This is a genomic window from Streptomyces sp. EDA2-14, assembly GCF_054963755.1.
In genome coordinates this window covers 57,672-114,787 of sequence record NZ_JBUEGE010000017.1, presented here as the reverse complement: position 1 = coordinate 114,787, position 57,116 = coordinate 57,672, and the positions used below count along the sequence as shown (strand labels likewise).

The following is a 57,116-nucleotide window of genomic DNA, read 5'->3' as shown; positions in this document are numbered from 1 at the left end:
CGTGCGGCACGCCACGGAATTGAAGATCCTGGACGCCTCCCCGGGCCGTTTGAGACGGTGCTCCGGAACGTAAATGTGTTCGCTTCACGGGGAGAAGTATGAGCAAGTTCGCACCGCGCAGGGCAGCCGGAGCCGCGGTGGTCGCCGCCGCGCTCTCGATGGGCTTCGCGCAGACCGCCGGCGCCGCACAGGCAGGCGGCTGGAACGACCTGGGCACCAAGAACGCCTACTACCAGAGCGAGTACCGCACCAACGTCGTGTACTCGGGCGGTGGTTCGCTCAAGGCGTGCATCACCACCTCCAGCAGCCAGAAGGCGACCTACCGCCTCTACGAGCAGGACGCACAGAAGTACGACGCGAAGCTGGTGGCCGAGGTCAACAGCGGCGGCTGCTGGACCTTCAACAACCTCGACGACTACGTCGACGGAGACAACGACCGCGCCGAGTTCTACATCGGCACGGAGGAGGACCCGGAGATGAAGCGGGTCCACTACTACGACTGACCGTCAACGGCGGCTCCGTCCCACCCGGTCGCCCGGACGAACCCCGGCGGTTCGTCCGGGCGACCGGCGTTCAGAGCGTCACTTCGCCGCGGAGAACACCCCTATCCCGTTCGCCACCGCGCGCTCCGGCGGATCGCTCGGATGGTTGCGGACCGTCACCGACGACGCGCCCGGTGGACGGGCCACGAGCGTCGACGAACCGCCGCCGTCCAGGCTGAACGCGTCGTCCGAGCCCAACGACCGCATCGCCGTGGCCACTTCGGCGATCGACATGCCGGTGCGGTACGCGGGCGCGCCGTCGAGGGCCAGCAGGATCAGTTCGCGGCCGCCGTGCCCGATACCCGCCGCCGTGCGCACCGCGGACGTCGTCGCGTCCAGACCCGGCAGCGGTGCGCCGCCGCGCAGCACGGGGTAGCCGCCGACCGCGAAGCGGTACGGGACGGCCGAGTGCGCGGCGACCAGCCGGTGGTGGACGGCGACCGGATCCCCCGGCGACAGCTTGCGCAGCCACTGCGCCCCGGCCTCCCGGCCCACCAGGACCGTGGTGTCCGGCGCTATGGGCCCGCTGCCGGGCGTGTCGGCCGACGAGACGACCCGCCCGTGCCGCACGGTGACCTCGTACGTGTCCGTGCTGCACGGGGCCGCCCGCTGGGTGTCGGTGCCGCAGGTCGGGCGGACCCGCGACACGCTGCCCCAGTCCGCGGTGAACGCCCCCACGGAACCGACCGGCAGCGCGTACTGGTTGAGCCCGCCGAGCGGCATCCGGTCGTCCCGCGTGCGGACCGAACCGTCGAGCCGCAGGCTGTCGAGGCGGGCCCGCCGGTCGACGCCGACGCCGAGGACGTCGCGGGTGGAGGTGCCGGGCGGCAGGGCCGGGCCGAAGCGCTGCCCGTCCGGCACGGCCGCCTTGAGGGTGTGCCCGCGCGCGATCGCCGGGCCGACGGAGGCACCGGTGACCTCGACGCCCGGATGCTGGCTCTCCGTGATGTTGAAGAAGTCCCCGTTGACCCCGCCGACGGCGCCCGCCGTGTCGGACATCGCGGAGACGGTGGCGCGGGCCCCGACCGCGCCGGGGTACAGAAGGTCGACCCGTACGCGCGGGTCGGTCAGATCGACGGTGAGGACATGGGCGTGTGCGGTGCCCTTGGCGGCGGGGACGTCGAACTCGGTGTACGTGACGCCCGGAGCGATCCGCTCGCCCGACGCGGCGCCGGCCGGCTCCGCCCCCGTCAGGGCGGCGCCGGCCAGCATCGAAGCGACCCCGAGGGCCGCGAGGACTCTTCTGCCTCTCTTGCCAACTCGCGTCTGCATGTGGGGAGTTCAGCAGACGCGTGGGGCCGCGTCGATGGCTAGGTGCCGACCAGCCGGGAACGGATCAGGAAACGTACGCCCTCCGGCGCCTCCAGGGAGAAGCCGCTGCCGCGTCCCTCGACGACGTCGACGATGAGCCGCGTATGGCTCCACACCTCGTACTGGCTCTTCGACATCCAGAACGACACCGGCTCCGCCACCCCCTCCACCGCGAGGTCGGCGAGCAGGATGTCGGAGCCGCCCGTGCGGAACTCGCCCGCCGGGTAGCACATCGGCGCGCTGCCGTCGCAGCAGCCGCCGGACTGGTGGAACATCAGCGGACCGTGGGCCTCGCGCAGCCGCCGCACCAGGTCGGCGGCCGCGGACGTCAGCTCCACGCGGGGTACGTCGGTCATGACCACCAGTCAAAGGGGCAGGACGTTGCGACCACGTTGCACGCATGGCGGGGGACCCGGCATAAGCTCCCCACATGGAACAGAGGGAGATCATTCTGCGGGCGATCGGCGTGCTCACAGAGACGCACGAGATGGTGCGCAGGCTCAGCGACGGCGAGGCGCTCGACACCGATCTGACGCAACTGGGACGGCTCGTGTCGGAGGTGTTCCCGACCATCGAGATCCCGTCGGGGGCGAGCGCGGAGGAGGCGGCCGAACTCACCATCGCCGCGCTGATGCCGGCGAGCGTGTCACTGGTCGAGGCGTTCGCGTTTCTCTTCACGCAGCTCGCCAAGGTCCACGACGAGGGCCGCATGGACGTCAACTCCAGCGAACTGCTGCAGGAGATCGCGCTGCGGATGTCCGATCCGGGGGACGCCGAGACGGAGGAGGACTGACCGCGGGCCCGCGCCCCACGCGACGTCGGCGCCCGCGCCTCACGCGCGGGGCCCCGACGCTACTTGTTCGGGCCCCTGAAACGCCCGAACGCCTTGCCGAGCGTGCCGAACGGTGAGGCGTCCTTGGCATCCGGGTCGGACGCCGGGCGCGGCGTCGCGTCGCCGCCCGGCGCCTCGGCCAGCGCCGCCCGTGCCGCTTCGGCCGCCTCGCGGTAGCTGTCCCGCGACCGGGTCATGGCATCGAGGGCCTCGGCGTACTTGGTGACCATGTCCTGGGCGTGCGTCAGTTCCTCGTCGGGCGTGAGCAGGTGCCAGCCCTGGCGCAGCCGGGTGAGGGCCTGCTCCGCCTCCTCGGTCAGCGGACGCGGGAAGGCGGTGAACTCCTTGACGCGGTCGATCAGTTCGGTCGGCTCGCTGCCGTCGAGGAACACGCTGCGCACGGTGAAACGGTCCGCCACGTAGTCCGGGTGCGGCGGCGTGGTCGGCAGCACGACGCCGCCGCCGCGCGGCATCCCCGCCTTGAAGTCCTTGCGCAGACCGAAGTCGATGATCTGCGCCTGCTCCGGCGTCGCCCGGTGCTCGATCACCCGGTGGCGCAGGCTCGGCGGCAGGTACCGCATGACCGACTGCTGGCCCTGCGCGTCCGGTGTCATCGCCTCGTGGATGACGACGTGCACGTACCAGCTGGAGCGCGAGCAGTCCTTCAGCAGGCGGCGCAGCGACTCGTCGTCCTTCGGAAGGTGGTTCGGCTTCCGCAGGCGCAGCCCCGCCACCGTGTCGTGGTCCCACGGCACCCGGTCGCTGTCCGGCCAGAACATCGGTGCGGGGGAGGGCCAGGCCAGCTCCCAGGGCCGCTCCGCCTCCGCGGCCAGCACCCAGGTGACCCCTTCGGGGCCCTTCGCACGGGCGTCCGGATCGTACGTCGTGAGCTGTCCTCGTACCGTCACGTTGTCGGCGACGCGCCAGCGCGCCTCGAAGACCCGGCGGGCGCCGGGACCCGGGCCGGCCTCCTCCTCGCGCGGGTGCAGCACCGTGGAGCGCGCCGCGTCCTCGGGGTCGAGGTCGAGGAAGTCGTCGAGCACACCCGCCGCCTTGAGGGCGATCAGGTTGCGTCGGACGTCGCGCTCGGGTTCAGGGCCGAGGTGGCGTCCGCGTCCGAGCCACACGGTGTCGGGGACGGGGGTCGGGGTTGAGTTCTTCTTCGCCATGGAGTCGTTCTGTGAGTGATCGGGGCGCGACCAGTATGGGTCCGTGGAGGCGCGGGGGCCAGGGCAGGGTGGGCCGGTGTCGGGATTGTCGCTCGTACGTGCCCGATTCGCCCCTCGTGTACCCCGGCGTGGCGCGTTGGATCCCGTACGCTCGCCGAATGGCCAGGTACTACGACGTGCACCCAGCAAACCCGCAAGCGCGCCTCATCTCCGCGATCGCCGACAGCATCCGCGACAGCGCGCTCGTCGCCTACCCGACGGACTCCTGCTACGCGCTCGGCTGCCGGCTCGGCAACCGGGCGGGCGTCGACAGGATCCGGCAGATCCGGCAGCTCGACGACCGGCACCACTTCACCCTTGTGTGTCAGGACTTCGCCCAGCTGGGCAAGTTCGTCCAGATCGACAACGACGTGTTCCGTGCCATCAAGGCGGCCACGCCCGGCAGTTATACGTTCATTCTGCCCGCCACCCGCGAGGTGCCGCGGCAGTTGCAGCACCCGAAGAAGAAGACCGTCGGAGTGCGCATCCCCGACCACGTGGTCACGCAGGCCCTGCTCACCGAGCTCGGCGAGCCGCTGCTGTCCAGCACGCTGCTGCTGCCCGGCGAGGAGGAGCCGCTCACCCAGGGCTGGGAGATCAAGGAGCGGCTCGACCACGCGGTGGACGCCGTGGTGGACTCCGGCGACTGCGGCACCGTGCCCACCACGGTGATCGACTTCTCCGGCGGCGAGGCCGAGATCGTCCGGCGCGGCGCCGGGGACACCGAACGCTTCGAGTGACTCAGGCGGACGCCGTCGTCCCCAGGTAGCGGATGTGCGGGCGGGCGCCGGGCCGGGTGACCTCGGCGCGCACCCCGTACACGTCCGCGATCAGCTCCTCGGTCAGTACGTCGCCCGGCTTCCCGGCCGCCACCACCCGGCCCTCGCGCAGGACGACGAGCTGGGCGCAGTAGGTGGCGGCCAGGTTCAGGTCGTGCAGGGCGACCACGGACGTGATGTCCAGGGTGCCGATCAGGTCGAGCAGTTCGAGCTGGTGCTGGATGTCGAGGTGGTTCGTCGGCTCGTCGAGCAGCAGCTCGCGCGGCTCCTGGGCCAGGGCCCGCGCGATCTGCACCCGCTGGCGCTCGCCGCCGGACAGCGTGTGCCACAGCCGGTGCGTCCGGTCGGCGAGACCGCTGCGCTCCAGGGCCGAGCGGACCGCCGCCTCGTCCGCCGCCGACGCGCTCTGCCAGGCGCGACGGTGCGGGACCCGGCCCAGGCGCACCACGTCACCGACCGTCAACTCGACCTGCGCGTCCGACTGTTGCTGCACCATGGCGATGCGCCGGGCGGCCTGCCTGCGGCCCACCGAGGCGAGCGGATCCCCGTCGAGGGTGACGACGCCGCTGTCCGGGGCGAGCACCCCGGCGAGCAGCCGCAGCAGGGTCGACTTGCCGGAGCCGTTGGGACCGAGCACCCCGGTGACCGTGCCGGGCTCCGGTGTCAGGCTCACCCCGTCGAGCACCAGGGCCCCGCCCGGCGACCACGACACACGCTCCGCGCGCAGCCCCGCCGTCACCGCACACCCCGGCGGCGGTAGAGCACCAGCACGAACGCCGGCACACCGATCAGTGATGTCACCACACCCACCGGAACCTCCTGCGGTTCGAGCACCGTCCGCGCGACCGTGTCCACCCACACCAGGAACACCGCCCCCGCGAGCGCCGTCACCGGCAGCAGCCGGGCGTGCCCGGGGCCCACCAGGGCGCGCGCCGCGTGCGGCAGCACCAGGCCCACGAAGCCGATCGCCCCCGCCGCGCTCACCAGCGCCGCCGTGAGCAGCGCCGTCACGCACAGCAGCACGATCCGGGTGCGGGCCACCCGGACGCCGAGCGTGGCCGCCGCCTCCGCCCCGAAGGCGAACGCGTCGAGGGCGCGCCCGTACGCCAGGCACACCACGAGCGCGACGGCGAGGACGGCCAGGCACAGCCACACCTCGGTCCAGCCGACCCCGCTGAGCGAGCCGAGCAGCCAGAACAGCACACCGCGCGTCGTCTCCGCGTCCGCAGACGTCAGGACGACGAACGAGGTCAGCGCCGAGAACAGCTGCATCGCCGCGACCCCGCACAGCACCACCCGGTCCGTGCTCCCGCCCAGCGTGTGACTGAGCACAAGGACCAGCGCGAACGAACACACGGCGCCCAGGAACGCGCCGCCCGACACGGACACGGCACCCCCGCCGAGCCCCAGCACGACGACGAGCACGGCGCCGGTCGACGCCCCCGACGAGACACCGAGCACGAACGGATCGGCGAGCGGATTGCGCAGCAGCGCCTGGAGCACCGTGCCGCACACCGCGAGCCCGGCCCCGCACACCGCCGCGAGCAGCGTCCGCGGCAGCCGCAGGTTCCATACGATGCCGTCCCGGATCGGCGAGAGGTCCGAGGTGCCGAGGCCGATCCGGTCGCCGACGGCCGTCCACACGTCGCCGACCCGGATCTGCGCGGGACCGAAGGTGATCGCGAAGGCCACGGAGACACAGAGCGCGGCGAGGCCGGCCGCCCAGGCGAGAGCGGCCCGAACGGAGACGCGAGGGGAGGCCGCCGGATGCGCCGCCGTCATCGCGCGAGCCCGAACTCACGCAGCCCCGCGGCCACCTGCTCCACTCCGTCGACGGTCCGGATGGTCGGGTTCATGGCCTGCCCGCTCAGGCGCACGTACCGCTTCTTCTTCACTGCGGTCAGCTGCTTCGTGACGGGGTTCGACTCCAGGAACCCGATCTTCTGCGCGGCCGACTCCGCCGACTGCGAGCGGCGCGTCAGATCGCCGATGACCAGCACGTCCGGATCGCGCTCCGCGACCGTCTCCCAGTTCACCTGCGGCCACTCCGCGCGCGTGTCGTCGAAGACATTGCGCGCCCCGAGCTCCTTGGTGACGACGCCGGGCGCCCCGCAACACCCCGCCATGTAGGGCGAGTCGGAGTTGGCGAACCAGTACAGGACGTCGACGCCGTGCGCGTCGACACCGGAAGTGGCCTTGTTCACGCGCGACTTGAGCGTCCCGATGAGCTTCTCGCCGCGCTCCTCGACGTCGAAGACGCGCGCCAGGTCCCGGATCTCGCCGTACACGACGTCGAGGCCCAGGGCCTTGGTCCGCACCCCGTCCCCGTCGCCCCCGTTGTCCTTGCCCGCGCAGTCGCTGGGGGAGAGGTACGTGGGCACGCCGAGCTTCTCGAACTCCGCGCGCGGCGCCACTCCGCCCTTGCCGAGGGTGTACGTGAACGAGGCCGCGGCGAAATCCGGTTCGGTGCCGAGGACCTTCTCGAACGACGGGTAGCGGTCGGCGAGGCGCGGCACCTTCGCGTTGTCCTTCGCCAGGTTCTTGAGGACCGGGTCGGTCCAGGTGGCGGTGCCCACCATCCGGTCCGCCAGGCCCAGCGAGAGCATGATCTCCGCGGAGCCCTGGTCGAGGGCGACGGCCCGCTTCGGGGCGTGCTCGACGTGGACCTTCCTGCCGCAATTGGTGAGCGAGACGCCGCCGCCACCGGCGGCGTCGTCCTCGGTCGCGGCAGGCGTGCCGCAGCCGGTGATCAGCAGGGCGAGCGCCAACAGCGGTGTGCATCGGCGGAGCTGACGTGCGAACAGCACGGAGGTTCCTTCGCGTCCAGGGCTCATACGCGGAGCCGGCCTACGGTCCGCCCCCGGGCCACGCGGCTCTGGAGGCCGCCAGCAGGTCTTCGGACTCGGGGTCGGCCGAGCGGAGCGCCTTCCCGGACCGATGTGCCGGCCCAGTGGCAGTGGCTCCGCCCGTCACCCTTACCGCTGCGCGTCAGTTCCGGATTCGCACCGGATTCCCTGACCCGTGTGCGTAGAAAAACGCACAAAGGTACGACTGGCTCGGCGAAACTATCACGCCCGGCGTCGGCTACGCGGAGGGCGGCGTGAAGACCGCTTCCAGCTGGGGGCGGGTCCCGTCCCTGTGGTGGTCCATGAGGGAGACGAGGCGTTCGTGGTCCCGGGCCCGGAGCGCCTCGACCATCTCCGCGTGCTCGTCGACGATCCGCTTCTGCGACAGCGGGTCGTGCAGGAGGTAGGCCCGGTAGCCGTCGCTCAGCTGCCAGACGCGGCGCAGTTCGGCGACGACGAGGTCCAGGCCCGACGCGGTGAACATGCGGAAGTGGAAATCGGAGTTGAGGCGGGCCATGGCGGTGAGGTCGGCGCGGGCCGACGCCTCGGCGATCTGCTCGTTCACGGCGGACAGTCCTTCGAGGGCGGAGGCCGAGAAGGGCGGCAGTCGGCGCAGCACCTCCGCCTCCAGGACCCGCCGCATCAGATAGGTCTGCTCGAACTCGGCCGCGGTCAGTACCTTCACCCGGTACCCGACGTTGCGGACGTGATCGAGGACGCCCTCGCTGGCCAGCACCCGCAACGCCTCGCGGACCGGGGCCCGGCTGACCCCGAGACGCGCGGCCAGCGCCTCCTGGCGCACCGGGCTGCCCGGTGTCAGATCGCGCGCGAACAGCATCGCCCGCAGCTCCTCCACCACCTGGGCCACCGCGCCGGACACCGCGTCCAGCCGCTCCGCCCCCGTCTGAGCCGTCACTGTTGCCTGCCTTCCCGCCGAGGGTTGTCGACTCTAACTCCCCTGAACACGCAGGGGCATTGACATGGTGCCGCACTGTGCGTCAGATTGCATCCAATCTTGCTCGGATGGATGTCCCGTTCGGTAGTGAACGCCCCGATATGAAACCCGACGATGGCTTCAATACACGTCATCGGCGGCCGATTTCAGAGGAGGACTCGGCGATGACGCCGAAGGAACCGGCAGAATCGGTAGACAATTCCGAAGCGGCAGTGGAGACGGCGAGCGGCGGCGGACCCCCTGCGGGCTGGCCGCTCAACGGCGTCCGCGTCGTCGACATCACCTCGACGCTGATGGGCCCGTACTGCACCCTGCTGCTCGCCCAGTGGGGCGCGGACGTCATCAAGGTCGAGCCGCCCGCAGGCGACGTCGTCCGCTACATCGCCGACACCCGGGGCAACGGCATGGGCCCCGCCTTCCTCAACACCAACCGCGGCAAGCGCAGCGTCGCCCTCGACCTCAAGGCGCCCGGCGCCGCGCCCGTCCTCGCCGCACTCGTGGACTCGGCCGACGTCCTCGTGCACAACCTGCGCCCCGCGGCCGCCCGCCGACTCGGGCTCACCGCCGCATCCGCCCTGGAGCGCAACCCGCGCCTCGTCCACTGCGCGTTCCGCGGCTTCGCCGCCGGCGGCCCCGACTCGGACCGGCCCGCCTACGACGACGTCATCCAGGCCGCCGGGGGAGTCGCCGCACTTCAGGGCGGCGACGGCGGAGCGGAGTACGTGCGGCAGGCCGCGGCCGACAAGACGGTCGGCATCTACGGCGCCGCGGCCGTCCTCGCCGCGCTGCACGGCCGCGAGGCCACCGGGCGGGGCCGCGCCGTCGAGGTCCCGATGATGGAGACCATGGCCTCGTTCACCCTGCTCGAACAGCAGGGCGGCCGCGTCTTCGACCCGCCCACGGGCCCCACCGGCTACGCCCGTACCCGCTCCCCGCACCGCCGCCCGTGCCGCACCAAGGACGGCCACCTCGCCGTCATGATCTACACCGACGCCCAGTGGCGGTCCTTCTTCGCCGCGATCGGCCGCCCCGCGCTCGCCGACGACCCGCGCTTTCGCACCATCACGGAGCGCACCGAGCATATCGACACCCTCTACTCGATGGTCAACGCCGAGCTGTTGCTGCGCACCACGGCCGAGTGGCAGGCCGAGTTCGACGCCCGCGACATACCCGCGACCCGCGTCAACACCCTCGACGACCTCTTCACCGATCCGCACCTGAGCGCCACCGGCTTCTTCGAGCGCACCGAACACCCCACCGAGGGCACGCTGTTGCTCGGCCGGCCGCCGGTCCACATGACGGAGCCCGCCGCCGGTGCTTTCTCCTGCGAGGACGACGGCCCGCTGCGCCCCGCCCCGCACCTCGGCGAGCACACCCGCGAGGTCCTCGCCGAGCTCGGCCTGCCCGGCACGGACGCCGCCGCCCTCTTCGACACCGGTGTGGCTCGCGAACCGGGCGCCGCGACCGCCGCCTGAGCACAGCCACCCGCCAGTCACCCGGTCAGCCACCCCTCAGCCACCCGTCGGACCCGAGAAGAGTCCGCCGAACGGAAGGATCCGCCATGTCCGCGGCCGAAGACCTCCTCTACTCCACCCGCGACCACATCGCCACCATCACCCTCAACCGTCCGCACCGTAAGAACGCCTTCACGCTCCCCATGGCCGACGCCTGGGCCGAGGCGCTGCGCCGCGCCGACGCCGACCCGGACGTCCGCGTCATCGTCGTCACCGGCGTGGGCGACGCCTTCTGCTCCGGCGTCGACCTCGCCGACTTCAAGGGCGAACAGCGCACCCCGATCCAGGAGAAGAGGCTGCTCACCGAGCGCGTGCACCAGGTCGCACGGGCCCTTGAGGACCTGGACAAGCCGGTGCTCGCGGCCGTCGCAGGACCGGCCGTCGGCGCGGGCATGGACATGGCCCTGCTGTGCGACCTGCGCTTCGCCGGCCGCTCCGCGCGCTTCTGCGAGGGCTACATCAAGGTCGGCCTGGTCCCCGGCGACGGCGGCTGCTGGCTGCTGCCCCGCGTCGTCGGCCAGGCGGCCGCGCTGCGCCTGCTGTGGACCGGCGACTTCGTCGACGCCGCCGAGGCGCACCGGCTCGGCATCGTCGAGGACGTCTTCGACGACGCCGACCTCCTCGACGAGGTGTACGCGTTCGCCGCCCGGCTCGTGGCCCGCCCGCCCGCCGCGCTCGCCCTGATCAAGCGCGCCGTCCGCCAGGGCGCGAACCACGATCTGCGCACCGCGCTCGACCTGATCTCCTCCCACATGGCCGTGGTGACGTCCATGGACGACTCCCGCGAGGCCTACGACGCGTTCCGCGAGAAGCGCACCGGTACGTACACGGGCTCCTGAACCCCGTGCAACCCGTCCCGCACCGGATGCGAGCTTCAGGAGGCAACCCCCGCATGACCCCGACCGACACCGCCCGCGCCCCGGCACACGCCGGCCAGGAAGCCGACCCACGGACCGCCGCCCGGGCCCTGGCCACCGAGTGGCGGGAGACCGGCCGCTACACGCCCCGCAGCGACGCCTGGCTCCGCTCCTTCGACCGCGACTTCAGCCGCGAACTGGCCGGCCGTGGCATGACCGCCATGACCTGGCCGGTGGAGTACGGCGGCCACGCCCTGCGCAACGTCGACCGGCTCGCCGTCACCGAGGAACTGCTGCGGGCGGGCGCCCCCGTCGCCGCGCACTGGATCGGGGACCGGCAGATCGGGCCCGCCATCCTGCGTCACGGCAGCCCGGCGCTCAAGAAGGAGATCCTGCCGCGGATCGCCGCCACCGACGCCGTGTTCTGCCTCGGCATGAGCGAGCCCGAGGCCGGCTCCGACCTGGCCTCCGTCCGCACCGCCGCGCGCCGCGTCGCGGGCGGCTGGCGGCTCAGCGGCCACAAGATCTGGACCAGCCACGCCCACCACGCCACCCACGCCTACGTGTTGGCCCGCACCACCCCGCGCGAGGACGTCGACCGCAAGCACCAGGGGCTGAGCGAGTTCGTCGTCGACATGGACGCCGACGGGGTCAGCACCGGCGCCATCCCCGACCTGGCGGGCGAACACCACTTCAACGAGATGCGCTTCGAGGACGTGTTCGTCCCAGAAGGGCGCCTCATCGGCACCGAGGGGGAGGGCTGGCGTCAGGTCGTCGGCCAGCTCTCCTTCGAACGCGGCGGCGCCGAACGTGTCCTGTCCAGCTACCCCGTCCTCGTCGCCCTGCTCGCGAAGGCGGCGGGGGACGCGCAGGCGGGTGGCGCCGTCCCGGACACGATCGCGGCCTCGGTCGGCTCGCTCATCGCCCGGCTCACCGTGCTGCGCCGCCTGTGCTGGGACGTCGCCTCCGCCATGGACCGTGGCGAGACCCCGGTCCGCGCGGCCGCCGCCCTGAAGTACCTGGGCAACGCCTTCGAGAACGACGTCGTCGAGGCGTTCCGCGAGGCGTCCGGTGGCCTGCCGCCCACCGCCGACAGCGAGTTCGGCCAGGCGCTGCTCGCCGCCCCGGCGTTCGGTCTGCGCGGCGGCGCATCCGACGTCCTGCTGTCCCTGATCGCCCGCGAGGAGACCCGCGCATGACCACGCCCCCGACACCCCGGCGCCGCGAGCCCACCATCACCAGCGAGTACGCCGACGAACTCCGCGAGGTCGTGAGCGGACTCGCGGCGGACGCGAAGGAACACGAGGACGAGACCGCCGGTCCGGCGCTCTGGGAGCGTCTCACCGAACTCGGCATGACACGCCTTGACGTCCCGGAGTCGGCGGGTGGCTCGGGCGGCACCTTCGACGACCTGCTCGCCCTGACCCACGCGCTCGCCCGGCACGCCGTGACCACCCCGGTCGCCGAGTCCGCCACCGCGGACTGGTGCCTGGCGACCGGCGGCTCCCTGCCCGCCAAGGCGACCGCGCTCGCCCTCCTCCCCGCGGGCGTCACAGGACCGGACGCCGACGGTACGCTCACCGCCCGACTGCCCGCCGTCCCTTGGGCATCCGGGGCGCACACCGTGCTGCTGGTCCCGACGGAGGCGGCGGAATCGGGCCCGTGGACCGTCGACCTCAACGGCCCCGGCGTCACCCGCCACCCCACCGCCCCCGCTCTGTGCGGCACCCCCTACGAGGCCGTGGACCTGGCCGCCGCGCCGGTGACCGCGCTGCCGCCCGGGACGCCGTCCCCCGCACGCATCCGCGCCCGACTCGCTCTGCTGCGCTCGGCCGCCCTGCTCGGCGCGGCCGAGGGCGCGTACGAACTGACCGCCGCGCACGTGACCCAGCGCGAGCAGTTCGGCGCGCCGCTGCTGAAGATCCCTGCCGTCGCCGCCCACCTCGCCACCATGCGCGTCCACCTCCTCCAGGCCGAGGCCGCGCTGAACCACGCCCGAGACACCTACCGCGCGGACGCGGACGTTCAAAAGGACGATGCCCGGCCGACTGCCGCGGCCGCCACCGTGCGGATCACCGCCGCGACCACCGCCACCGAAGTGGCCCGCAGCGCACACCAGTTGCACGGCGCGCTCGGCATCACCGCCGAATACCCGCTGCACCGGTACACGCGCCGCCTCTGGGCCTGGCGCGACACCCCCACCCCGCAGCAGTCCGAGGCCGTCGCACTGGGCCGGCTGGCCCTCGCGGCGGGCGAGCCCGCCGTCTGGGACGTCCTCACCGCCCCCGCGCCGCGCTGATCTTTTCCCCCCCGTCCCCGCCGCCACCTTCCCCAGAGAGGCTCGACGATGAGTCGTCCGGTCAACCCGAGAGCGGTATCCAGCACGGCCGCGCAGAAGCGCAGTTACATCCGGAACATCCTGGTCGGCTCGATCGGCAACATGATCGAGTGGTTCGACTGGTTCGTCTACGCCACCTTCGCCGTCTACTTCTCCAGCCAGTTCTTCCCGGCGGACGACCCCACAGCGTCCCTGCTGAACTCCGCGGCGGTCTTCGCCGTCGGCTTCCTCGCCCGGCCCGTCGGAGGCTGGCTGCTCGGCAGGCTCGCGGACCGCAAGGGCCGCAAGACCGGCCTCACCGTCACCGTCGGACTGATGTCGGCGAGCGCCCTGATGATCGCCGTCGCCCCCGACCACGCGACGGCCGGCTACACCGGCGCCGTCGTCCTCGTCGTCGCACGCCTGCTGCAAGGGCTCAGCGTCGGCGGCGAGTACGCGGCCAGCGCCTCCTACCTGACCGAGGTCTCGGCCGGGCACCGGCGCGGCCTCGGCGGCAGCTTCCAGTACGTCTCCGTGACGCTGGGACAGCTGGCCGGACTGGTGATCCTGATCGTCCTCCAGACGCTGCTCAGCGAGGACCAACTGACCCAGTGGGGCTGGCGCATCCCCTTCGTGATCGGCGCGCTCGGCGCCGTCGCCGTCTTCTACCTGCGTCGCGGCATGCACGAGTCCGAGGCGTACGTGAAGGCGGAGGCGAGCGACGTGGAGGAGCGCCGCGGCACTCTGCGCGAGGTGTGGCGGCAGCGGCGCGCCGCCGTGCTGGTGTTCGCCCTCACGCTCGGCGGCTCCGTCGCCTACTACACGTACACGACGTACCTCAACAGCTACCTGGTCAACAGCGTCGGCCTGCCCAAGGAGCAGGCGTCCTGGGTGAGTTTCGCGGCGCTGTGTGTCTTCCTGGTGCTGCTGCCGCTGGGCGGATACATCTCGGACCGGGTCGGCCGCCGCCCGGTGCTGATCTTCTTCGGCGTCGGCACGACCTTCGGCACCTACCCGATCCTCAGCGGTATGAAGGCGTGGCCGACCTGGGGCGCCGCCCTCGGCCTCTCGATCCTGGCGCTGACGATCGTCGCCGGGTACTCGTCCGTGAACGCGGTGGTGAAGGCGGAACTGTTCACCACGGAGGTACGCACCGTGGGCGTCGCCGTCCCCTACAACCTCGCCCAGGCCCTCTTCGGCGGCACCGCCTCGTACGTCGCCCTGGCCTTCGCCGACGGCGGGCACGAGAACTGGTTCTTCCTCTACGTCTCCGGCTGCGCCCTGATCTCCCTGATCACGTACGCGCTGATGCCCGAGACCTCGAAGACGTCGCTGGTCGAGGAGCCGGAGCCGGTGCCGGAGCCGGTCAGCGGCCCTCGTTGAGCGCGTCCACCGCGCCCTGCGCGTCCCCGATCGTCGCGTAGTCGACCGCGACGAAGTTCACCGGCCTCCCGCGCTCGCGTTCGCAGCGGCGCGCCCGGTCCAGGACGTAGCGGCGGTCGTTGACGGTGCCCGCGTCGATGCGACTGCCGCCGTTGTCGGTGATGAAGTGGTTGAGCAGGAACAGGCGTTTGTCGTCGCCTCCGCGGTGCGGGACGCAGCTCATCCGGTCGGGGGAGCGGAAGGCGAACGGCGTCTCCATGCCGTAGCGGTAGAAATTGCGGTACCAGGAACCGGGGTCGTCCGCCTTCTCCGCGAACACCACCAGGCGGCGGCCGCTGTCGATCATCTCGCCGAGCGTGGGCCAGGGCTTGTCCGGATCGGCGTCCGGCCTGTGGACCAGCTTGTCCAACCCGGCCTGCTTGAAGGCCTTCCGCGTGTCCTTGGCGGAGATCGCGTCCTGGACGATCAGCGTGACCACTTCGTTCGGGTGGTCCCGCATCCAGTCGCCGATCTCGCGCAGGGTCGGCACCAGGGCGATCGCACCGGCCCGGCACACCGAGTGGCACAGCCACAGCCCCTTGCGCGGCGGGTTGATCCGGCCCACCGCCGACGTCACCAGCGCCTGCTGCTCCGCCGTGAAGTCGGAGCCGGCCAGGCGCTCGGTGAACTCCGCGGGCGTCTCCCAGCGGTAGGTGTCGAGCTGCAGCGCGCGCACCCCCTGGTCCAGCTGCGTGCCGATGCGCGGGTCCTGGAGCGGCCCGATGAAGTGGTCGGCGGTCGTCGACATCGCGTTGTGCGAGGTCAGGTACGCGACCTCGTCGTAGGGCCGGTCGCACAGCTCGGTGCTGCCCTGGCATTCGCGGTCCGCCGCGGGGGACGCGGCGAGCGGCATCAGCACCATCCCCGCGACCGCCACGCACGCCGCGCCGAAACCCAGGCCGACCGCCCGTCGCGGCGACCCGAGGCGTTCGCGCGCCACCCGCGGGACCCGGCCCCCGAGACCCGACCGGGTCAGCAGGCCCACCCCGGCGAGCAGCGCCCCCGCGAGCACCGGCACGAGCGCGGCCCACAGGGCGGTCCCGGTGACATGGCCTACGGCGGAGCGCTGCACGTCGTCGACGAGCCGGGTCAGGCTCGGCGGCCACGAGCCGGGAGGCGCGACGATCCGCCCGTCGGTGACGAGGCGCGTCACCCAGGAGGCCAGCGCGGTCAGCACGCCGCCCGCCACGAGCGGAATCCCGAGCAGGACGAGCCGTCGCCCCGGTTGCGCGGGGCCGAGCAGCCACAGCGCCGCGAGGGAGAGCAACAGCAGTCCCGCCGCGACCACTTCGAGCACCCCGAGGCCGACCGCCGTGTACGGGCGCACCTCGTGCAGCCCCGACAGGTCGTTGCCCGAAGCCTTGAGGGTGTCGGTCAGGTCCCAGTTGCCGCCGTCCGCCAGAGCGCGGAGCTGGGCCGCCGCGTCGCGCGTGCGCTCGGAGACGGTCGCCGGGGCGACGGCGGCGAGCGCGGTGCCGACGTCGCCGTCGGCGAGTGCCGTCTCCACCTCGGGACGCAGGTCCGCGCGCTCACCGGCCGGGACGAGGCCGAGCAGGGTGCCGGTGACCTGGTCCGCCTGTTCGGTGGTGAGCGGCAGCTTCGGCAGCCCCTCGGGTGCCCGCCCGGCGGCCAACGCGCGCACCTCGTCGGCGAGCGCCGCCCGGAACCGGTCGAAGTCGGGCTCGGACCGGCGCTGGACATTCGCGACGAGATCGCCGAAGTAGGTGTGCGCCAGATCGCCGAGGTTGTCCAGGACCGGGCGCAGATCGACGACGACGCGCAGCTCGGCGCGGTCGCCGTTCAGGTAGCCGACCACCGCGTCGATCTGCTGCCGGGTCAGGTCGCGCAGCGTGTCGGGCGGCAGGACCAGCTTGATGTTGGAGGTGATCTGGGCCTCCGGCACATCGAGCCCGGCCAGCAGGTCACGGGTGACCGGCGCGGCCTCCGGGTCGACCAGGACCTCGTTGTAGAGCCGGTCGTAGGCGTCCTGTTCGTCGAGGACGGCGGCGTGGAAGCCGGGGGCGAGCAGCGTGCCGTGGACGGTGGCCGTCGCGCACACGGTCAGCGTGGCGACGGCGGCCACGACGAGGGCCACCGCGCGAAGCCACGTATGGAGCGCGCCCTTCTCCATGCCTCGACGGTACCGGCCTCGTCGCCCGGTCAGTAGTCGAGCGGGTCCCGGCTGATGGGACAGGTCATGCAGTGGCCGCCGCCGCGGCCCCGGCCGAGCTCGGCGCCGACGATCGTGATGACCTCGACGCCCGCCTTGCGCAGCAGCGTGTTCGTCTGGGTGTTGCGGTCGTAGGTGAAGACGACGCCCGGTTCGAGGGCCACCGCGTTGTTGCCGCTGTCCCACTGCTGGCGCTCGGACGCGTACACATCGCCACCCGTCTCGATGACCTGGAGGTCTCCGATGCCGAGGGCCTTCGCCACGACGTCCGTGAACGCGGCCGAGCCCTCGTCGGTGATGTCCAGTCCGGGCGCCTTGTCACTGGGGCGCAGCGTGAACGTGTGCACCGAGTCCATGATCTTCGGATAGAGGGTGACGATGTCGCGGTCGGCGAACGTGAAGACGGTGTCCAGGTGCATCGCCGAGCGCAGCTTCGGCATCCCGGCGACGATGACCCGCTCGGCGGCGCCGCGCTCGAAGAGGGAGGCCGCGACCTGCGTGATGGCCTGCCGCGACGTCCGCTCGCTCATGCCCATCAGGACGACGCCCTTGCCGACGGGCATGATGTCCCCGCCCTCGAAGCTCGCCTGCCCCCACTCCTGTTCCGGATCGCCCCACCACACCGTGGAGCCCACGAAGTCCGGGTGGAACTGGTAGATCGCCTTCATCAGCAGCGTCTCGTCGTGCCGCGCGGGCCAGTACAGCGGGTTCAGGGTGAGGCCGCCGTACAGCCAGCAGGTGGTGTCGCGGGTGTAGAGGGTGTTGGGCAGCGGCGGCATCAAGTACTCGCGCACGCCGGTGGATTCGCGGGCCAGCGACACGTAGGGAGAGCGGTAGTCGTCCGGAAGGTCGGTGGTGGCGAGCCCGCCGATCAGGTACTCGGCGAGCATCCGGTGGTCGAGCCCCTCCAGGAACGCCCGGGTGTCGTCGATCAGGCCGATCCCGACCTGATTGGCGACGATCTTCCGGTCCAGGAGCCAGGACCTGGCCTCGGGGATCGCCATCGTCTCGGCGAGCAGCTCGTGCAGTTCGACGACCTCGACGCCGCGCCCGCGCAGCTTGTTGACGAAGTCGGCGTGGTCGCGCTGGGCGTTCTCCACCCACATCACGTCGTCGAACAGCAGGTCGTCCGCGTTGGTCGGGGTCAGCCTGCGGTGCGCGAGTCCCGGTGCGCAGACGAGGACCTTGCGGAGCCGGCCCACCTCGGAGTGGACGCCGTACGGGGCGGGGGCGGAGCTGTCGGGGTCGGTCACGGGGTGCCTCCCGGAGGGGGTGGGACGGAACGGTTCGGTCAGAGGCTGATCCAGCCTGCGGCCAGGGCGACGATGCCGAGCACGGCGCCGATGACGGAGACGGCGAGGACGACGAGCTCGCGCGGCGAGAACAGCCGGCGGCGCTGCTCGCGGCGGGCCATCACGAAGAGCACGGTGGCCGGCGCGTAGAAGATCAGCGAGACGAGGACGAACTTCAGCCCGGCCGCGTACAGCAGGAACGCCGTGTAGACGACGGCCAGGCAGGCGATCGTCAGCTCACGGTTCGAGGTGCGGCCGCCCGCGGTGAGCGGATCGGGGCGCAGACCGATCTTCGCGGCGAACGCGGCCGCGAGCAGATAGGGGATGAGGGAGAGGGCGCTGGTCAGATCGAGGGCGAAGTTGAACGCGTCGTCGGAGAACGCGGTGACGACGAGGACGACCTGGGTGAGCAGCGTCGTCATCAGCAGGGCGGGCATGGGTACGTCCGCCGCGTTGGCGCGGCGCAGGAAGCGCGGCATGTCGTCGTCCTTCGCGGCGACGAACAGCACCTCCGCGGCCATCAGCGTCCAGGCCAGATAGGCGCCGAGCACGGACACGATCAGGCCGACGCTGATGAAGACCTTGCCCCAGGTCCCGACCGCGTCCTCCAGGACGCCCGCCATGGACGGCTGACGCAGCTCGGCGATCTCGCTCATCGGCATGATCCCGTAACTGACGATCACGACCGAGGCGAAGATGGCGAAGACGCTGAGGAAGCCGAGGACCGTGGCCCTGCCGACGTCCTCGCGGCGCTTGGCGTGCCGCGAGTAGACGCTCGCGCCCTCCACGCCGAGGAAGACGAAGACCGTGGCCAGCATCGTGCCCTTGACCTGGCTGAACAGGGAGCCCGCGTAGTCGGCGCCGCCCCAGTTGTCGGCGAACACGCCGGGGTCGAAGAAGACGAGCGCCAGGATCACGAAGATGACGATCGGCACGACCTTCGCCACCGTCACGATCCTGTTGATGGCCGCGGCCTCCTTCACGCCGCGCCGGATCATCAGGAAGAACGCCCACAGGCCCACGGAGGAGAGGACCACGGCGAGCGCCGTGTCGCCCTCGCCGAGCCCCGACCAGATCGTGCCGACCGTCGACATGATCAGCACCCAGTACGTCACGTTGCCGACGCACGAGCTGGCCCAGTAGCCGAAGGCGGAGAAGAATCCCACGTACTCGCCGAAGCCCGCTTTGGCGTAGGCATAGACGCCCGCGTCCAGGTCGGGCCTGCGGACGGCGAGGGACTGGAAGACGAAGGCGAGCATGAGCATGCCCGTACCGGCGATCGCCCAGGAGATGAGCGCCCCCGCCACCCCCGTCTGCTCCGCGAACCGCGCCGGGAGGGAGAACACCCCGGCGCCGACCATGGAGCCGATGACCATGGTGGTCAGGGTGAACAGTGCCAGCTTCGCGGGCGGCGGGGAGGTCTGGGGCTCCGCGGAGGCCTGCTGCTCCATCTCGTCCCCTTCGGTCGTGGTGGGTGGGCGCCGGGACGCTCGGGGAACAGTTTTCTACCAAAGTGTTGCTAGGTGCACCTTTTGTAAATGCTTCCGGTGTTACGAGCGGTCCACTCCAAATGGCCGTTTCACCGAGTTGTGGGCAGCATGGTGCGAGCCGTCTCAGGAGAAGGACAAGCAGCCATGCATTCCTCATTGACCCCGGTGATCCTTCGCGAGCTGCGCGCGCAGCGCCCCTATCCCGCCGTGTCCCTGGCGATGCCCACGCACCGGCGACGACCGGAGAACAGCCAGGACCCGGTCCGGCTCGGCAACCTCGTCAGCGAGGCGGAGCGCCAGCTGTCGGCGGATCCCGCGGTGACGAAGGACCGGCAGGAGGACGTCGTCGAGCAATTGCGGGCCGCCGTCCAGGAGATCGACCTCGCCCATGTGCGCGACGGCCTCGTCGTCTTCGCGGCGCCCGGCGAGCACCAGGCCTGGGTCGTCGACCGCAGCGTCCCCGAGCGGGTCGTCGTCGCCGACACCTTCCTCACCCGGAACCTGGTCGCCGCCGACGCGGCGCGGCGCCCCTACTGGGTGCTGGCGCTCGCCGCCGACCGGATCACGCTGTGGGACGGCCGCGGCGACCGCGTCACCGAGTCCACCGAGCACGGCTTCCCGCTGACCCGCAGCCTCGAGGACCCGGACGCCGAACGCAAGGAACGCATCGGCGACCTGCCCAGCACCTTCCGCGACGAGCAGGCACGCCAGTTCTTCCGCGACGCGGACACCGAGCTGAGCGACGTGCTCGGCGAGGAACCCCGGCCCCTCTACGTCACCGGGGAGTCGGCCGCGCTCTCCCTCCTCACGGACGTCGGCAGCGCCGCGCAGGGCGCGATCGAGCTACCGGTCGGCGGCCTCGCGCAGGCCACCCCCGAGGAGGTCGTACAGGCGATCGCCCCGGCCCGCGAGGAAGCGGCGCGGCTCGCCGTCGCCGAGGCCCTGGACCAGCTGGAACAGGCGCGCGGCGAGAACAAGTACGCGGCGGGCGTCGACGAGGTGTGGCAGGAGGCCCAGGACGGGCGGATCCGCCGGCTCGTCGTCGAGGAGAACTACCGGATCACGGTGCGGGCCGGGGACGGCCATCTGGAACCGGCCGCCGACGACGACCTCGACGCCGTGCACGACATCGTCGACGAGGTCGTCGAGTCCGCCCTGGAGACCGGCGCGGACGTCGTGTTCGTCCCGGACGACACCCTCGCGGACGCCGGGCGCGTCGCCGCGGTGCTGAGGTTCTGATGCGGGCCCGGACGGCGGCAGCGCCGCTCGCCTGCGCGCTTGCGGGGGTGCTCGCCCTCGCCGCGTGCGGCTCAGGCGACGACAACGACACGGGCGCGAGCCCCAACGCGAGTGCGAGTTCCCCCGACGCGTCGAGGTTCTCCGGCACGCCGCCCTCGGCGCTCGCGTCGAAGAAGGAGTCGATCAAGGCCTCGGCGTCCGAGGCGGCGAAATCGGCCTCGGCGCGCGCCAGCGAACTGGAGGCTTCGGTCTCGGCGAACCTGGAGCGCAAGCGGCAGGAGTTCACCAAGCAGCTGGACAAGGCCGACGGGCGCGGAAACGCGGTGCGCGACGTCGAACTGACCGGCAAGCCCGTCTCGGACACCAACGGGGTGCGCGCCGTCGTCGTGAACATCACCAACACCACCGACAAGACCGCCTCGTACGCGGTGCAGGTCGACTTCAGCGACTCCGACGGCAAGGTCGTCGAGTCCAAGGTCGTCGGCGCCGAGGACCTGAAGGCGGGGGGCCGGGCGCAGCCGCTGGCGATCAGCACCAAGCCCCCCGAGCCGCATCTCAAGGCGAGTGTGGCGAAGGCACAGCGGTACTAGGCGGACACCGTCTCCTGCGTCGCGGCCGCGGAATCGGCCGCGACGCGGCGCTCGAAGTGGACCCGCAGCCGCAGCGTGCACCAGATGCCGATCGCGGAGACCGCCATCAGGGCGACGGCCGGTGGCCAGTACGCGCCACCGGCGAGCGACGACAGCCAGACCGCCGTGACCGGGGCGAAGCCCGCGAAGATCATGTTGCAGAGCTGGTAGGAGAGCGAGATGCCGGTGTAGCGCACGTGCGGAGCGAAACCGTCGGCGAGGATCGCGGCCATCGGCCCGTACAGCGCCGACATCACCAGACGCATCGCCAGCATCATCAGATAGATCAGCACCACGCTGCCGCCGCCCAGCACCATGAACTGCGGGACCGACAGCAGCACGACACCCGCGAGCCCCGCGACGACCACCTTGTGCGCGCCCACCTTGTCACCGAGCAGCGACAGCAGCGGTGTGACCACGAGCTCCAGGAACGCGGCGAGCGAGAGGCCGTTGAGCAGCACCGACTCCGACAGGTGCAGCGAGTCGGTGCCGTACGAGAGCAGATAGCTGGTCACCACGTAGTAGCCGCCGGTCGCCGTGGCGAGCGCGAAGACCCCGGTCAGGACCGTCCGCCAGTCCTTGTGCAGCACCTCGGCGACGGGCAGCCGGCGCGGCGTCCCCTGCTCGGCCTCCGCGGCGTGGATGTCCTCCATCACCGGGGAGTCCTCCAGCTTGGTGCGCACCACCAGTCCGATGACGACGAGGACCGCGGATGCGAGGAACGGGACGCGCCAGCCCCAGCTGTTGAACGCGGATTCCCCGAACAGGTTCATCAGGCTGAACATGCCGGTGGACAGCAACGCGCCCACCGAAGAGCCGAGTTGGGCGAACGAGCCGAAGAAGGTGGCCTTGCCCTTGGGCGCGTTCTCGACCGCGATCAGGACGGCGCCGCCCCACTCGCCGCCGATCGCGATGCCCTGGATCAGGCGCAGCGTGATAAGCAGGATCGGGGAGAGGACACCGACCTGGTCGTACGTCGGCAGCAGGCCGATCGCGAACGAGGCGATCCCCATCATCAACAGCGTGATGACGAGTGTCTTCTTGCGGCCGACGCGGTCGCCGACGTGCCCGAAGACGATGCCGCCGAGCGGACGGAGCAGGAAGCCGACGGCGAAGGTGGCGAAGGACGAGATCGTCTTCAGGGCCGTCGGCATGTCGGCGGGGAAGAAGACGTCGTTGAACACGATCGCCGCGGCGGTGGCGAAGGCGTAGAAGTCGTACCACTCGATGGAGGTACCGGACAGAGCGGCGAACGCCGTCCTGAACGGGCTCTGCGGGGAACGGTTCGTGGTGCGGTCCGGCAAGGGGACCTCCGGCGAAATGAGTGCGGTCGGGGACGGGACGTGCTCAGGTGTGGGGCTTGTGGGTGGGGGAGTGGCCCGAGGGGCGCGGGGAACGGCGCAACCGCAACCGCGGTGTGGGGTACCGTCGCGGCCGGGCCGCACCACGGTGCGGCCCGAACCCGACCCCTGCTACCCGCGGAGCGACCACGCTCGGCTGCCGCCGATCCACGTCTCCCGGACGCGGATCCCGGCCAACTCCTCGGCGGGCACGGTCAACGGATCGGCATCCAGCACGACGAAATCCGCCAGCATGCCGGAGGCGAGCGCGCCGACCGCGTGCTCGCGGTGCAGGGCGCTCGCCGCGGCGGCCGTGTGCGCGTGCAGGCCCGCCTCGACCGGCAGCCGCAGCGAGGCGTCGCCGAGGACGGTACCGAGCACGGTCCGCCGGGTGGCCGCGGCGGACACCGCCTCCAGCGGGGCGGGCGGGGCGACCGGTGCGTCCGAGGAGAAGACGACCGGGACCCCGGCGTCGGCGCAGCGGCCCGCCGGGTTGTACCGGTGCCCCATCTCGCCGATCGCGGTCAACGTGCCGTCGCCGGTGCGCAGATGGTGCTGCGGCTGCATGACGGGGACGACGCCGAGCGCGCCCATGCGCGCGATCTGCTCGTCCGTCGGCAGCCCCGAGTGCTCGACGCGGTGGCGCATCCCGGGCCGCTCCCGCTCGGCCTGCGCCTTCTCGATCGCGTCGAGCACCATGCCGATGGCGTACGGGGACTGGGCGTGCGTCGCGGTCTGCAGACCGGCCGCGTGGGCGCGGCGCACGATCTCCGCGTACTCCTCGACCGAGTGGTACAGCTGCCCGTGGTGGCAGCAGTCGGCCGCGTACCCCTCGGGGAAGTACGCGGTCCAGCCGCCGAGCGTGCCGTCGGCGTAGAACTTCACGCCCTGGATGCGGAACAGGTCGTCGCCGAAGCCGCGCACCGCGCCGAGTTCGAGGGCGGTGTCGAGCAGCGCGGAGGTCAGATACGCGGACACGCGCATGCGCAGCGAACCGTCCGCGCGCGCCCGCAGGTACGTCTCCATCTCGCGGCGCGACACCTGCGCGTCGCCGATCGTGGTGACACCGGAGGCGAGGAACACCTCCTGGGCGCGCAGCAGATGGTCGGCCATGATGTCCTCGGGCTCGGACAGGTGGAAGTTCGGCCCGTGGTTGCCGATCTTCACGCCGGCCGGTCCCGTGAGCAGGTCGCAGGCGGCGTCCCACAGCTGCCCGTCCGGCTCCCCGTTCTCGAAGTGGCCGATGCTGCCGCCCTCGGGCGACGGGGTGCCCGCCGTGATCCGGCAGGTGCGCAGTGTGTGGGAGTTGACGACGCCGCCGTGTCCTGAGGCGTTCATGACGTAGACCTCGCGGTCGTCGGCGACGCGGTCCAGGTCGTGGCAGCTGGGGTGGCGGCCCTCGGCGAGCCGCCGGTGCTCGTAACCGAAGCCGCGCACCGGCACCCCGGCGGGCAGCTCGCGGGCCGCCTCGCGCAGCACCTCGACGAGCGTGCCGATGTCGGGCACGCGCTCGGGCCGCAGGTCGACCCAGGCGAGCGCCTGCCCGTACATCACCGGGTGGCAGTGGGCGTCCACGAAGCCGGGGTGGACGAGACCGCCGTCGAGGCGCAGCTCCTCGTCGACCCGGCCGCCGAGGGCGGCGCGGGCCTCCTCGGCGGTGCCGACGTGCACGATGCGCTCACCGCGCACGGCGAGGGCCTCGGCCCGGACGGTGGCGCCGGCCGCGGCGACGGCGGCGCCGGTGACGAGGAGCGTGGACTCGGGGCAGCGGGGCATGACAGGCCTGCTTTCGACCGGGAACGTACGGGGAGTGTGCCGACAGACGATTCGGCTTGCAGAACCATAAAGAGCGAACGACTGATTGACCAGAGGGTCGGGTGAAGAATGTTTGTAAGGTCGAATCGCTTGTTTGATTCCGGATCGACTGTGCACCCCGGATCCGGTCGGCCGATCAGTCCGTGCGCGGCCCCAGGTCGTACCGCTCCTTGATCAGTTCGAGGTGGAGCCAGCTCTCCACCTCGCGCACGGCGGGCAGCGCGCGCATCTCCTCGAGCGTGGCCCGCACCGCCCCGAACGACTCCGCGGTGATCGTGCCGACCAGCTCCGCGCCGCCCAGGCACGTCGACAGGAACGTCACACGCCCGAAGGCCGCGACCTGATCGGCGACGTCCGCCGCCGCGCCCTCGACCCGCAGGCTGAATCCGCACAGGTACCCCATGCCGAGCACGTCGGGCCGCACGAGCGCGACCACCTTCGCGACCCCGCCGTCGAGCAGGCGCAGGGTGCGCGCACGGGTCGCCCCGGCCGACAGGCCCACGCGCGCCGCCAGCTCCGCGAAGGCCAGTCGTCCGTCGTCCTCGAGCTCGGCGAGGATCCGCTCGTCCACCGCGTCGAGCGCGCTCACGGTCGGTTCCCGTGTCAGCAGGTACGGGTCCTTGACGTGCCGGGTCGCGACGAGCGCGTCCACCGCGCGTACGCCGGGCAGCGCCCGGATCCGCTCGATGGTGCGGTCGAGCGCACCGAATCCCGCGGTGCGCAGCTCCGTCATGATGGCGCGCCGTCCGCTGGTCAGCGTCACGAACGGGGCCTCCGGAAGTGCGGCGATCGCGCGGGCCACCGGGTCCGCGGCGCCGTCGGTGTCGATCGCCAGATGCGCGGACGCCGACAGATCGCGCACGGCCGGGTGCACGATCGCCACGACCCGTACGGCGCCCGACTCCTGGAGTCGCTGCACCCGCATCCGCGCCGCGGGCCGGGACAGGCCCACGCGCTGCGCCAGCGTCTCGTACGTGAGGCGGCCGTCCGTCTGCAGCTCGCGCACGATGCCCAGGTCGGTCTCGTCGAGATCCACGTGCTGTTCCCCTCGGCGGTTCGGTGTCGGCCCGGCCGTGGACCGGCCGGGGTGCCCGCTCATTGTCGGCCACCGCAGGGGCGACCGTCTCGTCCGGTCTGGACAATCATGGCAGTCGAAACGTAGGTTCGTGTGCCGTAAGTCGTTCGAATCATTACTGATCGCCCTGGAGGATGGTGTGGCGCGACCCGTCGTCGTGATCACCGACACCGAGGAGCTGGACCCCGAACCGGGTGTGCAGCTCCTCGCCGACGCCGGCTGGGAGGTGCGGATCGTCGGCAGCCGGGACCCGGAGGCGATCGCCGCCGTCGCGCACGACGCGGACGCGCTGATCGTCGGGTACGCGCGCGTGGACGCGGCCCTGCTCGACCGCCTGCCCACGGTGCGCATGCTCGCCACCATGTCCGCCGGTTACGACATGATCGACATCGCCGAGGCGGAGCGGCGCGGTCTGTGGGTGGCGAACCTGCCGCACGCCGCGACCGAGGACGTCGCCGTGCACGCGCTCGCGCAGGCCCTCGCCCTGACCCGCCGCCTGCCGCAGGCCGACGCGGTGGTCCGCTCGGGCGGCTGGAGCGGCGAGTTCGGCGAAGTGCCGCGCCGGACGAGCGAGTTGACGCTCGGGATCGTCGGCATGGGGCGCATCGCCCGCACCCTCGCCCGGCTCGCTGCGCCGCTCTTCGGCCGGATCGTCGCGCACGACCCGCGCGCCACGAACTGGCCCGACGGAGTCGAACGCGCCGACCTGGACACGCTCGTGGAGAGCGCCGACGTGCTCTCGCTGCACGTGCCCTCCACCCCGCAGACGCAGGGCATGGTCGACGCCGGACTGCTGGCCCGCATGCGCCCCGGCAGTGTCCTCGTCAACGTCTCGCGCGGCGACCTCGTGGACCCGCACGCCCTGCTCGCCGCGCTCGACAGCGGCCGGCTCGCGGCCGCCGCCCTCGACGTCTTCCCCGTCGAACCGCCCGCCGCGGACGACCGCCTGCGCAGCCACCCGCGCCTGCTGCTCTCCCCGCACAGCGCCTTCCTGTCCGACGCCTCGCTGCGCGCCTACGTCACGGAACCCGCGCGCAACGTGCTCGCGTGGTGGGACACCGGGCGCCCGCACACCCCCGTCGTCGACCCCACGACTCGTACCGACTCCCTCAACGCCCCTCGTACGCAAGGAGCACTCGCGTGACCGACACCCTCACCGCCCCCGTCACGGCCGACGACGCCGCCGCGGAAGAGCTGCGCCTGCGCCGTGAACTGGCCGCCGTCTACCGGCTCGTCGCGCACTTCCGGATGACCGACCTCATCTTCACGCACATCTCGCAGCGGCTTCCGGGTCCTGACAACCACTTCCTGATCAACCCCTACGGCCTGCTCTTCGAGGAGATCACCGCCTCGAACCTGGTCAAGATCGACCTGGACGGCAACGCGGTCGAGCCGAGCCCGCACCCCGTCAACCCGGCCGGCTTCATGATCCACAGCGCGATCCACAAGGCCCGCCCCGACGCCCACTGTGTGCTGCACACCCACACCAAGGCGGGCTGCGCCGTCGCCGCGCAGCAGGGCGGGCTGCTCCCGGTCAACCAGATGTCGATGGAGTTCCACAACCGCGTCGGTTACCACGACTACGAAGGTGTGGCCCTCAACTTCGACGAGCAGAAGCGCCTCGTCGAGGACCTCGGCGGCCACCCCGCGCTGATCCTGCGCAACCACGGTCTGCTGACCGTCGGGGAGAGCGCCAAGCAGGCGTTCCTGCGCATGTACTACCTGGAGAAGGCCTGCGAGATCCAGGTCACCGCCCAGGCCGGCGGCCAGTTGATCATCCCGTCCGAGCAGGTCTGCGAGTACACGGCGCAGCAGCTCACGGGCGAGGGCGAGGCATCCTCGGACGTCGAGGACGACATCGCGTACGACCTGGCGTGGGGCGCCCTGCTGCGGCTCGTGGAGCGGATCGCGCCCGACTACAAGGAGTGAGAAGTGGGGCGGCGCGCACCGTGACGCCGGATGCGCGCCGCCCCTGGATCACCTGCTCGAGTACGGCAACAGCGCCATCTCGCGGGCGTTCTTCACGGCGGCGGTCACCTGGCGCTGCTGCTGGACCGTGAGGCGGGTGACACGACGGCTGCGGATCTTGCCGCGGTCGGAGATGAACTGCCGCAGCAGATCGGTGTCCTTGTAGTCGACGTAGGTGATGCCGGCCGCGTCCAGCGGGTTCGGGCGCGGCTTGGCGGGCTTGCGCGGCGTGCGCGTACGGGGCATGTCTGTGTCCCTTCGGTGGTGTCGGTGGTGGTCAGCGCGCCGGGTCGAGGAGCGGGTCGAAGGCGGCGGGGAGCCGCCGCCAGCCGTCCGGGCCCGCGCCGTACTCGTCGTCGGTGAGCAGGCAGGAGTCGAGCAGGGCGGTCAGTCCCTCGCGGTCGAGTGCGGGGGAGGTGAACACCAGGTGCTGGCAGCGGTCGCCGTGCTCCGGGTGCCAGTCGACGGCCGCCGCCGCGCGCCGCTGCGCGGGGACCATCTCCCAGGCGGCGTCGGGCAGCGCGTGCAGCCACGGCCCGCAGTCGTCGACGCCCAGGGCGCCGCCCGCCGCGTCCCAGGCCAACAGCGTGTCGGGGCGGTCGGCGAGCCAGAAACGCCCGCGGCTGCGGGCCGCCGCGCAGCACAGGTCCTCCAGGGCGTCGTACAGCCGTTGCGGATGGAACGGCCGGCGGCGGTGCCACACGAGCGTGCTGACCCCGGCCTCCTCCGTCTCCTGCGGGAGCCGGGCGCAGGCGGGGTGCTGGGCGGTGCGTGCCGCCTCGGCGTCGAACCCGGCGAGGGCGAGCTCGGCCAGTTCGGCCGAGCGGGACGCCGCCTGGATCCCCGTCGGGTGCAGCTGGGTGAGCAGGGCCCGGTCCTCGTCGTCGGCCTCGGGGCTTTCGGTGACGGCGACGACCGTGGCGTACTCCAGCTGCCGGGCCCAGGTGTCCGCGACGGTGCGCTGATCGGTGGCGGCCGCCGCGAGCCCCGCCTCGGCGAGGTCGCCGCCGTTGCCGAGGAAGGGCAGGACGAGGGCCGGGTCGACGGCCGTCACGACGCCGGTCAGCCTCAGCAGCGGCTCCGCGTGCGCGGCGACGACGTCCGCCATGGCCTGCGGCTCCACGGAGTCCCACAGCTCCACGACGGCGAGCCGGGTCAGTCCGTCCCCGGCGAGCCGTTCCAGTTCGGGTACGAGGTCCTCGCGCAGGGCGCAGCAGGCGCAGTCGTTGACCAACGGCGCCTCGCCGCGGCCGAGTTCACCGGACGCGTTCCGGATCGTGCGGGTCACCGTGCCGGACGGCGCGGTGCCGAGGTCGTGGTGCAGGGCCACGCTCGACGGCACCGCGTCGAGCAGGCCCCGCACCACCTCCCGGCGCGCGTCGGCGTGCAGGCCGCCGACGATGACGACGGGCATGCGGTCGAGGCCGGGGTCCTCCATCACCGGGCGGCTCGACGGCCGTAGCGACGCTCGAAGCGCTCGACGCGGCCGGCGGTGTCCATGACGCGGGCCGTGCCGGTGTAGAAGGGGTGGCTCGCCGAGGACACCTCGACGTCGTACACGGGGTAGGTGCGGCCGTCCTCCCACTCGATCGTGCGGTCGGTGGTGAGTGTGGAACGGGTCAGGAAGGCAAAGCCGGCGGCCTTGTCGCGGAAGACGACGGGCCGGTAGGCGGGGTGGATGCCGGACTTCATGGCGGGCTCCCTCTGGTTCGTGCGGTTGTGCGGTCCTGCGGTTGAGCGGTTGAGCGGTCTTGCCGGGCGGGAGGTTCAGCGCTCCTCGCGGAACTCGACGTGGCGGCCGACCACCGGGTCGAACTTGCGCAGGGTCAGCCGGTCGGGGTTGTTCCTGCGGTTCTTGCGGGTCACGTAGGTGTGGCCCGTCCCTGCCGTGGAGCGGAGTTTGACGATCGGGCGGAGTTCGTTGCGTGCCATGTGGCTAGTATATGGAAATGGATTCCATTTTCAATAGTGGGTCCGTGAGCACCGACGAACGAGACAACCCAGACGACAGAGAGGGGCCGCATGTCCGCCCGCTGCCAGCTGACGGGGGCCGAACCGCGCTTCGGCAACCGCATCTCCCACTCGCACCGGCGCACCTCGCGCCGCTTCGACCCGAACATCCAGCGCAAGCGCTACTGGCTGCCGAGCGAGGGGCGCTCCGTGCGGCTGACCCTGAGCGCCAGGGCGGTCAAGACGGTCGACGTGATCGGCGTCGAGGCCGCGGTGGCGCGCATCCGTGCCCGAGGGGAGCGCGTCTGATGGCCAAGAAGAGCAAGATCGCCAAGAACGAGCGGCGCAAGGAGGTCGTCGCCCGGTACGCCGCCCGGCGCGCGGAGCTCAAGGAGACCGTCCGCCGCCCCGACACCCCGGAGGCCGACCGTGCCGCGGCCCTGGCGGAGCTGCGCCGCCAGCCGCGTGACGCCAGCGCGACGCGGGTCCGCAACCGCGACAGCGTGGACGGCAGGCCGCGCGGTCACCTGCGCAAGTTCGGCCTGTCCCGCGTAAGGCTGCGGGAGGAGGCGCACGCCGGTCACCTGCCGGGGGTCACCAAGTCGTCCTGGTGACGTAGCCCCACCGATGCGCCCGACCAGGTATCAATCCTGGTCGGGCGCCCCCAATGGGTGAACCCCCGGGCCGCGTGGGCAGGCGCGGCAGGCCCGATCGACGGACCATGGGGGAAGCCGAAGTGCGTCGAGCCGAGGGGAGTGCCGCAGGTGGGTGGCGCGCGCGAGCACGAAAGCCCCGAGGAGACCGACGAGAAGCAGGGGGATCAGGGGCGGGAACACGGCGCGGAGGTGCCCGGCGGGGCGGCTGCGTCCGGCGCGGCGGGGGCAGGTGAAGAGACATCGAGGGACGAAGGTTCGGCGGCTCCTGGGGATGCGGAGGCGCCCACGGGTGTCGAGGCTCCCGGAGGCTCGGAGGCGTCCGGAAACGCGCCGGCGTCCGGAAACGCGCCGGCGTCCGGAAGCGCGCCGGCGTCTGGAGGCGCGATGGTGTCCGAAGCCGTGGAGGTGCCCGAAGGCGGCGGCGTTCCCGTGGGCGCCGATCTTCCCGGAAAGTACGACGTCGAGGTCCGGCAGGTCGAAGGGCTCAACCGGATGGCCGGGCCCGCTGTCGGGGGAAGCGACGAGGAGCCGGTACGGGCCCGGCATCGGGACACCGATCTGCTGGTCACCGGGCACGCCCTCGCACGCGTCGCCTCGCTCGGGGAGGCGCTCGCCCTGATCTCCCAGTTGGCCGACGACAGCTTCCCGCTCTGCGGGCAGGCGGTCTTCCGGGCGGACCGGGAGATGCTGCACTGCGTCGGCCGGATCGGCCTGGGGGACGGCGAGACCGACGCGTTCCGGCTGCCGCTGAGCGACGCCCACCCCGCCGCGCAGGTGGCCAGGACCGGCCGCCCCGTGGTGCTCACCTCGCCGCAGGACTACCGGGACCGGTTCCCGGTCACCGACGAGTGCCCCGGCGGGGAGCTGCACGAGGCGTGGGCGTTCCTGCCGCTCACCACGTACGGCCAGCTCACTGGCGTGTGGATGGCGGCGTTCGGCGCCCCGGTGGAGACGACCGGCAGCATCGGCACCTTCCTGCTGAGCATCGCCCGGCTGCTCGGTCAGTGCATCGAGCAGACATACGAGGGCCAGGCGGATCTCGCCCTCTCGCAGAGCCTGCGCAGCAGTATGGGCCGCATCGACCCCGGCCCCGAAGGGCTCACCGTCACCGCCCGGTACGTGCCCACGGGCGGCGGTCTCATGGTCGGTGGCGACTGGTTCGACAGCATCACCCTGCCCAACGGCCGCCTCGGTCTGGTGATCGGCGACGTCCAGGGGCACGACATGCACGCCGCCGGGCTGATGTCCCAACTGCGCACCGCCATCCACGCCTACGCGGCCGAGGGGCACGGCCCGGACGCCGTCCTCGTACGCGCCTCCCACTTCCTCGCATCGCTCGGCGAGGACCGCTTCGCCACCTGCATCTACCTGGAGGCCGACCCCGCGACGGGCACGCTGCGCATCGCCCGCGCAGGCCACCCGCACCCGGTGCTGCGGCTGCCGGACGGCACCTGTCTGCTCAAGCACGTGCGCGGCGGCCTGCCCCTGGGGCTCGACCTCGGCGAGGACGACTACCCGGTCAGCGTCGTGACGCTGCGCGAGAACGAGATCATGATGCTGTGCACGGACGGCCTGATCGAGTCCGGCGGCCACGACATGTACTCCGGCTGGCTCCGGGTCCGCACCGCGCTCACCCCCGGCGGCCCCGACGACATCGACGGCATGGCCGACCGGCTCATGAACGCGGTCGTGGCCCCGCAGCCCGCCCAGCCCGGCGACCGGCCCGTCACCTCCTTCACGGAGGACGACATCGCCCTGCTGCTCCTGCGCCGCGACCCCTCCGTCGACCACGGGGACCTGCCCGGACGCACTCTGCGGTTCACCCTCGAACAGGACCAGGCCCAGGGGCTCGCCGACGCCCGCATCGAGTTCCAGGGCCTGCTCCACGACTGGGCCCGCCCCGAACAGGTCGACACCGTCCTGCTGCTCGTCTCCGAACTCCTCGGCAACGTACTGATCCACACCGAGCACGCCGCCGTGCTGCGTGCCGACATCAGCGGCGCCGAGGGGCGGCGCCGGCTGCGCGTGGAGGTCTCCGACCGCAGCGACGAGGTCCCCTCCCGCCGCGCCCCCGGCGAACTCTCCTCCTCCGGCCGCGGCCTCGTCCTCCTCGACCTCCTGGCCCACCGGTGGAACCTCCGCCCGGAACCCGAGGGCAAGACCGTGTGGTTCGAACTGGACGAGGACGGGCCGGAAGAGCCCTGACCCCTGTGGAGACGGCCCGAACACTGCCTGAGCACCCGTCACATCATGGCGCGTCACGGGATCTTGACACCGGCGTCAATGGGTGGTGGTTTAGACCACGTTCCCTGACCGGTAGGTGAGGGTCCACTTCTGTGGAGGTGCAGTGTCTCGCATGCCTGAACGTCATTCGTCCTGTCATCCCCGTCCTGCCAGGCCCCTGCTCGCCGGTGCCGCGCTCCTGCTGACCCTGGGCACGTTCGCCGCGCCAGCGCAGGCGCTCGACGCTTCGCCGGCTCCCGCGTCCGGTGCCGCCGCGTCGGCGGCGTTGCCCGTCGTCACGCCCACGCCGCAGCACATGAGATCGGCGGGTGCCGACCTTCGTGTCCCGGACCGCGCGCGCCTCGTCCTCGGTGACGGCGTCGACGCGTCGACCGTCGAGGTCGTCAAGCGGGCGCTGGCCGCTGCCGGGGTGCGCTCCGTCGACTCGACGCGGGCCGCCGACGCCGCCAACAAGCCCGCCGCTCCTGGTGTGTTGACCGTCGTGGTCGGCTCCGTCAAGGACGCCGCGGTGGCCGACGCGCTCAAGGGTGCGGGCGGCACGGTGCCCGGCACCCTGAACGCGGAGGGCTACTCCCTCGCCTCCCGAAGTGCCCCCGGACGGGGCACCGTTGTGCTCGCGGGCAACGACGGTGACGGTGTCTACTACGCCGCCCAGACCCTGCGCCAGCTGGTGACCGGACCGCACACCATCGCGGCGGTGTCCGTCACCGACCACCCGAGCATGCCGCTCCGTGGCAGCATCGAGGGCTTCTACGGCGCGCCCTGGTCGCACAGCGACCGCGTCGACCAACTCGCCTTCTACGGCGACATCAAGGCCAACACGTACATCTACACGCCGAAGGACGACACGTACCTGCGGGAGAAGTGGCGCACGCCCTATCCCGCCGACAAGCTCGCCGATCTGCGTCAACTGATCGAGCAGGCCGCCACCCACCACGTCGACTTCACCTATGCGCTCTCTCCGGGGCTGTCCGTCTGCTACAGCGACCCCGACGACGTGCAGGCCCTGAAGGAGAAGCTGGGCACGCTGTACGAGCAGGGCGCGCGCAGCTTCTACGTGGCACTCGACGACATCAGCTACACCAAGTGGAACTGCGAGGCGGACCAGGCGAAGTACGGGGCACCGGGCCGGGCGGCGGCGGGACAGGCCCAGACCGACCTGCTCAACGCGGTGCAGCACGACTTCATCGACACCCACGAGGGTGCCAAGCCCCTCCAGTTCGTCCCCACCGAGTACTCCGACACGGCGGACTCCGCGTACAAGTCCGTGCTGCGCGAGCAGTTGGACCCGAAGGTCGTCGTGCAGTGGACGGGCACCGACGTCGTGCCGCCCGCCATCAGCCTCGCGGACGCGCAGGCGGCGTCCAAGGTGTGGGGACGCAAGGTCTTCCTCTGGGACAACTACCCGGTCAACGACTACGGGCAGACCACGGGCCGGCTCCTGATGGCCCCGTACGACAAGCGGGACGCCGGACTGCACAAGGAGTTGAGCGGCATCGTGCTCAACCCGATGAACCAGGCCGCGCCGAGCAAGGTGGCGCTCTTCGGCGGCGCGTCGTTCGCCTGGAACGACGAGAGCTACGACCCGGACCGCACCTGGCGCGCGGCCGCCGACTACCTGGCGGGAGGTGACCGCGCCACCGCGCGGGCCCTGCTCGCCTTCTTCGACACCGAACACCTGGCGCCCACCTTCGGCGACACCAACTGGCAGCCGCAGGCGCCCGAACTCGCCGCGCGCCTCGCGCAGTTCCGCAAGGCGTGGGACGGCGGAACGCGCGCCGAGCGCCACTCCGCGCTGCGAAAGCTCTCCGCCTACGCCGGCGTACTCGCGGGCGCACCCGAGCAGATCCGCGCCGGGGTGCCCGACAAGGCGTTCCTCGCGCAGACGAAGCCGTGGCTCGATGCCCTCGACCTGTGGGGCGACGCGCTGAACGCCACGCTCGACGGCTTGCGCGCCCAGCTGAACTCCGGTACGGGGGATGCCGATTTCGCCAAGGCGGCCGACCTGGCGAAGCGGGCCTCCGCCATCACCACCATCCCCGGAACCACCCGGCCGCAGGGGCCGGTGAAGGTGGCCGACGGCGTGCTGGACACATTCGTCAAGGAGGCGCCCACGAGCTGACACCCGGCACCAACGCCCGCTCCGGTACGCGACCGGGGCGGGCGTCGTCGTTTCCCCGGGTCCCGCGTCCCCCGGCCTAAACCACCCTCCGCCAACAGGGTTCTGCGAACGGCTACTTCGGGCCAATTCGCGCCGGTGGTCCATGCCTCTGGCGGGCGCGGGGCGCGAAAGTCGTCCACGCGGTTGTGTGGGCGTATGAAGTGTGCCCTGTTGCCACATCGCCGCAGGTCACTGTGGGGGCGTCAGGGATGTGGAGGGCGCCGGTGGCAGCTGATCGTGTAGCCAATCACAAACCTTGACCACAAATTCCACACATCTCTCTCGACAGGCGGCCTCGATGGTCTAGATTGACCGTGCTTCACATGCCGGGACACTAGGCGACAAAAGGTGATCCGAGGGTCTGGTGCTGCGCGCGGCCGACCGCCGCGCCTCCGGATCCGAAGAGGGGGGGATCGGTTCTTGGTGTCCGAGAGGGGGCCTTGGGTGCGGGGAACACCTGAGGGGTCGAGGTCGACGGGTCCCGAAGACCTCGGTGCGCGAGTCTCGGACACCTTCACGTCCGCTGCCGACTGAGCGGACGGCACATCCAGCGCTGCTTCACACCCGGGCAAGACATGTGCGGGAGGCGGGGTCTCCCGAAATGAGGAGCGGCGCGACACGGGGGGCGGGGGCCTCCCGAGGAGGGGAAACAGTGCGGGGGGCGGGGGTCCTCCGCAGGGGGGAGGAATCGTGTTGGGCGAGCACGTGGAACCCGCCGGAGACTCGGACGGGGCTGTACAACAAGGGGAATTGGTCAGCCCGTTCCCACCGGTGAGCGGGCGGCCGGTGCACGGGGCTCTCCGTCGGCCCGCGGCCGACTGGGAGCAGCGGTACCGGCGTACCGTGATCATCAGCGACACCTTGGCCACGGCTCTCGTCGTGGCCGCGTTCGGTGGCTTCTTCGGTGTGCGGGACGCGGCCAACTGGCACGAGAAGTGGAAGATCCTCGCGTTCGGCACCGAGTTGCTGGTCCTGGGCGCGCTGGCCGTGAGCCGCTCGTGGGCCCCGGCCGTGCTCGGCCAGGGCGCGGAGGAATTCCGCCGGCTGGGGCGCTCGCTGTTCACGGCGACCGTCGTGCTGGCGCTCGGCGGGATAGCCCTCACCTCGCGGAACATCAAGCTGTGGATCTTCGTGGCGATCCCCGCGATCGCACTCGTCACGATGACCGCCAGATATGTGCTGCGCCTGTGGCTGCACAGACAGCGCAAGGAAGGACGCTGCCTGCGGCCGGTGCTGGCCGCCGGAAGTCCGGCCACCGTGCGCGACCTGATCAGCCGGACCCGCAAGTTCCCGCACATCGGCTGGCAGGTGGAGGCGGTCTGCACGACGAACGGGCACGGGGTGGACGGCGACCGCCTCGACGGAGTGCCCGTCGTCGGACCCCTGACCGACGTCGCGAGCCACGTGTCGCGCGACGGCTACCGGGTCGTCGCGGTCACCCCCGACCCGCACTGGACCCCTGACCGGCTGCAGCGGCTGGCCTGGAACCTGGAGGGCAGCGACGCCGAAATGGTCGTGGCTCCCGTGCTGATGGAGGTGGCGGGACCGCGGCTGCACGTCGACGCGGTCCTGGGGATACCGCTGCTGCGCGTCAGCATGCCGGCCTTCACCGGCGGACGCCGGGCCATCAAGGAGATCGTCGACCGGCTGGGCTCCGCGTTCCTGATCCTGCTGTTCGCACCGCTGATGGTGCTCGTCGGGCTGTTCGTCCTGTTGGACAGCCGGGGCGGGGTGTTCTACCGGCAGCGCAGAGTCGGCAAGGACGGAGCCGAGTTCACCATTCTCAAGTTCCGCACCATGGTCGCCGGCGCCCACGGAAAGCGTGAGGTGCTCGCCGACCTGAACGAGGGGGCGGGGCTGCTGTTCAAGCTCCGCAGCGACCCGCGGGTGACCCGGGTGGGGCAGGTGCTGCGGCGCTACTCGCTCGACGAACTCCCGCAGCTGTTCAACGTACTGACGGGGTCGATGTCGCTCGTCGGCCCCCGGCCTCCGCTGCCCGAGGAGTCCGCGGCGTACGGACCCGACATCCGGCGGCGGCTGCTGGTCAAGCCGGGACTCACCGGCCTGTGGCAGATCAGCGGACGCAGTGACCTGCCGTGGGAGGAGGCGGTCCGCCTCGACCTGCGGTACGTCGAGGACTGGTCGCTGGCCCTGGACACGGTGATCTTGTGGAAGACGCTGCGCGCCGTGCTCCACGGGCAGGGGGCCTACTGAAGCGCGGGGGTGCCGCCACGGCGGCGCACAGAAAGTCGGCAGGCCACAAGGGCCTGCTCTGGGGGGAGGAACAGTCATGAGAATCAGCGTCTTGGGGCTCGGATACGTGGGCTGTGTGTCGGCCGCGTGTCTGGCGGGCCAGGGCCACGAGGTCATAGGCGTGGATGTCAACCACGCCAAGGTCGACCTCGTCAACGACGGCAAGGCCCCTGTGGTCGAGGAGCGGATCGGTGAACTCACTGCGGAGGTCGTGCGCAGCGGAGCCCTGCGCGCCACCACCGACGTCCGCGAGGCGGTACTGGGCAGCGACATGTCGTTGATCTGCGTCGGCACGCCGTCGGAGCCCAACGGCAGCCTGTGCACCACGTACTTGGAGCGGGTCGCGGAACAGATCGGCGCCGCGCTCGCCGAGCGGAAGGGGCAGGGACCGCGGCACACGGTCGTGTTCCGCAGCACCATGCTGCCGGGCACCTGCCTGAACCTGCTGGTGCCCATCCTGGAGAAGAGCCTCGGCGGCACGGCGGGCGTGGACTTCGGCGTCGCGGTCAACCCGGAGTTCCTGCGCGAGGGCACGAGTGTGCGGGACTTCTTCGACCCGCCCAAGACCGTCATCGGCCAGCTCGACCAGGCGAGCGGCGACGTGGTGGCGGCCCTGTACGAAGGGCTGCCCGGCGAGGTGTTCCGGGTCCCGGTGCCGGTGGCCGAGGCCATCAAGTACGCGGACAACTCGTTCCACGGACTCAAGATCGGCTTCGCGAACGAGCTGGGCGCCGTCTGCCAGGCGCTCGGGGTGGACTCGCACCAGGTGATGGATGTCTTCCTCGCCGACCGCAAGCTCAACATCAGCCCTGCCTACCTGCGCCCCGGCTTCGCCTTCGGCGGCTCCTGCCTCCCCAAGGACCTGCGCAGCCTCGTGCACGCGGCGCAGCGGGCCGACGTCTCCGTACCCATCCTCGGCCATGTCCTCGCCTCCAACTCCGCTCATCTGCAGAGGGCGTTGGAGCTCGTCGAGCGCACCGGCAAGCGCAAGGTGGGTCTGTTCGGCCTGTCCTTCAAGCCCGGCACCGACGACCTCCGTGAGAGCCCGCTCGTCGAGCTGGCGGAGCGGCTCTACGGCAAGGGGTACGACCTCAAGATCTACGACGCCAACGTGAGCCTCTCCCGGCTGATGGGCGCCAACCGCGAATACATCGAGAACCGGCTGCCGCACCTCGCGCAGCTGCTCGCGGACTCCGTCGACGAGGTGCTCGAACACGCAGAGGTGTGCCTCGTCGGCACCAGGGATCAGGCCGTCCTGTCGGCCCTCCCGCACAGCGGTGGCCCGGTGGTCGTCGATCTCGTCCGCCTTCCCGACGCCGAGGCGCGCCGGGCCGAACCGGGATACATGGGCCTTGCTTGGTAACGCCATGAACGACGCAACAACCAGCGACGGCGCGCCCCAACGGCGCGCGCTCATCCTGGTGGAGAACCTGTCGGTCCCCTTCGACCGACGGGTCTGGCAGGAGTGCACGACACTGCGCGACGCGGGCTGGACGGTGCACGTCATCTGTCCGCAGGGCACGAAACGCGACACGGAACCGGAGGCGGTGATCGACGGGGTACGGATCCACCGCTACCCCCTGCGCGCCGCCACCGGCGGACCGGCCGGCTATCTGCGCGAGTACGGCTCCGCGCTGTGGCACACGGCCCGCCTCGTCCGCACGGTCGGACCGGTCCATGTCGTGCACGCCTGCAACCCGCCCGACCTGCTGTTCCTGGCCGCGCGGTGGCTGAAGCGGCGCGGCGCCAGATTCGTCTTCGACCAGCACGACCTGGTGCCCGAGCTGTACCTGTCGCGGTTCGACCGCGGCGAGGACCTGCTCTACCGCGGCGTGTGCGCGCTCGAACGGCTCACCTACCGCGCCGCGGACGTCGTGCTCGCCACGAACGAGAGTTACCGGGACGTCGCGCTGGGCCGCGGCGGCAAGCGGCCGGACGACGTGTTCGTGGTGCGCAGCGCCCCGCAGATCGAGCGGTTCCAACCGGTGCCGCCCGAGCCGGAGTTGAAGCACGGCAAGCCCCATCTGCTCTGCTACCTCGGCGTCATGGGACCTCAGGACGGTGTCGACTACGCCCTGCGGGCCCTCGCCAAGCTGCGCGACGAACTCGGACGCACCGACTGGCACGCCGTGTTCATCGGCTCCGGCGACGCCTTCGACGCGATGGTGGAGCTGTCCCGCGAACTCGGACTCGAGGACCAGGTGCAGTTCACCGGGCGCATCCCCGACGCCGATCTGGTGCGCTACCTGTCCACCGCGGACGTCTGCCTCTCGCCCGACCCCCGCAATCCGCTCAACGACGTGTCGACCATGAACAAGGTCCTGGAGTACATGGCCATGGGCCGGCCGATCGTCTCGTTCGATCTTCGCGAAGCACGCGTCTCCGCAGGTGACGCGGCTGTCTACGCGCGTGCCAACGACGAGTCCGAATTCGCCGTACTCGTCGGTCGGCTGCTCGACGACCCGGAGCAGCGGGCCCGGATGGGCAAGCTCGGCCAGGAGCGGATCGGCGGTCCGCTGTCCTGGAGCAACTCGCAGGCCTCGCTGCTCGCCGCGTACGACGCCGCAGTGGCGGGGCGCGACCAGGCACGGGCAAGGAGGAGGCGGCGTCGTTGAGCGAGGACACGATCCGCCTGGTCACGATCGGTCGGATTCTCCGTAAAAGGTGGCGGCTTCTCGCCGCCCTCACCGTGGTCGGCGCGCTGTTCGGCTACGGCGTCTCGGTGGTGTTCCCCCCGCGGTACACGGCGGCGGCCTCCGTGCTGCTGCCGGGCCAGTGGGAGGAGCGCGAACTGCTCACCCAGGTGGACATCGCGACCAGCTCTTCGGTGGTCGACCGCGCTGCGGCCAAGCTCGGCTGGGCCGGCGTCAGCGGCAACGACCTGCGCGGCAAGGTGACCGCCAAGGCCGCCGACGGGAACATCATCACGATCTCCGGCACCGCCGAGACACCGAAGCGCGCACAGCAGCTCACCGACCGGGTGGCCCAGCAGTTCGTCGGGTTCTCCACGCGCATCTCCGGCGGCGCGACCGACGCCGACGCGGCGGCAGGACCCGAGGCGCTGCGCAAGAAGGTGCAGGAGACCAACCGCCGGATCACGAAGCTGGCGGACTCGGCCGACCCCGGACGGACCGTGGAGAGCGTGCAGGCCCGCACCGCGCTCGAGAACCTGCGCAACTCGCTGGAGGCGGCCATGAAGAAGCTGGAGGAGGCCGACCCGGCGGCAAACAAGGCGAGTCTGGTCGTCATGGGCCCCGCCACCCGGCCCACCGGCCAGTCACCGCCGACGCGAACACAATTCGTCGCCGCGGGTGCGCTGCTGTTCCTCCTGGTCGCGGTCATCGGCCACCTCACCGCCGCCCGCATGAACCGCCGACTGCGCGGCGAGCAGGAGATCGCCGCCGCCCTCGGCTCCACGGTCCTCGGGGCCGTCGACGTGCCCGGCGAGGCGCACGAGCGCCGGAGCCACGGCAGCGGACCGCGGGCCCGGCTCGGCCGCCTCCTCGGCACCGACGTCCCGTGGGACGTACCGGCCCCGCAGCGCTCCGGCGACGAGACGGCCCGGCGCACCCGCTACCGCCGGGTGTGCGACCGCATACGCGGCCAACTCCCCGCTCCACGAAGGCTGTTGGCCGTCGTTCCGGACGGCGACGAACTCGCCCTGCGGGCCGCGGGGCTGCTCGTCACCGAAGCCAAGGGCGATCCGGCGCTGCGGATCGTCGTCGTCCCGGTCGACCGGCCGATCGTGCCCGACCGCGGCACCGAGTCCGGCGCCGTCGTCGTCCTCAGCGCGGGCAGCTGGACCGCGGACGAACTCACGGGCATCGCCGGGGCGTGCGCCGACGGCGGGCACGAGATCGCCGGCGTCGTCGTGGCGGGAGCGGTCAGAACCGGCCCGGCGCACGCCGCCGGAGAGACACCCGATCACGCCACCCCGGCGCTCGCGGTGCGCGGCCACGCGACGGGAGGCTCGGCGTGACGACGAGCAGAAGTACGGAGTCGTCGACGGGCACCCCGCTCGTCGACCTGCACGCACTGGTGGTGGCGGTACGCAGACGCCGCCGCCTGTGGGGCGCCATGGCGGTGCTCGGGTTCCTGGCCGGAGCGGCGGTCGCGGTCCTGATGCCGCCGCCACCGAGCGCGGTGACCAAGGTGCTGGTCGCCCACGAGGAGGACCAGCCCAACGACACCGGCACGCTGATCCGCACCGACATCGAGGTGCTGGGCACCACACGGATCGCCCGGGACGCCCTGCGGACCCTCAAGTCCACGGAGAAGCCCGAGGACTTCCTGCGGGAGTACCACGGCACCGGTCTGACCAACAACGTGCTGCAGATCGACGTCGAGGCCGACACCGACGCGCAGGCGGTGGACCGCGCCAAGGCGCTCGCCGACGCCTTCGTCGCCGACCATGTGCGGCGGATGCAGTCGACCGCGGAGGCGGAGGCCAAGGCCCTGCTGGACCAGCGCGACCGGATGCGCCAGGAACTCGCACGGGTCAACAAGGAGATCGGCAACCGCTCGCCCGACGACCCGGAGGGGTCGGCCGGCATCGAGACGCTGTTCTCCCGCCGCGCCGAACTCAACTCGCGGATCGCCGACTTCGACCAGCGAGCCGCGGAGGCCCGCACCGGCACACCCAAGGTCGTCTCCGGCACGGAGATCGTGGACGCCCCGCGCGCGGTCGAGCACTCGCTGCCCAAGTCGGCGGCCACCAACGCCGCGATCGGGCTCGTCCTCGGGCTCGTCCTCGGCCTCGGTCTCTCCGCGGTCGGCGCCGTGGTGGCGGACCGGCCCGTGCTGCGCCGGGACATCTCGGCCAACCTGGGCGCCTCCGTGATTGCGGAGCTGCCCCGCCGCTCGGGCGCCCCCTGGCGGCGCAAGGGCGTCCGCGCGACCCGCGAACGCCTCACCGCGACGCTGGCCCGCGCCGTGCACGGCTCCGCGGAACCGCTGTCGCTCCTCGAACTGGGCTGCGCGCGCGGCACGGGTGTCATCGCCCTCGACCTCGCGACGGCACTGGCGGGGGAGGGCCCGGTGGTCGTCATCGACGGACTGCCGGGAGCAAAGCTCGCCGGCCACCGCCCGCAGCCGGGCGGACCGACCGTCGTCGGCGCCGAGCACGCCGCGAGCGTGTCGCCGCATGACCGGGCGATCGGCGTCGGCTCGGTGGCACCCGGCACGGCGTGGACCGACCTCCAGTACCTCGGCACCCAGACCGTCCTCGTCGTACGGGCCGGGCACGGCAGCACCGCGTGGCTGCACACCGTGGCCCGCCAGCTCGCCGAGCAGCGCATCCCGGTGGTCGGCATCGTGCTGATCGACCCCGACCCGCGGGACCGCACCGACGGCACCCTCTGGGACGGCCTGCACACCGCGCTGCGCGGCCGGGGGGACCGGCAGGCCCGGCAGAACGGGGCGGGATCGAGGCGCACGGAGCGGGGGCCGGTGTGGGCCGCACGGGGCGCGGACAACGACCAGGAGGTCAGGTAAGTACATGTGTGGCATCGCAGGCACCTACCGGTGGCCGGACGGGAAGGTCGTGGCCGACCGGCTCACCGACACCCTCGCCCACCGCGGTCCGGACGGCGCGGGCCGCTACGGGCACCCCGTCGGCGACGGCGAGGTGCAGCTCGGGCACCGCAGGCTGGCCATCATCGACCTGTCCGAGACCGGCGCCCAGCCGATGGTCTCGGACGGGCTCGCCCTGACCTACAACGGCGAGCTGTACAACGCGCCGGAGCTGCGCGCCGAGCTGGAGTCCGCCGGGGTGCGCTTCCGCGGCACCTCCGACACCGAGGTGCTCCTGGAGGCGTGGCGGCGCTGGGGCACGGACTGCCTGCCCCGGCTCCGCGGCATGTTCGCGTTCGGGATCTTCGACGAGCGCACCGGTGAACTGGTGCTCGCCCGCGACCAGTTGGGCATCAAGCCGTTGTTCCTGCTCCGGCGCGGCGGCGGCCTGGTGTTCGCCTCCGAACTCAAGGCGCTCGCCGCCGCGACCGGCGGCACGCTCGAGGTGGACCACGCGGCCCTCGTGGCCTCGCTGCTCTACTACTGGGTGCCGGACTCGCGCTGTGCGTTCCGCGAGGCGGAGAAGCTGCAGCCGGGCAGCTGGATGCGCTTCCGTCCCGACGGGCAGGTGGAGCGCGGCCGGTACTGGAACCTGAAGGACGTCGCCTCCGAGGGCAGACAGCGGGCGCTCGCAGGGGAACAGCCGGACCTCGCCGCCATTGTCGAGGAGTCGACCAAGAGACATCTGCTGTCCGACGTACCGGTGGCGACCTTCCTCTCCGGAGGTCTCGACTCCAGCTACCTCACCGCTCTCGCGGCCCGCCACCAGCCCGGCATCTCCGCCTACACCATCGGATTCCGCGCCGAGGACGCCAAGTTCGAGGCGATGCCCGACGACCTGCGCTACGCCCGGCAGGTCGCCAGGCGGTTCGGTGTGGACCTGCACGAGATCGAGATCGCTCCGAACGTGCTCGATCTGCTGCCGCAGATGACGTACTCCCTGGACGAGCCGATCGGCGACCCCGCCGCGATCAACACGTACCTGATCTGTTCGGCGGCCCGCGAGGCCGGGGTCAAGGTGATGCTCTCCGGGATGGGCGCCGACGAACTGTTCGCCGGCTACCGCAAGCACCTCGCCAACCTGATCGCGCTGCGCTACCAGCGCGTGCCCCGGCCGCTGCGGCGCGGCGTGTTCGCGGCCGTGGACCGGCTGCCCGTCGCCACCTCGCGGCGCGGCCTGCGCTCGGTGCGCTTCGCCAAGCGGTTCCTCTCCTTCGCCGAACTGCCGGAGGAGACCGCGTTCCGGCGCAGCTACACCATGTACGACCAGGACGAGCTGCTCGCCCTGCTCGACCCCGATCTCGCCGGGACCGTCGACGACGTACTGACCGAGCACGCGGACGTCTACGAGGACAACGACCTCGACGACTTCGTCAACCGGATGTGCCTGGGCGACTCCCGGATGTTCCTGCCGGGCCTCAACCTCACGTACACCGACCGCTCCAGCATGGCCGCGTCGACCGAGGTGCGCGTGCCGTACGTGGACGTCGAGGTCGTGAAGGCGGCGTTCACCGTGCCCGGCGACCGGAAGATCGTCGGGCGGCAGGGCAAGGCCGTGCTCAAGGAGGCGGCCACCTCGATCCTGCCCCGCGAGATCGTCTACCGGCCCAAGGGTCTGTTCAGCGCCCCGCTGCGGGCCTGGATGAGCCGGGACCTCGCGCCGCTGGTGCGCGAGGTGATCAATGAGGGCGAGCTGGTCAGGTCCGGGTTCCTGCGCCGCGACGCGCTGCGCAGGCTCGTCGCGGAGGACGCCTCCGGGCAGCGGGACCACTCCAAGCATCTGTGGCACGTACTGACCCTCGAGTACTGGTATCGCGACGCGACCTCTGGGTCCGGCCGCCAGAGCACTCGGTTGACGGCTTAGGAATTTCAGAGGAGTTCGAGTGAAACAGGTTGTTCAGAACTACAAGAGCGGCGAGTTGACGGTGCTCGACGTGCCGGTGCCCGGCTGCAAGCCGGGCGGGGTGCTGGTCCGCAGCTCCTACTCGCTGATCTCCACGGGGACCGAGATGATGAAGGTCTCCGAGGCGGGCATGTCGATGATCGGCAAGGCCCGCTCCCGCCCCGACCAGGTCGCCAAGGTCATGCAGAGCGTCGCGACCAACGGGGTGCCCGCCACCTACCGCAAGGTGATGGGCAAGCTCGACTCCTACACCCCGCTCGGGTACTCGCTGTGCGGGGTCGTCGAGCAGGTCGGCGCCGGCGTCGACGACGTGGCCGTCGGCGACCTCGTGGCCTGCGCGGGCAACGAGCACGCGCTGCACGCCGAGCTGAACTGGGTGCCGAAGAACCTCTACGCGCGCGTACCGGACGGACTCGCGCCGCGGCACGCCGCGTTCGGCACCGTCGGGTCGATCGCGCTGCAGGGCGTCCGGCAGGGGGCGCCGCAGCTCGGCGAGTCCGCGCTCGTCATCGGCCTCGGCCTGATCGGCCAGCTGGTGGTGCAGCTGCTCGCCGCGTCCGGTGTCCGGGTCGTCGGTGTCGATCCCGACCCGGAGCGCTGCGAACTGGCCGAGCGCCAGGGCGCCGCCGCCTGCGGCGACCCGGAGTCCGCCGCCGTGGAGGCGGCCGTCGCCGAACTCACCGAGGGACACGGCGTGGACCAGGTGTACTTGGCGGCGGGCGGCTCAAGCAATCAGCCCGTCGAGCTGGCCGCCCGGCTCTGCCGCGACCGCGGCCGCGTCGTCGACATCGGCAAGTGCCGCCTCGACCTGCCCTGGAACGCGTACTACGAGAAGGAGCTCGACGTCCGGTTCTCCCGCTCGTACGGGCCCGGCCGCTACGACCCGGAGTACGAGCTGGAGGGCCGGGACTACCCGATCGGTTACGTGCGCTGGACGGAGCGCCGCAACCTCGCGTGCTTCCTCGACCTCGTCGCACGGGGCAGCGTCGACGTCGAGCCGCTGATCTCCCACGTGGCCGACTTCGACGACGCCGTCGAGACGTACCAGCGCCTGAAGGACGGCGAACTGAAGGCCGTGACCGCCCTGTTCCGCTACCCGGAGCAGGCGGCGGAGGCCGAGGCTCCCGCGGTGGCGGTGCCCGCCGTGCCCGCCGTGAAGCCGACTCCGGGCCGGGCCGCCAGGACGCCGGTGCGTCTCGCCTTCGTCGGCGCCGGCAACTACGCGACGTCGATGCTGCTGCCGCACCTCGCCCAGCGCGAGGGCGTCGAGCTGTCGACCGTCGTCACCACGACAGCCCTGTCCGCGGCCAACGCACAGCGGAAGTTCGGCTTCGCCGAGGCGACCACCGACCTCGACGCCGTGCTCGGCGACAAGTCCATCGACGCGGTGTTCGTGGTCACCCGGCACAGCTCGCACGCCGATCTGACCCGGCAGGCGCTGCTCGCGGGCAAGACCGTCTTCGTGGAGAAGCCCCTCGCCCTCAGCGAGGACGAGCTGGCCGGGGTGCTCGCCACGGTGGAGGAGTCCGGCAACGACCGCCTCCAGGTGGGCTTCAACCGCCGCTTCTCCCCGCTGCTGCGCGAGGCAAAGCAGCGCTTCGGCGCCCGCACCGGACCCGCGCACCTGCGCTACCTGGTCAACGCGGGACGGCTCGACCACGGCAGCTGGTACCTCCAGCAGGGCACCGAGGGCTCCCGGTTCGCCGGGGAGGGCGGCCACTTCATCGACACGGCGAGCTGGCTGCTCGACGCCGACCCCGTATCGGTGTACGCCACCGCGAGCGGCGGCAACGAGGACCTCCAGGTCGTGCTCCGCTACCCGGACGGCTCCACCGCCACCATCGCGTACGTCACCACCGGCCCCTCCGCCTTCCCCAAGGAGACGCTCGACCTGGTCGCGGACGGAAAGGCGCTGCGGCTCGACGACTTCGTGCGCGCCTCCGTCTACGGCCCCAAGCGGTGGGTCAGTTCGCGGCTGCCCAAGGCCCGGGACAAGGGGCAGAACGCCGAACTGGCCTCGTTCGTCAAGGCCGTGCGGACCGGCGGACCGATGCCCGTGCCGCTGGAGTCGCTCGTCGCCACCACGGCGGCCACCCTCGCCGTGCAGGCGGGCCTGGCAGGCGGTGCGCCCGTGACCCTGGCGGGGCCGCGATGACCATGAGCGCGGGCTGGTACCTGCGGCGCCTCTCCCGGATGGGCCCGCAGGAGGTCGCGGGCCGGGTGGGCGACGCGGTGCGCAGGCGGCGGTGGCGCACGGCGCGGCCCAGCTGCCCGGACGTGAGCGGCGCCCGGTTCACCGCCGTGCTGCCCGCCGGGGCGCTCGCCTCCGTGGCACCGGACGCCGCGAAGCGCCTCGTCGCCGACGCGGACCGGCTGATGTACGGGCACGCCGAGTTCTTCGGCGTGGTCCGCGACGACCTGGTCGACCCGGACTGGTGGTACGACCCGAAGACCGGGCGCCGCGCGCCGTTCGGCTACGCCTTCGGCGTGCCCTACCGCGACGAGGACACCGTCGGGGACATCAAGCAGATCTGGGAGCCGTCCCGGCACCAGTACCTCACCCGGCTCGCCGCCGCCTACGCGGTCACCGGGGACGAGCGGTACGCCGAGCGCGTCGCCGAGCACCTGCGCTCGTGGTGGGCGGCCAACCCGCCGCTGCGCGGCGTGCACTGGATCAGCGGCATCGAGCTGGGCATCCGGCTGCTGTCGTGGGTGTGGGTCCGGCGGCTGCTCGACGGCTGGCAGGGCGCCGCCGCCCTGTTCGAGGACAACGAGGTGGCGCTGCACCAGATCTGGCACCACCAGCGCTGGCTCGCCGCCTTCCCGAGCCGCGGCTCCTCGGCGAACAACCACGTCGTCGCGGAGGCCGCCGGGCAGTTCGCCGCGGCCTGCGCGTTCGACTGGTTCCCCGAGTCGCGGCGCTGGCGGGCGAACGCCCTCAAGTCGCTGGACCGGCACCTGCGCGGCAACACCTTCCACTCCGGCCTCAACCGCGAGCTGGCCAGCGAGTACCACGGCCTCGTCCTGGAGCTGGGCCTGGCCGCGCTCGCCGAGGCGGACGCGGCCGGTGTCGAGGTCCCCGCGACCGTACGGATCGTGCTGCTGCGGATGACCGACGCGCTCGCGGCCGTCGTCGACGGCCGGCTGCGGCCGCCGCGCCAGGGCGACGCGGACGACGGACACGGGCTGATCGTGGACGGCGCGGGCACCGACCGCTGGGCCTCGCTCCTCGCCACGGGCGACGCGGTGTTCGGCCGGCTCGACTGGTGGCCTGCGGCGACCGGCACCGATGTCCGCACACCGCTGCTGGCCGCGCTGATCAAGCCTTTCGGGCACCCGGTGCGGCGCCCTGCGGAGCGACCGGCGCACTTCGCGGACGCGGGGCTCACCGTCCTGCGCGGACAGGGCGACACGGGCGAGATCTGGTGCCGCTGCGACGGCGGGCCGCACGGCTTTCTGTCCATCGCCGCGCACGCCCACGCGGACGCGCTGTCCGTGGAGGTCCGGCACGACGGGGTCGACGTGCTGGCCGACCCGGGCACGTACTGCTACCACGGGCAGCCCGAGTGGCGGGGCTACTTCCGGTCGACCATCGGCCACAACACGCTGGAGCTGGACGGCACCGACCAGTCCGAATCCGGCGGACCGTTCCTGTGGATCCGGCACGCGCGCACCCGCGTCCTGGAGTCGGGCGCGGACCGCTGGTGCGCCGAACACGACGGCTACCGGCCCTCGCTGCACCGCCGCAGTGTCGAACTGCACGAAGAGACGCAGGAGGTGCGGATCGTCGACGAGGTGCGCGGGTCGCGTCGCTCGGCGCGCCTGGCGTTCCACCTCGGTCCCGCGGTCACCGCGGAACTCGCCGGGCACCGGGCCCGCCTGACCTGGACCCGGGACGGCGAGGAGCGCTCCGCCGAGCTCGACCTGCCCGCCGGGCTGTCCTGGCAGGCGCACCGCGGCGCAGCCGAGCCCTCCCCAAGCTCTTCGAGCAGGGGATACCCCATGCTCGGCTGGTACTCCGCCGGATTCGGGCGCAAGCAACCCGCCACCACGCTCATCGGCACCGGACACACCGACGACGCGGGCGAGTTCACGACCGTGCTCAGGTTCCGGGGCTGAGGGGGAGGGGACACGTGGCTATCAAGTGGCGGCACTGGGCGTGGCCCGCGGCACCGCTGGCGCTGGTCGTGCTGACGGCGGCCGGCTGCACGAGCGGCACGCCCGACGCACGGCCGAAGCCGAGCGCGTCCTCGGCCAAGGTCGGCTCCCGGTCACCCGTGGCCCGTGTCTGCGACCAGCCCACGGGCGCCCCCACCAAGGCACCGAAGGGTTCCGTGACGGTCGACCCCAAGGTCGTCGGCGACGTGGAGGCGAAGACCAGGAGCCATCCGGCGGGCACCACGTTCTGGCTGCGCCCCGGCACGCACCGGCTCGCGCCGGAGCGCTACGCCCAGGTCATCCCCAAGAAGGGGAACCGCTACCTCGGCGCGCCCGGCGCGGTGCTCGACGGCCGGAAGGTCAACCAGTACGCCTTCGGCGGCCAGGAACCCGACGTCGTCATCCGCTACCTGACGGTGCGGCGGTTCATCCCGCCGCAGAACGAGGGCGTCGTCAACCACGGTTCGGCCGACGGCTGGAAGATCGAGCACTCGACGATCGAGCGCAACGCGGGCGCCGCGATGATGACCGGCGCCCGCCAGCAGGTCCGCGCCAACTGCCTGCGCGACAACGGGCAGTACGGGGTGAACGGCTACAAGGACGGCGACACCGCCCGCGACCTGGTGATCGAGGACAACGAGGTCGTCGGCAACAACACCGACGACTGGGAGAAGAAGCAGCCCGGCTGCGGCTGCACCGGAGGCATGAAGTTCTGGGCCGTGAACGGCGCGGACATCCGCGGCAACTGGGTGCATGACAACCGCGGATCCGGACTGTGGGCCGACAACAACAACAACGACTTCCTCATCGAGGACAACCTGATCGAGGACAACGACGGCGCCGCGCTGATGTACGAGACCAGCTACAACGCGATCGTCCGGAACAACACGATGCGGCACAACAACTGGGTCGGCAGCCGCAAGTCCGCCGAGCGCGGCGACAGCTTCCCGTACGGAACCGTCTACGTGTCCGAGGCCGGCGGCGAACCACGGGTCAAGGCTCGCACGGACAAGCTCGACTTCTACCGGAACCTCCTGGACAACAACTGGAACGGCATCACCCTGTGGGAGAACTCCAACCGGTTCTGCAACAGCCCCGCCAACACCTCGACCGGTGAGTGCACGCTGCTGGTCAAGGACACCGGCCGCTGCAAGCGGCCGGCGATCGCCAAGCCGCCGCTCTACGACGACTGCCGGTGGAAGACCCAGCGCGTCGACATCCACGACAACCGCTTCGTCCTGAACAAGTCGGTCGTCAGGTGCACCGAGAAGTGCGACCGCATGGGGATCCTCTCCCTCTACGGCACCTACCCGAAGTGGTCGCCGTACAAGGGCACGCGGGTCGGCCTGGCGATCGCCCGCAAGCAGCACAACCGCTGGCACGACAACGAGTACCGCGGCTCGTGGAAGTTCGTCGTCGAGGACCAGAGCCGCGTCGTCGACCGCGACACGTGGCAGGACGCCCCGTACCGACAGGACGAGGGCAGCAGCTTCGGCCGGAAGGCCGGTGGCTGACATGGAACGGGACACCGTCGGCACACCCAAGGGCGTCGGGTTCGTCTGGCTGCTGCTGTGCATCAACACGATGGGCTCCGCCGGCGCGAAGACCATCCTCCCGCTGCCGCGCTCCGTCATCCAGCTGGTCACGATGGGCTCGCTGGTCGCCGCGTTCGCCCTGGCGCTCGCGCTCAACCCGAGGCTGCGCATCCGCCCCAGCGCCTTCGTGTTCCTGCTGACGCTGCTGCTCGTGCCCAGCCTGATCGCCAGCGCGGGGATCGGCCCCGGCGGGCTCTTCCGCTGCGGCCGGCTCGCACTCTTCGTCGGCACCCTGTGGCTCGTGAGCTGCTGGTGGGACGGCAGCCTGACGTTCGTCCGCTACCACATCCGGATGTACGCGGGAGTGCTGCTGACCGTCGTCGGCGGACTGGCCATCTCGCCGGGCGCCGCCATGCCCGAGCTGTACGGCGGGCGGCTCGTCGGCGCCCTGTGGCCGCTGACGCCGCCACAGATCGGCCAGTACACCGCGGTGATCATCGGCCTCACCGTGCTGCTCCTGGTGGGCCGCAGGGTCGACCGGACGAGCGCAGTCGTCGTCATCGTGCCCTCGCTCGTCCTGCTCGCCCTCACCCACACCCGCACGGCCACGGTCGGCCTGCTCGCCGGACTGGCCCTGGCGATCTGCTCGTTGCTGCTCACCAGCGCCGCCGCCCGCCGCTTCTTCGGATGGTCGGTGCTGGTGGTGACGGTGGCCGCGGTGGGATTCGCGGGGGCGCTCCAGGCGTGGTTCCTGCGCGGCCAGACCAAGGAGTACTTCACCAGCCTCACCGGCCGGGCCAAGGTCTGGGACGCCCTGCTGTCGGCGCCCCGGTCGAGCACCGAGGAGTTCTTCGGCACGGGGCTCGGCGACAAGTCGTTCGGCGGCCTGCCGATCGACAACAGCTGGCTGGCCGTCTACAACGAACAGGGCCTGATCGGCGTCACGCTCGTCGCGTCCGTCATCCTCGTGCTCGGCGGCGTCGCCCTGCTGCGGCCGCCGTCGCTGCCGAGGGCCTGCGCGATCTTCCTGATCAGCTACGTCGCGATCTCCTCGTACACCGAGGCGGGACTCGGCGACGCCTCGCCGTACCTGCTGCACCTGGCCCTGGCCGCCACGCTGCTCGCGGTACCGGCCGAGGCCCCCGCGCTCGCGACACCGCCGGTACCCCGACAACACGTCCCGCGCTGGGCCCGGGACCGGGAGGTGAGTTGACCATGCACATTCTCGTGGTGCACAACCGCTACTCCTCGGCGCAGCCGAGCGGGGAGAACAGGGTCGTCGAAGAGGAGGTCGGGCTACTGCGCGCGGCCGGCCACCGCGTCGAGCTGTTCGAGCGGCGCAGCGACGACATCGCGGACCGGTCCCTGCTCGGCAAGGTCGCGGTGCCGCTGCTCGTGCCGTGGAACCCCGCGGTCCGCAAGGAACTGGCCGCCAAGCTCCGTGCCGAGCGCCCGGACGTGGTGCACGTCCACAACGTCTTCCCGCTGCTGTCGCCCGCGGTCCTCGCCGCCTGCGCGGACGCCGGGGTGCCCGCCGTCGCGACGCTGCACAACTACTACCAGGTGTGCCCGCCCGGCACGCTGCAGCGGGACGGCCGGCTGTGCACCGACTGCGTCGGCTCGACGCTGCCGCTGCCCGCGGTCCGGCACGGCTGCTACCGGGGCTCCCGCCTCGCGACGGTGCCGCTCGCGGTCAACCTGACGGTGAACAGGCGGCGTTGGTGGTCGGGCGTCGAGCGGTTCTTCTGCATCTCCGCGGCGCAGCGCGATGTCCTGGTGCGCTCCGGAATGCCGTCCGAGCTGCTGACGGTGAAGCACAACTTCGTGCCCGACCCGGGGGCCTGCAGGGAGGGGGACGGCGAGCAACTGCTGTATCTCGGCCGGCTCGCCGAGGCCAAGGGCGTACGGGCGCTCATGGCCGCCTGGGACATGATCGCCGCCGAGGGCGGGGTGGGTGTGCCGCTCGTGCTGGCCGGCTCCGGGCCGCTGGACCACGAGGTGTCCGCCTGGGCGCAGGGCCGGGACGACGTGCGCTTCGTCGGCCTGCTCGACCCGGACGAGGTCCGCAAGGCCGTCTCCCGGTCGGTCGCCGTGGTGGCGCCCTCGCTGGCCCAGGAGACGTTCGGCCTGGTCGTCGCGGAGGCGATGGCGGCGGGGGTGCCGGCCGTCGCGTCCCGGCACGGCGCGTTCGTCGAGCTCGTCGAGGACGGGACGACCGGTCTGCTGCACCGGCCGGGCGAGCGGACCTCGCTCGCGTCCTGTCTGCGCCGGATCACGGCCGATCCCGCCGCCAACCGGGAGATGGGCCTGGCGGCCCGGCGCCGGTACGAGCAGGGCTTCAGCCCTGTCGTCGGACTCGCGCGCCTGGAAGAGGAGTACCGCTCCGCGATCGCGGGGCGGTCGGAACACAAGGGGGACGAATCAATGGGGGGCAGTAAATGACACAGTGCCGACTCTGCGGCTCGGCGACGCTGGCGAGCGTCGTCGACCTGGGGGCGACGCCGCCGTGCGAGAGCTTTCTCGCGGCGGACCGCCTCGACAGCCCGGAGCCCGCGTTCCCGCTGCATCTGCGGGTCTGCACGGAGTGCTGGCTGGCGCAGATCCCGCCGCTCATCACACCGGAGGAGACGTTCAAGGAGTACGCGTACTTCTCCTCGTTCTCCACGTCGTGGGTGGAGCACGCGCGCACCTTCGTCGCCGACGCCGTACAGCGGGCGGGACTCGGCGCCGAGGACTCCGAGGACTCCGAGGACTCCGAGGGCTCCGAGGCCTTCGTGGTCGAGGTGGCGAGCAACGACGGCTATCTGCTGAAGCACGTGGTGGACCGGGGGATCCGCTGCCTGGGCATCGAGCCGTCCGTCAACGTCGGCGCCGCGGCGCGCGACGCGGGAGTGCCCACGCTCACCGAGTTCCTGAGCCCCGAGACCGGCGCGGCCGTCCGCGCCGAACACGGACCGGCGAACCTCGTCGTGGCCAACAACGTGTACGCGCACATCCCCGACGTCGTCGGCTTCACACAGGGGCTGCGCGCCCTCGTCGCCGACGACGGCTGGGTCTCCATCGAGGTGCAGCACCTGCTGACCCTCATCGAGGAGAACCAGTACGACACGATCTACCACGAGCACTTCCAGTACTACACGGTCGCCGCCGCGATCCGCGCGCTCGCGAGCGGCGGACTCGCCCTCGTGGACGTCGAGTTGCTGCCCACCCATGGCGGCTCCATCCGGCTGTGGGCCCGCCCCGCCGAGGTGGCCGGCGAGCCCTCGCAGCGCGTCGCCGAGGTGCTGGACCGGGAGAAGGCCGCCGGGCTCCAGGAGCTGTCCGGGTACACCGAGTTCTCCGCCCGCGTCGCCAAGGTCCGCCGCGACCTGCTCAAGTTCCTGATCACCGCCGCCGAGGAGGGCAGGTCGGTCGTCGGCTACGGCGCCCCCGGCAAGGGCAACACGCTGCTCAACCACTGCGGCATCCGACCCGACCTGCTCGCCTACACGGTCGACCGCAACCCCTACAAGCACGGCAGGTTCACGCCGGGCACCCGCATCCCGATCCTGCCGCCCGAGCGGATCGCCGCCGACAAGCCGGACTACGTCCTCGTCCTCCCGTGGAACCTGCGGGCCGAGCTCGTCGAGCAGCTGTCCTACGTGCACGAATGGGGCGGTCGCCTCGTCTTCCCCATCCCGGAACTGAGCGTTGTCGAGGTGCCCACGAAAGAGGTAAAGGCATGAAGGTCGTTCTGTTCTGCGGCGGTTACGGGATGCGGATGCGCAGCGGCGCCGCCGACGACGTGCCCAAGCCGATGGCGATGGTCGGCCCGCGCCCGCTGATCTGGCACGTCATGCGCTACTACGCGCACTACGGCCACAAGGAGTTCATCCTCTGCCTCGGCTACGGGGCGCACCACATCAAGAACTTCTTCCTCAACTACGAAGAGACGACGTCCAACGACTTCGTGCTGCGGAACGGACAGGCGGAGCTGCTGTCCAACGACATCGCCGACTGGACGATCACGTTCGCGCAGACCGGCATCGAGTCACCGATCGGCGAGCGGCTGCGCCGGGTCCGCCACCACCTGGACGGCGACGAGATGTTCCTCGCCAACTACGCCGACGTGCTCACCGACGCCCCGCTCGACGAGATGGTCGACCGGTTCGCGCGGCGCGACGCCGGCGCCTCGATGATGGTCGTGCCGCCGCAGTCCTCCTTCCACTGCGTGGACCTCGGCGAGGACGGCCTCGTGGGCGGCATCACCGCGGTCAGCGACATGCCGCTGTGGGAGAACGGCGGCTACTTCGTGCTCCGCCAGGAGGTCTTCGACCACATACCGCAGAACGGGGACCTGGTCGCCGACGGCTGCGCCCAACTCGCCAAGCGGGGACGCCTCGTGGCCCACCAGCACCGCGGCTTCTGGAAGCCGACCGACACCGTCAAGGAACGGGCCGCGCTCGACGCGGGCTACGCGCGCGGGGACCGCCCCTGGGCCGTGTGGGAGCAGGAGCGCACGGAGGTGAGCGCGTGATCCGGCTCGCTGCCGGGCGCCCGCGGCGGATCGTCGCCGTGGGCGCGCACTGCGACGACATCGCCATCGGCGCGGGCGGCACGCTGCTCACGCTGTGCCGCGCGCACCCCGGCATCCGCGTGGACGCGCTGGTGCTCACCGGCGGCGGCACCGAGCGGGAGCAGGAGGAGCAGGCCGCGCTCGCCGCCTTCTGCCCGGGCGCCGACCTGCGCCTGACCGTGCACAAGCTGCCGGACGGCCGGCTGCCCGCGCACTGGGAGGAGGCCAAGTACGCGGTCGAGGAACTGCGCCTGCAGTCCGATCCGGACCTCGTCCTCGCCCCGCGCACCGACGACGCGCACCAGGACCACCGGGGCCTGGCGCGCCTGATGCCCACCGCGTTCCGCGACCACCTCGTGCTCGGCTACGAGATCGTCAAGTGGGACGGCGACCTGGGCCGGATGCAGGCGTACCAGCCGCTCGCGCCGGAGACCGCCGAGGACAAGGTGCGGCTGCTGCAGGAGCACTACGCCTCGCAGCGACACCGGCCCTGGTACGACCGCGAGGCCTTCCTCGGCCTCGCCCGCATCCGCGGCATCGAATGCCAAGAGCGCTACGCCGAGGCGTTCGCCGTCACCAAACTCACGCTCGACCTGGGCGCTCCCGCACCGGGCGCTCTCACTCTGGGGGATTGAACCTTGCGCGTACTACTGACCGGACACCAGGGCTACCTGGGCACCGTCATGGCCCCGGTACTGAAGGCCGCCGGACACGACGTCGTCGGCCTCGACTCCGGCCTGTTCGCCGACTGCGTCCTCGGCCCGAAGCCCGCCGACCCGCAGGGGCACCGGGTGGACCTGCGCGACGTCACCGCCGAGCACGTCGCCGGGGTGGACGCCGTGATCCACCTGGCCGCGCTCTCCAACGACCCGCTGGGCTCGCTGGCGCCGGAACTGACCTACGACATCAACCACCACGCCTCCGTCCACCTCGCCCGACTGGCCCGCGACGCCGGAGTCGGCAGATTCCTGTACGCCTCGACGTGCTCGGTCTACGGCGCGGCCGGCGGCGACGAACTCGTCGGCGAGGACGCCCCGCTGCGCCCCGTGACGCCGTACGCCGAGTCCAAGGTGCGGGTCGAGGACGACCTGCACGCGCTGGCCGACGGCGACTTCACCCCCGTCTACATGCGCAACGCCACCGCGTTCGGCTACTCGCCCCGGCTGCGCGCCGACATCGTGCTGAACAACCTGGTGGGCCACGCCCTGCTCTCCGGTGAGGTGCTCGTCCTCTCCGACGGCACGCCGTGGCGCCCGCTCGTGCACGCCGCCGACATCGCCCACGCCTTCACGGCCGCGCTGACCGCGCCCCGCGAGGCGGTCCACGACCGGGCGTTCAACATCGGCAGCGAGACCAACAACGTCACCGTCGCCGAGATCGCCGAGCAGGTCGCCGAGGCGGTGGACGGGGCGAAGGTGCGGATCACCGGCGAGAGCGGCGCCGACCCGCGCTCGTACCGGGTGGACTTCTCCCGGCTCCGCGCCGCGATCCCCGGCTTCGACTGCGAGTGGACGGTCAAGCGGGGCGCGGGCGAACTCGCCGACGCCTACCGCATGTACGGGCTGAGCCGGGAGGACTTCGAGCGCCGCTTCACCCGTCTCGCCGTGCTGCGCGCCGCGTCCGAGACGGGCGCCGTGGACGACACCCTGCGGTGGGTGCCGTGAGCGCGCCGGGGGCGGAGATGTACGAGCTGGTGGAGCGGCTGTACCCGCTCTGCCGGAGCATCACCGGCGACGGGGTGCGCGCCACCCTGGCCATCGTCGGGGAGCATCTCCCACTGCACGTGCACGAGGTGCCGACCGGAACCCAGGTGCTCGACTGGACGGTGCCGCAGGAGTGGAACATCCGGGACGCGTACATCGCCGACGCGTCCGGGCACCGGGTCGTCGACTTCAACGAGTCGAGCCTGCACGTGCTCGGCTACAGCGTGCCCGTGTCGGCGACGATGCCGCTGGCCGAGCTGCGCGAGCACCTGTACACGATTCCGGAGCGGCCGGGTTGGGTGCCGTACCGCACGAGCTACTACAAGCCGCAGTGGGGCTTCTGCCTGTCGCAGGACACCCTCGACGCGATGCCGGACGGGCAGTACGAGGTGTGCGTCGACTCCACCCTGGAGGACGGGCACCTCACCTACGCCGAGCACGTCGTGCCCGGTGAGGTCCCGGACGAGGTGATCGTCTCCTGTCACGTCTGCCACCCGTCGCTGGCCAACGACAACCTGGCCGGCATCGCCGTGGCGACGTACCTCGCGCGGGAGTTGGCGGAGCGCACCCCGTACTACACGTACCGGTTCATCTTCGCGCCCGGCACCATCGGGGCGATCACCTGGCTCGCCCGCAACAAGGCACGGGTCGACCGCGTCAAGCACGGCCTCGTGCTGGCCTGCGCGGGCGACCCCGGCGACCTGACGTACAAGGAGAGCAGGCGCGGCGACGCGGAGATCGACCGTGTGCTGCGGCACGTCCTCGCCGCGTCCGAACGGCCGCACCGCGTCACCGGGTTCACGCCGTACGGATACGACGAGCGGCA

Annotated in this window: 49 protein-coding genes and 1 riboswitch (1 of these 50 only partly in view); of the genes, 32 read left to right on the top strand and 17 right to left on the bottom strand. The window is 71.7% G+C overall.

The genetic code is table 11. The annotated features are described in order from the left end of the window. The first annotated feature begins 98 nt into the window (after window positions 1-98). Window positions 99-503 carry a hypothetical protein gene (locus ACY34M_RS31455; protein ID WP_462721745.1) on the top strand — a complete coding sequence of 135 codons (405 nt, stop codon included), beginning with the start codon at window positions 99-101 and terminating at the stop codon, window positions 501-503. Window positions 504-581: 78 nt separating this feature from the next. Here ACY34M_RS31455 and ACY34M_RS31450 read toward each other — a convergent pair whose 3' ends face one another. Together ACY34M_RS31450 and ACY34M_RS31445 are read right to left on the bottom strand one after the other, a co-directional pair. Then, window positions 582-1,814, bottom strand: coding sequence for a phosphodiester glycosidase family protein (locus ACY34M_RS31450; RefSeq protein ID WP_462721746.1), 1,233 nt, complete (start codon window positions 1,812-1,814; stop codon window positions 582-584). Window positions 1,815-1,852: 38 nt separating this feature from the next. Continuing rightward, window positions 1,853-2,209 (bottom strand): DUF779 domain-containing protein, encoded by a 357-nt coding sequence (locus tag ACY34M_RS31445; protein ID WP_462721747.1) that lies wholly within the window; start codon window positions 2,207-2,209, stop codon window positions 1,853-1,855. Window positions 2,210-2,283: 74 nt separating this feature from the next. Here ACY34M_RS31445 and ACY34M_RS31440 point away from each other — a divergent pair, with 74 nt between their 5' ends. Next, window positions 2,284-2,646: a hypothetical protein gene (locus tag ACY34M_RS31440; RefSeq protein ID WP_462721748.1), complete on the top strand. Its 363-nt coding sequence runs from the start codon at window positions 2,284-2,286 to the stop codon at window positions 2,644-2,646. Window positions 2,647-2,705: 59 nt separating this feature from the next. Here ACY34M_RS31440 and ACY34M_RS31435 read toward each other — a convergent pair whose 3' ends face one another. Then, the gene (locus ACY34M_RS31435; protein ID WP_462721749.1) at window positions 2,706-3,854 is read right to left on the bottom strand and encodes a hypothetical protein; all 1,149 of its coding nucleotides are present in this window, start codon (window positions 3,852-3,854) and stop codon (window positions 2,706-2,708) included. Between the two features lie 158 nt (window positions 3,855-4,012). Between ACY34M_RS31435 and ACY34M_RS31430 the strand changes: the two genes are divergently transcribed. Further along, window positions 4,013-4,633 carry an L-threonylcarbamoyladenylate synthase gene (locus ACY34M_RS31430; RefSeq protein ID WP_462721750.1) on the top strand — a complete coding sequence of 207 codons (621 nt, stop codon included), beginning with the start codon at window positions 4,013-4,015 and terminating at the stop codon, window positions 4,631-4,633. A gap of 1 nt (window position 4,634) precedes the next feature. Here ACY34M_RS31430 and ACY34M_RS31425 read toward each other — a convergent pair whose 3' ends face one another. The 4 genes from ACY34M_RS31425 to ACY34M_RS31410 all read right to left on the bottom strand — a co-directional run bounded on the left by ACY34M_RS31425 (window position 4,635) and on the right by ACY34M_RS31410 (window position 8,434). Next, entirely contained in the window at window positions 4,635-5,411 is a 777-nt protein-coding gene (locus ACY34M_RS31425; protein WP_462721751.1) for an ABC transporter ATP-binding protein, read from the bottom strand. After that, window positions 5,408-6,454: a FecCD family ABC transporter permease gene (locus tag ACY34M_RS31420; RefSeq protein WP_462721752.1), complete on the bottom strand. Its 1,047-nt coding sequence runs from the start codon at window positions 6,452-6,454 to the stop codon at window positions 5,408-5,410. Before ACY34M_RS31420 ends, ACY34M_RS31425 begins: the two co-directional genes overlap by 4 nt. Continuing rightward, window positions 6,451-7,479 carry an ABC transporter substrate-binding protein gene (locus tag ACY34M_RS31415; RefSeq protein ID WP_462721753.1) on the bottom strand — a complete coding sequence of 343 codons (1,029 nt, stop codon included), beginning with the start codon at window positions 7,477-7,479 and terminating at the stop codon, window positions 6,451-6,453. The genes ACY34M_RS31420 and ACY34M_RS31415 overlap by 4 nt, the downstream gene beginning before the upstream one ends. A gap of 63 nt (window positions 7,480-7,542) precedes the next feature. Next, window positions 7,543-7,743: riboswitch (cobalamin riboswitch) on the bottom strand. Between the two features lie 13 nt (window positions 7,744-7,756). Beyond that, window positions 7,757-8,434 carry a GntR family transcriptional regulator gene (locus ACY34M_RS31410; protein WP_462721754.1) on the bottom strand — a complete coding sequence of 226 codons (678 nt, stop codon included), beginning with the start codon at window positions 8,432-8,434 and terminating at the stop codon, window positions 7,757-7,759. A gap of 251 nt (window positions 8,435-8,685) precedes the next feature. Between ACY34M_RS31410 and ACY34M_RS31405 the strand changes: the two genes are divergently transcribed. From ACY34M_RS31405 to ACY34M_RS31385, 5 genes are all read left to right on the top strand, one after another. Beyond that, window positions 8,686-9,948, top strand: a complete 1,263-nt coding sequence (locus ACY34M_RS31405) for a CaiB/BaiF CoA transferase family protein (protein WP_462721755.1) — start codon at window positions 8,686-8,688, stop codon at window positions 9,946-9,948. A gap of 86 nt (window positions 9,949-10,034) precedes the next feature. After that, window positions 10,035-10,826, top strand: coding sequence for an enoyl-CoA hydratase/isomerase family protein (locus ACY34M_RS31400; protein WP_462721756.1), 792 nt, complete (start codon window positions 10,035-10,037; stop codon window positions 10,824-10,826). Between the two features lie 53 nt (window positions 10,827-10,879). After that, the gene (locus ACY34M_RS31395) at window positions 10,880-12,043 is read left to right on the top strand and encodes an acyl-CoA dehydrogenase family protein (protein ID WP_462721757.1); all 1,164 of its coding nucleotides are present in this window, start codon (window positions 10,880-10,882) and stop codon (window positions 12,041-12,043) included. After that, complete coding sequence (locus ACY34M_RS31390) at window positions 12,040-13,143, top strand: acyl-CoA dehydrogenase family protein (RefSeq protein ID WP_462721758.1); 1,104 nt, start codon at window positions 12,040-12,042, stop codon at window positions 13,141-13,143. Before ACY34M_RS31395 ends, ACY34M_RS31390 begins: the two co-directional genes overlap by 4 nt. Before the next feature lie 48 nt (window positions 13,144-13,191). Continuing rightward, window positions 13,192-14,544 carry an MFS transporter gene (locus tag ACY34M_RS31385; protein WP_462721759.1) on the top strand — a complete coding sequence of 451 codons (1,353 nt, stop codon included), beginning with the start codon at window positions 13,192-13,194 and terminating at the stop codon, window positions 14,542-14,544. On the opposite strand, the gene ACY34M_RS31380 is transcribed toward ACY34M_RS31385, so the two are convergent. The 3 genes from ACY34M_RS31380 to ACY34M_RS31370 are packed head-to-tail and all read right to left on the bottom strand — an operon-like array spanning window position 14,528 to window position 19,496. Further along, window positions 14,528-16,714, bottom strand: a complete 2,187-nt coding sequence (locus ACY34M_RS31380) for a PI-PLC domain-containing protein (protein ID WP_462721760.1) — start codon at window positions 16,712-16,714, stop codon at window positions 14,528-14,530. The genes ACY34M_RS31385 and ACY34M_RS31380 overlap by 17 nt on opposite strands. Before the next feature lie 29 nt (window positions 16,715-16,743). Continuing rightward, window positions 16,744-18,006, bottom strand: a complete 1,263-nt coding sequence (locus tag ACY34M_RS31375; RefSeq protein WP_462721761.1) for an arginine deiminase — start codon at window positions 18,004-18,006, stop codon at window positions 16,744-16,746. 38 nt (window positions 18,007-18,044) lie between these two features. Beyond that, complete coding sequence (locus ACY34M_RS31370) at window positions 18,045-19,496, bottom strand: basic amino acid/polyamine antiporter (RefSeq protein ID WP_462721762.1); 1,452 nt, start codon at window positions 19,494-19,496, stop codon at window positions 18,045-18,047. A gap of 183 nt (window positions 19,497-19,679) precedes the next feature. On the opposite strand from ACY34M_RS31370, the gene ACY34M_RS31365 reads away from it, so the two are divergent. Together ACY34M_RS31365 and ACY34M_RS31360 are read left to right on the top strand one after the other, a co-directional pair. Next, window positions 19,680-20,774 (top strand): baeRF3 domain-containing protein, encoded by a 1,095-nt coding sequence (locus tag ACY34M_RS31365; RefSeq protein ID WP_462721763.1) that lies wholly within the window; start codon window positions 19,680-19,682, stop codon window positions 20,772-20,774. Then, a complete protein-coding gene (locus ACY34M_RS31360; protein ID WP_462721764.1) occupies window positions 20,774-21,364 on the top strand; it encodes a hypothetical protein in 591 nt (196 codons plus the stop codon). The genes ACY34M_RS31365 and ACY34M_RS31360 overlap by 1 nt, the downstream gene beginning before the upstream one ends. Here the strand turns inward: ACY34M_RS31360 and ACY34M_RS31355 are convergent. From ACY34M_RS31355 to ACY34M_RS31345, 3 genes are all read right to left on the bottom strand, one after another. Further along, a complete protein-coding gene (locus ACY34M_RS31355; RefSeq protein WP_462721765.1) occupies window positions 21,361-22,707 on the bottom strand; it encodes an MFS transporter in 1,347 nt (448 codons plus the stop codon). The two genes, ACY34M_RS31360 and ACY34M_RS31355, sit on opposite strands and share 4 nt — an antisense overlap. A 168-nt stretch (window positions 22,708-22,875) precedes the next feature. Further along, on the bottom strand, window positions 22,876-24,519 hold the full coding sequence (locus ACY34M_RS31350) for an amidohydrolase (RefSeq protein ID WP_462721766.1): 1,644 nt from the start codon (window positions 24,517-24,519) through the stop codon (window positions 22,876-22,878). A 175-nt stretch (window positions 24,520-24,694) separates the two neighbouring features. Then, window positions 24,695-25,594 carry an Lrp/AsnC family transcriptional regulator gene (locus ACY34M_RS31345; protein WP_462721767.1) on the bottom strand — a complete coding sequence of 300 codons (900 nt, stop codon included), beginning with the start codon at window positions 25,592-25,594 and terminating at the stop codon, window positions 24,695-24,697. A 178-nt stretch (window positions 25,595-25,772) separates the two neighbouring features. Here ACY34M_RS31345 and ACY34M_RS31340 point away from each other — a divergent pair, with 178 nt between their 5' ends. Further along, on the top strand, window positions 25,773-26,777 hold the full coding sequence (locus tag ACY34M_RS31340) for a C-terminal binding protein (RefSeq protein ID WP_462721768.1): 1,005 nt from the start codon (window positions 25,773-25,775) through the stop codon (window positions 26,775-26,777). Further along, a complete protein-coding gene (locus tag ACY34M_RS31335; protein WP_462721769.1) occupies window positions 26,774-27,562 on the top strand; it encodes a class II aldolase/adducin family protein in 789 nt (262 codons plus the stop codon). The genes ACY34M_RS31340 and ACY34M_RS31335 overlap by 4 nt, the downstream gene beginning before the upstream one ends. A gap of 48 nt (window positions 27,563-27,610) precedes the next feature. On the opposite strand, the gene rpsR is transcribed toward ACY34M_RS31335, so the two are convergent. From rpsR to rpmG, 4 genes are all read right to left on the bottom strand, one after another. Beyond that, complete coding sequence (gene rpsR, locus ACY34M_RS31330) at window positions 27,611-27,847, bottom strand: 30S ribosomal protein S18 (protein WP_462721770.1); 237 nt, start codon at window positions 27,845-27,847, stop codon at window positions 27,611-27,613. Between the two features lie 31 nt (window positions 27,848-27,878). Continuing rightward, the gene (locus tag ACY34M_RS31325) at window positions 27,879-29,039 is read right to left on the bottom strand and encodes a CobW family GTP-binding protein (protein WP_462721771.1); all 1,161 of its coding nucleotides are present in this window, start codon (window positions 29,037-29,039) and stop codon (window positions 27,879-27,881) included. Then, a complete protein-coding gene (locus ACY34M_RS31320) occupies window positions 29,039-29,293 on the bottom strand; it encodes a type B 50S ribosomal protein L31 (protein WP_462721772.1) in 255 nt (84 codons plus the stop codon). The genes ACY34M_RS31325 and ACY34M_RS31320 overlap by 1 nt, the downstream gene beginning before the upstream one ends. Window positions 29,294-29,368: 75 nt before the next feature. Further along, window positions 29,369-29,533, bottom strand: coding sequence for a 50S ribosomal protein L33 (gene rpmG / locus ACY34M_RS31315; RefSeq protein WP_462721773.1), 165 nt, complete (start codon window positions 29,531-29,533; stop codon window positions 29,369-29,371). 90 nt (window positions 29,534-29,623) lie between these two features. Between rpmG and rpmB the strand changes: the two genes are divergently transcribed. From rpmB to ACY34M_RS31215, 20 genes are all read left to right on the top strand, one after another. Continuing rightward, window positions 29,624-29,860, top strand: a complete 237-nt coding sequence (rpmB, locus tag ACY34M_RS31310) for a 50S ribosomal protein L28 (RefSeq protein ID WP_462721774.1) — start codon at window positions 29,624-29,626, stop codon at window positions 29,858-29,860. Then, window positions 29,860-30,165: a 30S ribosomal protein S14 gene (gene rpsN / locus ACY34M_RS31305; RefSeq protein ID WP_462721775.1), complete on the top strand. Its 306-nt coding sequence runs from the start codon at window positions 29,860-29,862 to the stop codon at window positions 30,163-30,165. The genes rpmB and rpsN overlap by 1 nt, the downstream gene beginning before the upstream one ends. 426 nt (window positions 30,166-30,591) lie before the next feature. Then, on the top strand, window positions 30,592-32,412 hold the full coding sequence (locus ACY34M_RS31300) for a SpoIIE family protein phosphatase (protein ID WP_462721776.1): 1,821 nt from the start codon (window positions 30,592-30,594) through the stop codon (window positions 32,410-32,412). Between the two features lie 151 nt (window positions 32,413-32,563). Then, the gene (locus ACY34M_RS31295) at window positions 32,564-34,573 is read left to right on the top strand and encodes a beta-N-acetylhexosaminidase family protein (RefSeq protein ID WP_462721777.1); all 2,010 of its coding nucleotides are present in this window, start codon (window positions 32,564-32,566) and stop codon (window positions 34,571-34,573) included. Between the two features lie 789 nt (window positions 34,574-35,362). Next, window positions 35,363-36,826 carry a sugar transferase gene (locus tag ACY34M_RS31290; protein WP_462721778.1) on the top strand — a complete coding sequence of 488 codons (1,464 nt, stop codon included), beginning with the start codon at window positions 35,363-35,365 and terminating at the stop codon, window positions 36,824-36,826. A gap of 76 nt (window positions 36,827-36,902) precedes the next feature. Continuing rightward, window positions 36,903-38,228, top strand: coding sequence for a nucleotide sugar dehydrogenase (locus ACY34M_RS31285; protein ID WP_462721779.1), 1,326 nt, complete (start codon window positions 36,903-36,905; stop codon window positions 38,226-38,228). A 4-nt stretch (window positions 38,229-38,232) separates the two neighbouring features. Next, window positions 38,233-39,480, top strand: a complete 1,248-nt coding sequence (locus ACY34M_RS31280; protein ID WP_462721780.1) for a glycosyltransferase family 4 protein — start codon at window positions 38,233-38,235, stop codon at window positions 39,478-39,480. Beyond that, a complete protein-coding gene (locus ACY34M_RS31275) occupies window positions 39,477-40,844 on the top strand; it encodes a YveK family protein (RefSeq protein ID WP_462721781.1) in 1,368 nt (455 codons plus the stop codon). The genes ACY34M_RS31280 and ACY34M_RS31275 overlap by 4 nt, the downstream gene beginning before the upstream one ends. After that, window positions 40,841-42,358: a Wzz/FepE/Etk N-terminal domain-containing protein gene (locus ACY34M_RS31270; protein WP_462721782.1), complete on the top strand. Its 1,518-nt coding sequence runs from the start codon at window positions 40,841-40,843 to the stop codon at window positions 42,356-42,358. The genes ACY34M_RS31275 and ACY34M_RS31270 overlap by 4 nt, the downstream gene beginning before the upstream one ends. A gap of 4 nt (window positions 42,359-42,362) precedes the next feature. Next, window positions 42,363-44,300, top strand: coding sequence for an asparagine synthase (glutamine-hydrolyzing) (asnB, locus tag ACY34M_RS31265; RefSeq protein ID WP_462721783.1), 1,938 nt, complete (start codon window positions 42,363-42,365; stop codon window positions 44,298-44,300). 19 nt (window positions 44,301-44,319) lie between these two features. After that, window positions 44,320-46,494 (top strand): bi-domain-containing oxidoreductase, encoded by a 2,175-nt coding sequence (locus ACY34M_RS31260; RefSeq protein ID WP_462721784.1) that lies wholly within the window; start codon window positions 44,320-44,322, stop codon window positions 46,492-46,494. Further along, on the top strand, window positions 46,491-48,458 hold the full coding sequence (locus tag ACY34M_RS31255) for an alginate lyase family protein (RefSeq protein WP_462721785.1): 1,968 nt from the start codon (window positions 46,491-46,493) through the stop codon (window positions 48,456-48,458). The genes ACY34M_RS31260 and ACY34M_RS31255 overlap by 4 nt, the downstream gene beginning before the upstream one ends. Window positions 48,459-48,472: 14 nt before the next feature. Beyond that, complete coding sequence (locus ACY34M_RS31250) at window positions 48,473-50,011, top strand: right-handed parallel beta-helix repeat-containing protein (RefSeq protein ID WP_462721786.1); 1,539 nt, start codon at window positions 48,473-48,475, stop codon at window positions 50,009-50,011. 1 nt (window position 50,012) lies between these two features. Then, window positions 50,013-51,245, top strand: a complete 1,233-nt coding sequence (locus ACY34M_RS31245; protein ID WP_462721787.1) for an O-antigen ligase family protein — start codon at window positions 50,013-50,015, stop codon at window positions 51,243-51,245. Window positions 51,246-51,247: 2 nt separating this feature from the next. Further along, window positions 51,248-52,474 (top strand): glycosyltransferase family 4 protein, encoded by a 1,227-nt coding sequence (locus ACY34M_RS31240; RefSeq protein ID WP_462721788.1) that lies wholly within the window; start codon window positions 51,248-51,250, stop codon window positions 52,472-52,474. Further along, window positions 52,471-53,757: a class I SAM-dependent methyltransferase gene (locus tag ACY34M_RS31235; RefSeq protein WP_462721789.1), complete on the top strand. Its 1,287-nt coding sequence runs from the start codon at window positions 52,471-52,473 to the stop codon at window positions 53,755-53,757. The genes ACY34M_RS31240 and ACY34M_RS31235 overlap by 4 nt, the downstream gene beginning before the upstream one ends. Then, window positions 53,754-54,548, top strand: coding sequence for a glycosyltransferase family protein (locus ACY34M_RS31230; RefSeq protein ID WP_462721790.1), 795 nt, complete (start codon window positions 53,754-53,756; stop codon window positions 54,546-54,548). The genes ACY34M_RS31235 and ACY34M_RS31230 overlap by 4 nt, the downstream gene beginning before the upstream one ends. Next, the gene (locus ACY34M_RS31225) at window positions 54,545-55,222 is read left to right on the top strand and encodes a PIG-L deacetylase family protein (protein ID WP_462721791.1); all 678 of its coding nucleotides are present in this window, start codon (window positions 54,545-54,547) and stop codon (window positions 55,220-55,222) included. Before ACY34M_RS31230 ends, ACY34M_RS31225 begins: the two co-directional genes overlap by 4 nt. Window positions 55,223-55,225: 3 nt before the next feature. Continuing rightward, entirely contained in the window at window positions 55,226-56,251 is a 1,026-nt protein-coding gene (locus ACY34M_RS31220; RefSeq protein WP_462721792.1) for an NAD-dependent epimerase/dehydratase family protein, read from the top strand. A 17-nt stretch (window positions 56,252-56,268) separates the two neighbouring features. Next, window positions 56,269-57,116, top strand: the 5' portion of a protein-coding gene (locus ACY34M_RS31215; protein WP_462721830.1) for a DUF4910 domain-containing protein. The gene runs 406 nt beyond the window's last position; only the first 848 of its 1,254 coding nucleotides appear in the window; its start codon is at window positions 56,269-56,271; its stop codon lies off the right edge, out of view.

What these genes read in the sequence shown, in the direction of transcription:
- ACY34M_RS31385 (WP_462721759.1), top strand. Translation starts at nt 13,192, where the DNA reads ATGAGTCGTCCGGTCAACCCGAGAGCGGTATCCAGCACGGCCGCGCAG.
- ACY34M_RS31420 (WP_462721752.1), bottom strand. Translation starts at nt 6,454, where the DNA reads ATGACGGCGGCGCATCCGGCGGCCTCCCCTCGCGTCTCCGTTCGGGCC.
- ACY34M_RS31235 (WP_462721789.1), top strand. Translation starts at nt 52,471, where the DNA reads ATGACACAGTGCCGACTCTGCGGCTCGGCGACGCTGGCGAGCGTCGTC.
- ACY34M_RS31350 (WP_462721766.1), bottom strand. Translation starts at nt 24,519, where the DNA reads ATGCCCCGCTGCCCCGAGTCCACGCTCCTCGTCACCGGCGCCGCCGTC.
- ACY34M_RS31435 (WP_462721749.1), bottom strand. Translation starts at nt 3,854, where the DNA reads ATGGCGAAGAAGAACTCAACCCCGACCCCCGTCCCCGACACCGTGTGG.
- ACY34M_RS31230 (WP_462721790.1), top strand. Translation starts at nt 53,754, where the DNA reads ATGAAGGTCGTTCTGTTCTGCGGCGGTTACGGGATGCGGATGCGCAGC.
- ACY34M_RS31295 (WP_462721777.1), top strand. Translation starts at nt 32,564, where the DNA reads ATGCCTGAACGTCATTCGTCCTGTCATCCCCGTCCTGCCAGGCCCCTG.
- ACY34M_RS31360 (WP_462721764.1), top strand. Translation starts at nt 20,774, where the DNA reads ATGCGGGCCCGGACGGCGGCAGCGCCGCTCGCCTGCGCGCTTGCGGGG.
- ACY34M_RS31455 (WP_462721745.1), top strand. Translation starts at nt 99, where the DNA reads ATGAGCAAGTTCGCACCGCGCAGGGCAGCCGGAGCCGCGGTGGTCGCC.
- ACY34M_RS31320 (WP_462721772.1), bottom strand. Translation starts at nt 29,293, where the DNA reads ATGAAGTCCGGCATCCACCCCGCCTACCGGCCCGTCGTCTTCCGCGAC.
- ACY34M_RS31285 (WP_462721779.1), top strand. Translation starts at nt 36,903, where the DNA reads ATGAGAATCAGCGTCTTGGGGCTCGGATACGTGGGCTGTGTGTCGGCC.
- ACY34M_RS31445 (WP_462721747.1), bottom strand. Translation starts at nt 2,209, where the DNA reads ATGACCGACGTACCCCGCGTGGAGCTGACGTCCGCGGCCGCCGACCTG.
- ACY34M_RS31440 (WP_462721748.1), top strand. Translation starts at nt 2,284, where the DNA reads ATGGAACAGAGGGAGATCATTCTGCGGGCGATCGGCGTGCTCACAGAG.
- rpsR (WP_462721770.1), bottom strand. Translation starts at nt 27,847, where the DNA reads ATGCCCCGTACGCGCACGCCGCGCAAGCCCGCCAAGCCGCGCCCGAAC.
- ACY34M_RS31390 (WP_462721758.1), top strand. Translation starts at nt 12,040, where the DNA reads ATGACCACGCCCCCGACACCCCGGCGCCGCGAGCCCACCATCACCAGC.
- ACY34M_RS31450 (WP_462721746.1), bottom strand. Translation starts at nt 1,814, where the DNA reads ATGCAGACGCGAGTTGGCAAGAGAGGCAGAAGAGTCCTCGCGGCCCTC.
- ACY34M_RS31245 (WP_462721787.1), top strand. Translation starts at nt 50,013, where the DNA reads ATGGAACGGGACACCGTCGGCACACCCAAGGGCGTCGGGTTCGTCTGG.
- ACY34M_RS31400 (WP_462721756.1), top strand. Translation starts at nt 10,035, where the DNA reads ATGTCCGCGGCCGAAGACCTCCTCTACTCCACCCGCGACCACATCGCC.
- asnB (WP_462721783.1), top strand. Translation starts at nt 42,363, where the DNA reads ATGTGTGGCATCGCAGGCACCTACCGGTGGCCGGACGGGAAGGTCGTG.
- ACY34M_RS31240 (WP_462721788.1), top strand. Translation starts at nt 51,248, where the DNA reads ATGCACATTCTCGTGGTGCACAACCGCTACTCCTCGGCGCAGCCGAGC.
- rpsN (WP_462721775.1), top strand. Translation starts at nt 29,860, where the DNA reads ATGGCCAAGAAGAGCAAGATCGCCAAGAACGAGCGGCGCAAGGAGGTC.
- ACY34M_RS31395 (WP_462721757.1), top strand. Translation starts at nt 10,880, where the DNA reads ATGACCCCGACCGACACCGCCCGCGCCCCGGCACACGCCGGCCAGGAA.
- rpmB (WP_462721774.1), top strand. Translation starts at nt 29,624, where the DNA reads ATGTCCGCCCGCTGCCAGCTGACGGGGGCCGAACCGCGCTTCGGCAAC.
- ACY34M_RS31325 (WP_462721771.1), bottom strand. Translation starts at nt 29,039, where the DNA reads ATGGAGGACCCCGGCCTCGACCGCATGCCCGTCGTCATCGTCGGCGGC.
- ACY34M_RS31255 (WP_462721785.1), top strand. Translation starts at nt 46,491, where the DNA reads ATGACCATGAGCGCGGGCTGGTACCTGCGGCGCCTCTCCCGGATGGGC.
- ACY34M_RS31365 (WP_462721763.1), top strand. Translation starts at nt 19,680, where the DNA reads ATGCATTCCTCATTGACCCCGGTGATCCTTCGCGAGCTGCGCGCGCAG.
- ACY34M_RS31280 (WP_462721780.1), top strand. Translation starts at nt 38,233, where the DNA reads ATGAACGACGCAACAACCAGCGACGGCGCGCCCCAACGGCGCGCGCTC.
- rpmG (WP_462721773.1), bottom strand. Translation starts at nt 29,533, where the DNA reads ATGGCACGCAACGAACTCCGCCCGATCGTCAAACTCCGCTCCACGGCA.
- ACY34M_RS31300 (WP_462721776.1), top strand. Translation starts at nt 30,592, where the DNA reads ATGGTGTCCGAAGCCGTGGAGGTGCCCGAAGGCGGCGGCGTTCCCGTG.
- ACY34M_RS31370 (WP_462721762.1), bottom strand. Translation starts at nt 19,496, where the DNA reads ATGGAGCAGCAGGCCTCCGCGGAGCCCCAGACCTCCCCGCCGCCCGCG.
- ACY34M_RS31430 (WP_462721750.1), top strand. Translation starts at nt 4,013, where the DNA reads ATGGCCAGGTACTACGACGTGCACCCAGCAAACCCGCAAGCGCGCCTC.
- ACY34M_RS31380 (WP_462721760.1), bottom strand. Translation starts at nt 16,714, where the DNA reads ATGGAGAAGGGCGCGCTCCATACGTGGCTTCGCGCGGTGGCCCTCGTC.